49 protein-coding genes, 2 pseudogenes and 1 riboswitch (1 of these 52 running past the window's edge) are annotated in these 57,671 nt (G+C 59.8%); of the genes and pseudogenes, 35 read left to right on the top strand and 16 right to left on the bottom strand.

Translation table 11 applies throughout. The features are described from left to right. Positions 1-167: 167 nt before the first annotated feature. The 4 genes from ACESMW_RS02170 to ACESMW_RS02185 are packed head-to-tail and all read right to left on the bottom strand — an operon-like array spanning position 168 to position 6,301. Positions 168-1,235, bottom strand: coding sequence for a putative urea ABC transporter substrate-binding protein (locus ACESMW_RS02170; RefSeq protein WP_372985446.1), 1,068 nt, complete (start codon positions 1,233-1,235; stop codon positions 168-170). Between the two features lie 54 nt (positions 1,236-1,289). Then, positions 1,290-4,934: an urea carboxylase gene (gene uca / locus ACESMW_RS02175; protein ID WP_372985447.1), complete on the bottom strand. Its 3,645-nt coding sequence runs from the start codon at positions 4,932-4,934 to the stop codon at positions 1,290-1,292. Then, positions 4,925-5,563 carry an urea amidolyase associated protein UAAP2 gene (locus tag ACESMW_RS02180; RefSeq protein WP_372985448.1) on the bottom strand — a complete coding sequence of 213 codons (639 nt, stop codon included), beginning with the start codon at positions 5,561-5,563 and terminating at the stop codon, positions 4,925-4,927. Before ACESMW_RS02180 ends, uca begins: the two co-directional genes overlap by 10 nt. Positions 5,564-5,575: 12 nt before the next feature. After that, positions 5,576-6,301, bottom strand: coding sequence for an urea amidolyase associated protein UAAP1 (locus tag ACESMW_RS02185; RefSeq protein ID WP_372985449.1), 726 nt, complete (start codon positions 6,299-6,301; stop codon positions 5,576-5,578). Positions 6,302-6,358: 57 nt separating this feature from the next. Then, positions 6,359-6,474: riboswitch (guanidine-I (ykkC/yxkD leader) on the bottom strand. Positions 6,475-6,810: 336 nt separating this feature from the next. Here ACESMW_RS02185 and ACESMW_RS02190 point away from each other — a divergent pair. After that, positions 6,811-8,328: pseudogene (locus tag ACESMW_RS02190) on the top strand (aldehyde dehydrogenase family protein); the annotation flags it as partial. A 346-nt stretch (positions 8,329-8,674) separates the two neighbouring features. Here ACESMW_RS02190 and ACESMW_RS02195 read toward each other — a convergent pair. After that, positions 8,675-10,795 carry a 4Fe-4S binding protein gene (locus tag ACESMW_RS02195; protein WP_372985450.1) on the bottom strand — a complete coding sequence of 707 codons (2,121 nt, stop codon included), beginning with the start codon at positions 10,793-10,795 and terminating at the stop codon, positions 8,675-8,677. 230 nt (positions 10,796-11,025) lie between these two features. On the opposite strand from ACESMW_RS02195, the gene pqqA reads away from it, so the two are divergent. From pqqA to ACESMW_RS02250, 11 genes are all read left to right on the top strand, one after another. Next, the gene (pqqA, locus tag ACESMW_RS02200; RefSeq protein WP_007153157.1) at positions 11,026-11,097 is read left to right on the top strand and encodes a pyrroloquinoline quinone precursor peptide PqqA; all 72 of its coding nucleotides are present in this window, start codon (positions 11,026-11,028) and stop codon (positions 11,095-11,097) included. 52 nt (positions 11,098-11,149) lie between these two features. Then, positions 11,150-12,079 (top strand): pyrroloquinoline quinone biosynthesis protein PqqB, encoded by a 930-nt coding sequence (gene pqqB / locus ACESMW_RS02205; RefSeq protein WP_372985451.1) that lies wholly within the window; start codon positions 11,150-11,152, stop codon positions 12,077-12,079. Continuing rightward, positions 12,076-12,834 (top strand): pyrroloquinoline-quinone synthase PqqC, encoded by a 759-nt coding sequence (gene pqqC, locus ACESMW_RS02210; protein WP_372985452.1) that lies wholly within the window; start codon positions 12,076-12,078, stop codon positions 12,832-12,834. Before pqqB ends, pqqC begins: the two co-directional genes overlap by 4 nt. Beyond that, positions 12,831-13,109 (top strand): pyrroloquinoline quinone biosynthesis peptide chaperone PqqD, encoded by a 279-nt coding sequence (gene pqqD, locus ACESMW_RS02215; RefSeq protein ID WP_372985453.1) that lies wholly within the window; start codon positions 12,831-12,833, stop codon positions 13,107-13,109. Before pqqC ends, pqqD begins: the two co-directional genes overlap by 4 nt. Further along, positions 13,106-14,245, top strand: a complete 1,140-nt coding sequence (pqqE, locus tag ACESMW_RS02220; protein ID WP_372985454.1) for a pyrroloquinoline quinone biosynthesis protein PqqE — start codon at positions 13,106-13,108, stop codon at positions 14,243-14,245. The genes pqqD and pqqE overlap by 4 nt, the downstream gene beginning before the upstream one ends. After that, the gene (locus ACESMW_RS02225; protein ID WP_372985455.1) at positions 14,211-16,127 is read left to right on the top strand and encodes a prolyl oligopeptidase family serine peptidase; all 1,917 of its coding nucleotides are present in this window, start codon (positions 14,211-14,213) and stop codon (positions 16,125-16,127) included. The genes pqqE and ACESMW_RS02225 overlap by 35 nt, the downstream gene beginning before the upstream one ends. A 45-nt stretch (positions 16,128-16,172) precedes the next feature. Then, positions 16,173-17,336, top strand: a complete 1,164-nt coding sequence (ercA, locus tag ACESMW_RS02230) for an alcohol dehydrogenase-like regulatory protein ErcA (RefSeq protein ID WP_372985456.1) — start codon at positions 16,173-16,175, stop codon at positions 17,334-17,336. Continuing rightward, positions 17,320-18,984 (top strand): NahK/ErcS family hybrid sensor histidine kinase/response regulator, encoded by a 1,665-nt coding sequence (locus ACESMW_RS02235; RefSeq protein ID WP_372985457.1) that lies wholly within the window; start codon positions 17,320-17,322, stop codon positions 18,982-18,984. The genes ercA and ACESMW_RS02235 overlap by 17 nt, the downstream gene beginning before the upstream one ends. A 67-nt stretch (positions 18,985-19,051) precedes the next feature. Beyond that, positions 19,052-19,336: a hypothetical protein gene (locus ACESMW_RS02240; RefSeq protein ID WP_092003762.1), complete on the top strand. Its 285-nt coding sequence runs from the start codon at positions 19,052-19,054 to the stop codon at positions 19,334-19,336. A gap of 83 nt (positions 19,337-19,419) precedes the next feature. Continuing rightward, positions 19,420-20,796, top strand: coding sequence for a class II fumarate hydratase (locus ACESMW_RS02245; protein WP_372985458.1), 1,377 nt, complete (start codon positions 19,420-19,422; stop codon positions 20,794-20,796). Positions 20,797-20,819: 23 nt separating this feature from the next. After that, on the top strand, positions 20,820-21,302 hold the full coding sequence (locus ACESMW_RS02250) for a CDP-archaeol synthase (protein ID WP_372985459.1): 483 nt from the start codon (positions 20,820-20,822) through the stop codon (positions 21,300-21,302). Between the two features lie 6 nt (positions 21,303-21,308). Here the strand turns inward: ACESMW_RS02250 and ACESMW_RS02255 are convergent, their stop codons facing one another. Continuing rightward, the gene (locus ACESMW_RS02255) at positions 21,309-22,283 is read right to left on the bottom strand and encodes a metallophosphoesterase (RefSeq protein WP_372985460.1); all 975 of its coding nucleotides are present in this window, start codon (positions 22,281-22,283) and stop codon (positions 21,309-21,311) included. Between the two features lie 202 nt (positions 22,284-22,485). Here ACESMW_RS02255 and msrA point away from each other — a divergent pair, with 202 nt between their 5' ends. Further along, the gene (gene msrA / locus ACESMW_RS02260) at positions 22,486-23,136 is read left to right on the top strand and encodes a peptide-methionine (S)-S-oxide reductase MsrA (protein ID WP_372985461.1); all 651 of its coding nucleotides are present in this window, start codon (positions 22,486-22,488) and stop codon (positions 23,134-23,136) included. An 11-nt stretch (positions 23,137-23,147) separates the two neighbouring features. After that, positions 23,148-23,573, top strand: coding sequence for a peptide-methionine (R)-S-oxide reductase MsrB (gene msrB, locus ACESMW_RS02265; RefSeq protein WP_372985462.1), 426 nt, complete (start codon positions 23,148-23,150; stop codon positions 23,571-23,573). A 50-nt stretch (positions 23,574-23,623) separates the two neighbouring features. Here the strand turns inward: msrB and ACESMW_RS02270 are convergent, their stop codons facing one another. Then, positions 23,624-23,944 (bottom strand): c-type cytochrome, encoded by a 321-nt coding sequence (locus tag ACESMW_RS02270; RefSeq protein ID WP_372985463.1) that lies wholly within the window; start codon positions 23,942-23,944, stop codon positions 23,624-23,626. 66 nt (positions 23,945-24,010) lie between these two features. Then, positions 24,011-25,237 (bottom strand): sulfite oxidase, encoded by a 1,227-nt coding sequence (locus tag ACESMW_RS02275; RefSeq protein ID WP_372985464.1) that lies wholly within the window; start codon positions 25,235-25,237, stop codon positions 24,011-24,013. A 205-nt stretch (positions 25,238-25,442) separates the two neighbouring features. Between ACESMW_RS02275 and ACESMW_RS02280 the strand changes: the two genes are divergently transcribed. Beyond that, entirely contained in the window at positions 25,443-26,207 is a 765-nt protein-coding gene (locus ACESMW_RS02280) for a lysophospholipid acyltransferase family protein (RefSeq protein ID WP_372985465.1), read from the top strand. Between the two features lie 17 nt (positions 26,208-26,224). Here ACESMW_RS02280 and ACESMW_RS02285 read toward each other — a convergent pair whose 3' ends face one another. Both ACESMW_RS02285 and nhaD read right to left on the bottom strand, forming a co-directional pair. Beyond that, entirely contained in the window at positions 26,225-27,214 is a 990-nt protein-coding gene (locus ACESMW_RS02285; protein ID WP_372985466.1) for a calcium/sodium antiporter, read from the bottom strand. Positions 27,215-27,226: 12 nt separating this feature from the next. Beyond that, positions 27,227-28,477, bottom strand: a complete 1,251-nt coding sequence (gene nhaD, locus ACESMW_RS02290; RefSeq protein ID WP_372985467.1) for a sodium:proton antiporter NhaD — start codon at positions 28,475-28,477, stop codon at positions 27,227-27,229. A 325-nt stretch (positions 28,478-28,802) separates the two neighbouring features. Between nhaD and mqo the strand changes: the two genes are divergently transcribed. The 5 genes from mqo (at position 28,803) to ACESMW_RS02315 (ending at position 36,398) form a co-directional block, all read left to right on the top strand. Further along, positions 28,803-30,284, top strand: coding sequence for a malate dehydrogenase (quinone) (mqo, locus tag ACESMW_RS02295; RefSeq protein ID WP_372985468.1), 1,482 nt, complete (start codon positions 28,803-28,805; stop codon positions 30,282-30,284). Positions 30,285-30,441: 157 nt separating this feature from the next. Continuing rightward, positions 30,442-31,674 carry an acetyl-CoA carboxylase biotin carboxylase subunit family protein gene (locus ACESMW_RS02300; protein WP_372985469.1) on the top strand — a complete coding sequence of 411 codons (1,233 nt, stop codon included), beginning with the start codon at positions 30,442-30,444 and terminating at the stop codon, positions 31,672-31,674. Positions 31,675-31,730: 56 nt separating this feature from the next. Continuing rightward, a complete protein-coding gene (locus ACESMW_RS02305; RefSeq protein WP_372985470.1) occupies positions 31,731-33,755 on the top strand; it encodes a hypothetical protein in 2,025 nt (674 codons plus the stop codon). A gap of 64 nt (positions 33,756-33,819) precedes the next feature. Continuing rightward, entirely contained in the window at positions 33,820-35,490 is a 1,671-nt protein-coding gene (locus tag ACESMW_RS02310) for an acetolactate synthase large subunit (protein ID WP_372985471.1), read from the top strand. Positions 35,491-35,531: 41 nt separating this feature from the next. Then, positions 35,532-36,398 (top strand): hypothetical protein, encoded by an 867-nt coding sequence (locus ACESMW_RS02315; protein WP_372985472.1) that lies wholly within the window; start codon positions 35,532-35,534, stop codon positions 36,396-36,398. Positions 36,399-36,430: 32 nt separating this feature from the next. Here ACESMW_RS02315 and ACESMW_RS02320 read toward each other — a convergent pair whose 3' ends face one another. Further along, positions 36,431-37,114 (bottom strand): outer membrane beta-barrel domain-containing protein, encoded by a 684-nt coding sequence (locus tag ACESMW_RS02320; protein ID WP_372985473.1) that lies wholly within the window; start codon positions 37,112-37,114, stop codon positions 36,431-36,433. Continuing rightward, complete coding sequence (locus tag ACESMW_RS02325) at positions 37,084-37,812, bottom strand: outer membrane beta-barrel protein (protein WP_372985474.1); 729 nt, start codon at positions 37,810-37,812, stop codon at positions 37,084-37,086. Before ACESMW_RS02325 ends, ACESMW_RS02320 begins: the two co-directional genes overlap by 31 nt. 461 nt (positions 37,813-38,273) lie before the next feature. Here ACESMW_RS02325 and ACESMW_RS02330 point away from each other — a divergent pair, with 461 nt between their 5' ends. The 12 genes from ACESMW_RS02330 to ACESMW_RS02385 all read left to right on the top strand — a co-directional run bounded on the left by ACESMW_RS02330 (position 38,274) and on the right by ACESMW_RS02385 (position 51,859). Further along, on the top strand, positions 38,274-38,951 hold the full coding sequence (locus ACESMW_RS02330; protein ID WP_372985475.1) for a hypothetical protein: 678 nt from the start codon (positions 38,274-38,276) through the stop codon (positions 38,949-38,951). Positions 38,952-38,954: 3 nt separating this feature from the next. Beyond that, complete coding sequence (locus ACESMW_RS02335) at positions 38,955-40,733, top strand: tetratricopeptide repeat protein (protein ID WP_372985476.1); 1,779 nt, start codon at positions 38,955-38,957, stop codon at positions 40,731-40,733. Beyond that, positions 40,720-43,569 carry a tetratricopeptide repeat protein gene (locus ACESMW_RS02340; RefSeq protein ID WP_372985477.1) on the top strand — a complete coding sequence of 950 codons (2,850 nt, stop codon included), beginning with the start codon at positions 40,720-40,722 and terminating at the stop codon, positions 43,567-43,569. The genes ACESMW_RS02335 and ACESMW_RS02340 overlap by 14 nt, the downstream gene beginning before the upstream one ends. Beyond that, entirely contained in the window at positions 43,556-44,413 is an 858-nt protein-coding gene (locus ACESMW_RS02345) for a tetratricopeptide repeat protein (RefSeq protein ID WP_372985478.1), read from the top strand. The genes ACESMW_RS02340 and ACESMW_RS02345 overlap by 14 nt, the downstream gene beginning before the upstream one ends. Positions 44,414-44,422: 9 nt before the next feature. Continuing rightward, the gene (locus ACESMW_RS02350) at positions 44,423-44,743 is read left to right on the top strand and encodes a hypothetical protein (RefSeq protein WP_343812067.1); all 321 of its coding nucleotides are present in this window, start codon (positions 44,423-44,425) and stop codon (positions 44,741-44,743) included. A 41-nt stretch (positions 44,744-44,784) separates the two neighbouring features. After that, entirely contained in the window at positions 44,785-45,450 is a 666-nt protein-coding gene (locus tag ACESMW_RS02355; RefSeq protein WP_372985479.1) for a MotA/TolQ/ExbB proton channel family protein, read from the top strand. A 19-nt stretch (positions 45,451-45,469) separates the two neighbouring features. Further along, positions 45,470-46,000, top strand: a complete 531-nt coding sequence (locus ACESMW_RS02360; RefSeq protein ID WP_372985480.1) for an ExbD/TolR family protein — start codon at positions 45,470-45,472, stop codon at positions 45,998-46,000. Further along, the gene (locus tag ACESMW_RS02365) at positions 45,997-46,506 is read left to right on the top strand and encodes an ExbD/TolR family protein (RefSeq protein ID WP_372985481.1); all 510 of its coding nucleotides are present in this window, start codon (positions 45,997-45,999) and stop codon (positions 46,504-46,506) included. Before ACESMW_RS02360 ends, ACESMW_RS02365 begins: the two co-directional genes overlap by 4 nt. 13 nt (positions 46,507-46,519) lie before the next feature. Continuing rightward, positions 46,520-47,467 (top strand): AgmX/PglI C-terminal domain-containing protein, encoded by a 948-nt coding sequence (locus ACESMW_RS02370; protein ID WP_372985482.1) that lies wholly within the window; start codon positions 46,520-46,522, stop codon positions 47,465-47,467. Between the two features lie 66 nt (positions 47,468-47,533). After that, positions 47,534-50,452 (top strand): hypothetical protein, encoded by a 2,919-nt coding sequence (locus ACESMW_RS02375; RefSeq protein WP_372985483.1) that lies wholly within the window; start codon positions 47,534-47,536, stop codon positions 50,450-50,452. Between the two features lie 19 nt (positions 50,453-50,471). Further along, positions 50,472-51,149 carry a hypothetical protein gene (locus ACESMW_RS02380; RefSeq protein WP_372985484.1) on the top strand — a complete coding sequence of 226 codons (678 nt, stop codon included), beginning with the start codon at positions 50,472-50,474 and terminating at the stop codon, positions 51,147-51,149. Between the two features lie 161 nt (positions 51,150-51,310). Further along, positions 51,311-51,859, top strand: coding sequence for a hypothetical protein (locus ACESMW_RS02385; RefSeq protein ID WP_372985485.1), 549 nt, complete (start codon positions 51,311-51,313; stop codon positions 51,857-51,859). A 94-nt stretch (positions 51,860-51,953) separates the two neighbouring features. On the opposite strand, the gene ACESMW_RS02390 is transcribed toward ACESMW_RS02385, so the two are convergent. Both ACESMW_RS02390 and ACESMW_RS02395 read right to left on the bottom strand, forming a co-directional pair. After that, positions 51,954-52,610, bottom strand: coding sequence for an SDR family NAD(P)-dependent oxidoreductase (locus tag ACESMW_RS02390; RefSeq protein ID WP_372985486.1), 657 nt, complete (start codon positions 52,608-52,610; stop codon positions 51,954-51,956). Positions 52,611-52,751: 141 nt separating this feature from the next. Further along, a complete protein-coding gene (locus ACESMW_RS02395) occupies positions 52,752-52,997 on the bottom strand; it encodes a hypothetical protein (protein WP_372985487.1) in 246 nt (81 codons plus the stop codon). 844 nt (positions 52,998-53,841) lie between these two features. Here ACESMW_RS02395 and ACESMW_RS02400 point away from each other — a divergent pair. After that, positions 53,842-55,482, top strand: a complete 1,641-nt coding sequence (locus ACESMW_RS02400) for an anti-phage dCTP deaminase (RefSeq protein WP_372985488.1) — start codon at positions 53,842-53,844, stop codon at positions 55,480-55,482. After that, entirely contained in the window at positions 55,469-55,645 is a 177-nt protein-coding gene (locus ACESMW_RS02405; RefSeq protein WP_372985489.1) for a hypothetical protein, read from the top strand. Before ACESMW_RS02400 ends, ACESMW_RS02405 begins: the two co-directional genes overlap by 14 nt. A 166-nt stretch (positions 55,646-55,811) precedes the next feature. Here the strand turns inward: ACESMW_RS02405 and ACESMW_RS02410 are convergent, their stop codons facing one another. Further along, the gene (locus tag ACESMW_RS02410) at positions 55,812-55,964 is read right to left on the bottom strand and encodes a hypothetical protein (RefSeq protein ID WP_372985490.1); all 153 of its coding nucleotides are present in this window, start codon (positions 55,962-55,964) and stop codon (positions 55,812-55,814) included. Positions 55,965-56,456: 492 nt separating this feature from the next. Here ACESMW_RS02410 and ACESMW_RS02415 point away from each other — a divergent pair. Further along, positions 56,457-57,170: pseudogene (locus ACESMW_RS02415) on the top strand (tyrosine-type recombinase/integrase). Here the strand turns inward: ACESMW_RS02415 and ACESMW_RS02420 are convergent. Continuing rightward, positions 57,162-57,671, bottom strand: partial view of a hypothetical protein gene (locus tag ACESMW_RS02420; RefSeq protein WP_372985491.1) — the 3' end only. It continues 558 nt past the right edge of the window; only the last 510 of its 1,068 coding nucleotides appear in the window; the start codon falls outside the window, past its right edge — the gene reads right to left on this strand; the stop codon is at positions 57,162-57,164. The pseudogene ACESMW_RS02415 and the gene ACESMW_RS02420 overlap by 9 nt on opposite strands.

A 57,671-nucleotide genomic window follows, 5' to 3' on the forward strand; every position in this document is an offset into this window, starting at 1 on the left:
GGGGGAGCCTTTCCAAAACTGTGCGGAGCCATGGATGGCGGAGCTCAAGCGTCACAGGGACGTGCCGAAGGAGCGGGTTTTGGAAAGGCTCCCCCACCCAAGCCAAAAAAAAGAGGGCACGAACCAAATCGTGCCCTCACACTCCCAATCAGGCAAGCAGGATGAGCTCAGAGCTTCCCGTCAGCCGCCATCTGCATGTAGCTGTCGTTAAATCGAAACTTCACGTTGGTTTTGTCGCCCATGATTGAACCATCCGGAAACTCGATGCCGACAAAGTCCGGGCTCATAGCGCCCTGCCCAAGCAGGCCCTTCTCGAAAGAGAACTGGCGAACGCTGTCCATTGCCTCACGGGCTTCCTCGCTGCGGATAAACTCCACCGAGTTCTCCGGCTTCCAGAACATTTTCATGCCATCCAGCTGAGCCTCATAGCCAAGCTGGTCGGTACCGGAAAGCTCGCCCAGGAAGGCCCGGGCTTCCTCGCCTTCCTCGGAATCGGAAGCCAGAATGCTCATGGTTTCATACCAGGCACCTACAAGGGCTTTGCCCAGTTTCGGGTTATCTTCGAGAGTCTCCGTATTCACCAGTGTGAGATCCTTGATGTGACCCGGAATCTGGCTGGAGTCGAACAGCGGGGTTGCGCCCGGGTAGTTGGCAACTTCCGTCAGCAGCGGATTCCAGGTGGCGACATGGCGCACGTCGTCGGTCTGGAACGCGGACACCAGATCGGCATCGGAGATGTTCACCACGCTGATGTCGCGTTCTTCCAGACCAACGGTATCGAGCGCCCGAACCAACAGGTAATGGGACACGGACAGCTCCACCAGGTGTACGGTCTCGCCTTTGAGCTCTTCCATGGATTTGGCATCCTTGGAGACCAGGCCGTCGTTGGCGTTCGAGTAGTCACCGACGATCAGGGCGGTGGTATCGACACCGGAAGCCGCCGGGATGGACAGGCCATCCATGCTGGTGGCCACAACGCCGTCAAACTGTCCGGCGGTGAACTGGTTGATGGATTCGATGTAGTCGTTGACCTGAACGATATCGACCTCGATGTCGTACTTGTCGGCCCACTTTTTCATGATTCCGTAGTCCTCGGCGTACTGCCAGGGTACCCAGCCGGCGTAGATGGTCCAGGCGATGCTGAAGGAATCCTTTTCCTGGGCGAGGGCGCCCATGGACAGGGAGGCGGCCAGTACACCGGCGCCCAGTTGTTTGCTCAGATTACGTGTTTTCATGGTAGCTCTCCTCGGGCCATGCCCGTCTGGTTATGTCGTTTTCAGTTGTTGGCGTCAGGCTGGTTGTTCTTCCACAATCACCACCGGCGTGCCCGGAGCGACTGCCTGGCCTGCCTCGCGGCGGACCTCGATCACACGGCCACCGACTGGGCTCAGCAGTTCGATTTCCATTTTCATGGACTCCACCACCGCCACCGGGCGCTGGGCTTCGATCATCTGGCCTGGTTTCACCAGGCATTCCCAGACGTTGCCCGCGACGTGGCTCTCCACCGCGTGCTGGCCCGAGGGAAGGTTGGTGATGTCGTCCTCGCCGGTATCCTCGATGGGCGTCTCGGCGCTGAAATTGATCTGGCCTGACTCGATCCAGCGCTGCAGTTCCTCATCGAAGGCCTGCTGGCGTTTGCCGGTGAATTCGGCGATTTCCTGGCCGTGATCTTCCAGGAACTGCTGGTAGTCCCTGAGGTTGAAGCGGGTGTGCTCGACCTTGATCGGATAGTCGCCGTTGGGAAAGTCACGGCGGATGCGTTTCAGTTCGTCCGCGCCGACCTCGTAGAAACGCACCTGGTCAAAGAACCGGAGCAGCCAGGGCTTGCCGGGCTCGAACTGCTCGGTGGTGCGGTAGCGGTTCCACATCTGCAGGGTCCGCCCGACAAACTGGTAGCCACCGGGACCTTCCATGCCATAGATGCACAGGTAAGCGCCGCCGATGCCCACCGAGTTTTCCGCGGTCCAGGTCCGGGCCGGGTTGTACTTGGTGGTGACCAGTCTATGGCGCGGATCCATGGGCGTTGCGACCGGCGCACCCAGGTAGACATCGCCCAGGCCCATGACCAGGTAGCTGGCATCGAAGACCGTCTTTTTGACCTCGTCGATGCTCTCCAGGCCATTGATCCGGCGGATGAACTCCAGGTTGCTCGGGCACCAGGGGGCATCCTTGCGCACCGACTGCATGTATTTGGCGATGGCGGTCTGGCAGGCCTCGTCATCCCACGACAGCGGCAGGTGCACGATGCGCGCGGGCACATCCCACTCCGGTTGCTGTTCCAGTTCCTTTTCGGCACTGACCAGCAGGTCCAGCAAGTCCGTCTGGCGCAGGGCCTGACTGTCGTGCAGGGCCTGACTGTCGTAGTGCACCTGCAGGGACCGGATGCCGGGCGTCAGTTCCAGGATCGCAGGAAGAGCCTGCTCCCTCAGCCACAGCATCAGGGCATGGGCCCGGAAGCGCAGCCGGATATCCAGTTCCATGGGGCCGTATTCCACCAGCACGTAGTTGTCGCCGGCGGCCCGGTAGACCACTCCGGTTTCGTGTTCTTTGGAGGAAAGTGCACGGAGTATCGGGGTTTCGGCCCGGGTCGGAGTGACGCTGACGGTGGCCGGAATCAGGGTGTCGAGGGATTCTTCCAGAGCCTCGCGCAGGGCCACGGCCTGGTCCTGGGTAACCGGCACAAAGCGCACCTTGTCTCCGGCCTTGAGTTGGCCCAGCTTCCAGAGATCGGCACTGATCACCGTCACGGGGCAGACAAATCCGCCCAGGCTCGGGCCATCCGGGCCAAGGATGACCGGCATGTCGCCGGTGAAATCCACAGTGCCGACGGCGTAGGCGTTGTCATGGATGTTGGACGGATGCATACCCGCTTCGCCGCCATCGCTGCGGGCCCACGCCGGTTTCGGGCCGATCAGGCGCACACCGGTGCGGCTGGAGTTGTAATGAATCTCCCACTCGCTGTCGAAGAAGGTCTCGATGTCTTCCTCGGTGAAGTAATCCGGAGCGCCATGGGGTCCATAGGTCACATGCAGGGACCAGGTTTTGCCGATGGCGGGCTTCATGCCCTTGCCCGGCTCAACAGCTGCAACCGGTTCAGCATTACCAAGGTGCAGCACGTCACCGGCGCGCAGGGCGCGGCCGCAATGGCCCCCGAACTGGCCCAGGGTGAAGGTGCCGCGGGAGCCCAGGTACTCCGGGCAATCCAGGCCGCCACGGAACAGCACATAGGCGCGGGCACCGGCACCTTTGACTGCCCCCAGGGTCAGGGTTGACCCCGCGGGAACATCGATTACCTGCCAGAAGGGCAGGGGTGTGCCATCCAGGCTCGCTTCCAGTTCTGCGCCCGCCAACACGATCTGACTGCTACGGTTGAACCTGAGGGTCGGTCCCTTGAGGGTGATCTCAAGGCCGGCAGCGGTCTTGTCGTTCCCCAGCAGCCGGTTGCCCAGGCGGAAGGAATAGCTGTCGAAAGGCCCGGAAGGCGGCACGCCTACTTCCCAGTAACCGACCCGACCCGGGTAGTCCTGGATTGTGGTCAAGGTTCCGCCGGAGATGACATCGACGGTCGGCGGCAGGTAACGGAATTCATTCAGGGTCCGGGTATAGAGTCTGCCCTCCCGGAAGCGGACATCCTCCAGAACCTGCTGGACGTAGAGAAGGTTGGTTTCGATGCCGTAGAGGCCAGTATCCGCCAGGCCCCGGAGCAGCTTCTCTCTGGCGGCTTCCCGGTCCTGATCGTGGACGATCACCTTGGCCAGCATGGGATCGAACAGGGGGGATACTTCGGTACCTGGCTGGATCCAGTGGTCGATCCGCAGGCTCGCATCCGTGGGCCATTCGACGCGGGTAAGCAGGCCGGCACTGGGCTGGAAATCTTTGTTGGGATCTTCGGCATAGATCCGCGCCTGGATGGCGTGACCCTGCGGTTTGAGCGCGGCCGCGCGCCGATTGAGATCGGGCAGGCTGCCGGCCCCCAGCTCCACCATCCACCGGACGATATCGACGCCGTATACCTGCTCGGTCACTCCGTGCTCCACCTGCAGGCGGGTGTTCACCTCCAGGAAGTAGAAATCGGCCGTATTCGGGTCATAGATGAACTCCACGGTTCCGGCACTGCGGTAGGCGATGGACTCGCCCAGGGCTTGTGCGGTCCGGTGCATGGCCTGGCGAATATCGTCGGCGATGCCGGGTGCCGGAGCCTCCTCGATCACCTTCTGGTTGCGACGCTGGGCCGAGCAGTCCCGTTCGCCCAGGGCCACCACGGTACCCTGGCCATCCCCGAACAGTTGCACCTCGATGTGGCGGGCGTGCTCGACGAACTTCTCCAGGAATACACCGCTGTTACTGAAATTGTTCTGGCTGAGCCGCTGCACCGATTCAAAGCTCTTGCGCAGCTCCTTCTCGCTGAAGCAGCGGGACATGCCGATACCACCACCGCCGGCAGTGCTCTTGAGCATCACCGGATAGCCGATTCTGTCAGCCTCGGCCACCGCCTGCTCCAAACCGGTCAGCAGGCCGGTACCCGGCAACAGTGGCACGCCCGCTTCTTCGGCCAGGGCCCGGGCAGTGTGTTTGAGGCCGAACTGTTCCATCTGCTCCGGTGTCGGCCCCAGGAACACCACGCCTTCGGCTTCACACCGGCGGGCAAATTCCGGATTCTCGCTCAGGAATCCGTAACCCGGATGAACCGCATGGGCGCCGCTTTCCCGGAGGATTTCAAACAGCCGGTCCTGGTCCAGGTACGTGGCCGTTGCGTTACCTTCGCCGAGAGACCAGGCCTCATCGGCCTGGCGCACATGGAGGGAGTCGAAATCAGCCTCCGCATAGACCGCCACCGAGGTGATGCCCATCGCTTTCAGGGTCCGGATGATCCGGCAGGCGATGGCACCGCGATTGGCGATCAGGACTTTGGTTACCTTGCTGCTCAGCTCCATACCAGCACCTCGATCGGGGTCGGGTTATAGGCGTTGCAGGGGTTATTCAGTTGCGGGCAGTTGGAAATCATCATCAGCACGTCCATCTTCGCCTCCAGTTCCACGTACTTGCCGGCGTCCGAGATGCCATCGGCGAAGGTCAGGCCACCTTCGGCAGTGACCGGTACGTTCATGAAGAAGTTGATGTTGTGGGTGATGTCCCGCTTGGTCATGCCCAGCTCCTCGTGTTCGGTCACCGCCACCAGCCAGCTGTCGCGGCAGGCGTGCATGCATTTCTTGTGCAGGGCATAGCGGGTGGTGTTGCTCTCGGCGGCGCAGGCACCGCCCAGGGTGTCATGGCGACCGCAGGTATCGGCGGTGATCTTGAGCATGACGTTGCCTTCCGACGAGATCAGCTGCGAGCCGGCGGTCAGGTACACGTTGCCCTGTTCGCGAATGGTGTCCACGGCGCTGTAGCGTTCGGTCGGGTTATGGGCGTTGTAGAACAGGGTATCGGCCGCCTGGTTGCCTTCCAGATCCAGGATGCGGACGGTTTCTCCCGCTTTGACCACTTTCAGGAAGTAGTCACCGGCAGGCACGGTTTCGCTGAAGCTGGCGGTTTCCGGGTGCAGGGTGCTTTCTTTGATCATCTCCGGCCTCCGTTACTGAAACAGGTGGTACAGGGCGTTATTGGCGAAGGCCCGAGTGGCCTCCGGCGACGAGGTCTTGCACGGATCGGCATCGGTCACCGGAGCGGCCTTGAACAGCTGGTACCTGAGCGGGCGGCTCGGGTAGTCAGTGGCCGGGTTCATCGGGTGCGGGCAGGTGTGCAGCACCACAATGGTGTCCATCTCGAAGCGCAGGTCCACGGTGGCACCGGCATGGGAGTGATCACTGACAAACGCCATGTTGCCTTCGTTATCGGTCTTTACCTTGCTGAACCAGTTCAGATTGGCGGTCAGATCCTTCTTGCCCAGGCCGTACTTGGCCAGCTCGTTGAGAAAACTGGTGAAGCCGTTGCGGTGATACTGGTTGTGCGCTTCCTGATAGGTTTTGCGACCCCAGCGCTGCGCCACCAGATCCGCATTGCAGGTGCCGGACACGGTGTCATGCCAGCCCAGGTCATCGCGGATGATGGAGGCGAAGACCCGGCCCATGTCGGACAACAGGACATGCCCTTTGGTCAGCAGGAAGGTGTGCTGGTTCTTCAGGGTGTCGGGCATGTTGTAGCGTTCGAGGGGATTCTCGGGGTTGTACATCAGCATGCCGACGTTGGTGCCGCCGAGCTCGTCAATCAGGCGCAGCACGTGGCCGCGGCGCATGATGAAGGACCAGTGGGATCCGCCGGGAATCAGATCGTCGTAGAGGGGGGATGCCGTTTCGAGCATGGCCTTTTCCTCCTGGCTTGGGTTTCAGAAACACGAGAGGCGTCAGTAACTGATCGATCCTCCCGGGCTTTTGTCCCGCCGTGTAGCCTTGGAAAAGGCCGTCAACTCTCGGACCAGGCACCTGCATTACCTTTATTTCGGCAAAACAGGCCGGAACCCTAGTTGACCATTTGTCAGATTGTCGCGCTTTGATTGTGGTTTCAGGAACCGACGTCTCGCTGCGTGCTATAGCCTTTGCGAAGTCTGTGCCAGATTGGTAAGTCTTTGGTTTCAAGGGGAAAGGCGTGGGCTTTCCAGTGCAAAGAGCACCGATTGAGTGCGAGCGCACAGTGGCGGTGCGCAGGGGCGTCCCTTTCAGTGCGCCTGACTTTGTTCGTACATCTACTACCAATGAACGAGTTTTTCGCCTCTATCGCATCATTCAACTATTGCGGATCGGGGTCTACATTGAATGGGTAAACGCGAAAGGCCGCGTTGCCATGCGATAAACACAACAAGAGGTCGATAACATGATCTACGCACAACCCGGAAAAGAAGGTTCTGTCGTCTCCTTTAAATCCCGCTACGAGAACTACATTGGCGGTGAGTGGGTGGCGCCTGTCAAAGGCCAGTATTTCGAGAACATCACGCCGGTGACCGGTGAGGTGATCTGCGAGATTCCACGCTCCACCGCCGAAGACATCGATCTGGCGCTGGACGCCGCACACAAGGCCGCGCCGGCCTGGGGCAAGACCTCGCCCACCGAGCGTTCCAACATCCTGCTGAAGATTGCCGATCGCATCGAAGCGAACCTGGAAAAACTGGCTGTCGCCGAAACCTGGGACAACGGCAAGGCCGTTCGTGAAACCCTGAATGCCGACATCCCGCTGGCAGCCGATCACTTCCGCTACTTCGCCGGTTGCATCCGTGCCCAGGAAGGTCACATGGGCGAGATCGACCACAACACCGTGGCGTACCATTTCCACGAGCCGCTGGGCGTTGTCGGCCAGATCATCCCCTGGAACTTCCCGCTGCTGATGGCGGCCTGGAAGCTGGGCCCCTGTCTGGCTGCCGGTAACTGCACCGTGCTCAAGCCAGCCGAGCAGACCCCTGCCAGCATCCTGCTGCTGATGGAAATCATCGGTGACCTGCTGCCGCCGGGCGTACTCAACGTCGTCAACGGCTACGGCATCGAAGCCGGCCAGGCCCTGGCCACCAGCAAGCGCATCGCCAAGATTGCCTTCACCGGCTCTACCCCGGTGGGCTCCCACATCCTCAAGTGCGCTGCCGACAACATCATTCCGTCCACCGTGGAGCTGGGCGGCAAGTCCCCGAACATCTACTTCTCCGACGTCATGCAGGCCGAGCCTGAATTCGTCGACAAGTGTGTGGAAGGTCTGGTGCTGGCGTTCTTCAACCAGGGTGAGGTGTGCACCTGCCCGTCCCGGGCCCTGGTCCAGGAAGACATGTTCGAAGAGTTCATGCAGAAGGTCATCCAGCGCACCAAGGCCATCAAGCGCGGCAACCCGCTGGATACCGACGTTCAGGTGGGTGCCCAGGCGTCCAAGGAACAGTTCGACAAGATCATGTCCTACCTGGAGATCGGCAAGCAGGAAGGCGCCGTGGTGCTGACCGGCGGCGACCGCGAGCATCTGGACGAGGAGTTCAACAACGGCTTCTATATCCAGCCGACCCTGTTCAAGGGCGACAACAAGATGCGCGTGTTCCAGGAAGAAATCTTCGGCCCGGTGGTGGGTGTTACCACCTTCAAGACCGAGGAAGAAGCCCTGGCGATTGCCAACGACACCGAGTTCGGCCTGGGTGCTGGCGTCTGGACCCGCGACACCAACCTCGCCTATCGCATGGGTCGCAACATTCAGGCCGGTCGGGTCTGGATGAACTGCTACCACGCTTACCCGGCTCACGCCGCTTTCGGTGGCTACAAGAAGTCCGGTGTTGGCCGCGAAACCCACAAGATGGCGCTCGAGCACTACCAGCAGACCAAGAACATGCTGGTCAGCTACGACCCCCACCCGCGGGGTTTCTTCGGACCGCAACGCCTCGGTGCGCGGGCCCGTGGGCCCGCGCTTCGTGTCCCCACATGGATGTGAATGATCTCTCTTTGGCCCCCCGCTTGGGGGCTTTTTTCTTGTCTCGGGCATGAAACGGGGTCTGAAGAACACCTTCTTCTGACCCCATTTTCAAGTCCAGTCCCCGGAGTCTCGACCTAAAAAGGGGTCAGATGAAGGCTTTCATCAGACCCCGGGATTTGTGTCCTGACTTCGGAGTAGGGGTCTGAAGAACGCTTTCTTCTGACCCCATTTTCAAGTCCAGCCTCGGAGTCTCGACCTAAAAAAGGGGTCAGATGAAGGCTTTCATCAGACCCCGTGGCATTTATGCCCCCGCGGCATCGGTGGCAAGAATCTGCGCCCGCTGCTTCTGCTCCTGCCTGTTCCGGATGATGCTGTCCACGCACTGGTTCTCGTCTCTCAGGATCACCACGCACTCCAGGCACTGGATGCACTCGTCGTAGTCAATCCTTCCGTCCTTGCGAATGGCGTTGATGCCGCACTCGTTCTTGCAGTGCTGGCAGGGCGAGCCGCAGCGGTCGATGCGCTCCAGCCAGCTGAACAGCCGGAAACGGCCCAATACCGCCAGTCCGGCGCCCAGCGGGCACAGGTAACGGCAATAGAACTTGTGGATGAACATACCGATCACCAGCAAACCCACGGCATAGGCGACGAAAGGCCAGTAACGCCAGAAAACCAGGGTAATGCTGGTCTTGAATGGCTCGATCTCGGCCAGCTGCTCGGCGAGCGTCAGGGAATAGAAGGCGGTGCCCACCAGCCCCAACAGGATCGGGTATTTCAGCAGGATCAGCCGGCGGTGCCAGTGCTCGGGCACCTTGATCTGCCGGAAGCGAAGTTTCTCACCCAGCCAGGCCGCCATTTCCTGCAGGGCACCGAAAGGGCATAACCAGCCGCAGAACAGCCCGCGCCCCCAGATGAACAGAGTGATTAAGGTGTAGGTCCACAGGATGAAGATCACCGGGTCGAGCAGGAATACATCCAGGGAGAAGCCGTCCCAGATGGCCAGCAACAGGGTATAGATGTTCACCACCGACAGCTGGCCCTGGGCGTAGAAGCCGATGAAGAACAGGGTGAAAAACAGGAAGCCCCAGCGGAACCGGTGCAGCAGTTTCGGGTGACGACTGAAGGTTTTCTGTTTGGCAAAAACAATCGTCAGCACCGTGAGGCTGGCCACCAGCAGGGCAATCTGCCACCAGCGTTCCTTCCACAGACCGACCCACACCGGCTCGCGGGTCGATTCCGCCGGTGCGGCAATCTCCACCGTTTCAAACAGCTGCTCATTGAAGGAAACCGGCAGATCAAAGGTGGCACTGTCTGATATCAGGTGGTTTCGTGCCAGTTCGATATGGAGCTTGAGATGGGATTCGGCGCCGGGGTTGAAGCCGGCATTGCCGCCGATCCGGAACAGGTTCGCCGCTTCAAATTCGGGCATCCCCTCCGCCACCAGGGGCAGGCTCTGGTCCAGCCAGTTGAGATCCCGCATCTCCACCGCCAGGTTGTTTTGCACCAGGCCTATGCGGTCGGGCGAACTGCCCGGGGTGAAGTCTGGACTGACATGGGGGAACACGCCCCTGGATCCAACCAGCATAACCCTTTCATTCTCCCCCAGCCGCTCCATGAAACGGCGATAGCCGTCGTCCCCGAGCAGGTTCCGGCCCACCATCGGCGAGTTCATGTAGGCGAAAAACAGCTCGGCAAACGGTTCGTTATCGGCAGGATTCAGGTCGGCGGGGTAATCGGACAGCGGGCGGCCGAGCTTTTCCTCTACGGACTCGACCGGAACGGTGGCCCTGCCGATAAAGCCCCGTTCAATCAGCCGGTTCCAGTCCAGTGGTTCGAAGAAGTCCGGCCGGGCGCGGGTGGGGGCAGCCTGAGCGAAAGCCTCCAGCTTCTGGCGCGCTACCTTGAGGCCGGAAGACAGGACCGTGTCATTGATGATCAGGACCGAAACGGTGGCCTTGCTGACCCCATCGAAGTAGACCACGTCTCCCTCCGACGTTTTGCCAGAGCGGGAGGAGTTCGATGACTGCACGATGATCTGCTCCCGCAGGGACCGGCCCTCGTACTGGTCCACAAACTCGAACATCGGCTCTTCGCCCAGCCCGTGCAGGAATACCGGTTCGTGGTGGTCCAGCACTTTGACCCCGGTAAAGCGGCCCTTTGTATCGAGCCCGATCATCATCCGTATGGGTTTGCCGGCAAAGCCCTGGAGCCGGCTCAGGTCCGTGGACTCGTAGGCGTAACCGAGCAGTTGCTGGAGCTGGTAAACCGGATACACCGGGAAGTCTTCCAGCTTGTCCTCAATGACGGTGGCAGACGGGAACAGCTCCTGGATAACGGCATGCCTGGCGTCGTTCAGTTCGGCCTGCAGAGGTATCGGGAACAGGGAAAGGCACAGCAGCAAGAGCATGATTCGCCCGGCCATCAGGAGACTCCTTAAAGTTATTATTTTCCTTGTTCCATGCTAGGGAGATCGAGGGGAGTCTCAATTCGACCTCGGAGCGAGGGCGGTGCTACTTTCAGGGGGCGAAGAACAGTTCTAAAGTACCATATTGGCCGTTTTCCACAGTCTCTAGTATAAGTAGGTGTAGTCGGTGATGCCGGCTGTTACACCCGATGTTCGAACAATGATGACAATGACAAGAGGTGAGCATTATGTGGACCAAACCAGCCTACGAAGACCTGCGGATCGGTTTTGAAGTCACCATGTACTTCGCCAACCGCTGAGTGAGAGTCGGCCAGCGCTGTCGGGCTGGCCGTTTCCTCTCCGGACTTTTCCATGCAGATTCATATCCTTGGCTCCGCCGCCGGTGGCGGGTTCCCCCAGTGGAACTGTAATTGCAGCAACTGCGCAGGCTTCCGTAACGGCACCCTGAATGCGCAGGCGCGTACCCAATCCTCCATTGCGGTCAGCGAAGACGGCGAACACTGGATCCTTTTCAATGCATCTCCGGACATCCGGGCGCAGCTGGCCGCGTTTCCGGCCATGCAGCCGGCCCACGCACTGCGTGACACCGGGATCAGTGCCATCGTCCTGATGGACAGCCAGGTGGATCACACCACCGGCCTGTTATCCCTGCGCGAAGGGCTTCCCATGGACGTATGGTGTACCCGCCAGGTACACGACGATCTCAGCTCCGGATTCCCCCTGTTCACCATGCTGAAGCACTGGAATGGCGGTCTGAGCTGGCGGGAGATTGAAGCTTCGGAACAGGTGGAATTCAGCATTCCCTGTGCCCCGTCCCTGCAGTTGACAGCCATTCCGCTGCTGAGCAACGCGCCGCCATATTCACCCCGGCGCGACAACCCGCATCCGGGTGACAACATCGGCATCTTTGTTCGGGATACCCGCACCGGGACCAAGGTGTTGTACGCGCCGGGGCTGGGCCAGCCGGATGAACGGATCCTTGGCTGGATGCGCAAGGCGGACATCCTTCTGGTGGACGGCACTGTCTGGCACGACGACGAGATGATCCGGCAGGAAGTGGGCACCAAGACCGGGCAGTCCATGGGACATCTGGCCCAGAGCGGGCCCGGTGGCATGATCGAGGTACTCGACACCATGCCCGCGAGTCGCAAGATACTCATTCACATCAACAACACTAATCCGATCCTGGACGAGGATTCCCCCGAGCGCGCCGAACTGGTCGAGCACGGCATCGAGGTGTCCGAGGACGGTATGCATATCGATCTGTCGGGGCAGCCATGAACGCCAAAGCGAACAACACCGCCATGAACCGCCAGGATTTCGAGCAGGCCTTGCGCAGCAAGGGGCAGTACTACCACATTCACCACCCCTACCATAAAGCCATGTATGGCGGACAATGTACGCCGGAGCAGATCCGCGGCTGGGTCGCCAATCGGTACTACTACCAGATCAGGATTCCCCAGAAAGATGCCGCCATCATGGCCAACTGTCCGGATGCCAGCGTGCGCCGGCTCTGGCTGCAGCGCATCCTCGACCATGACGGCCACGATGACGATGTCGGCGGCATCGAGGCCTGGCTGTCCCTGGCCGAAGCGGTGGGACTGACCAGGGAAGAGGTGATCGATCAGCGCCACGTGTTGCCGGGGGTGCGCTTTGCCGTGGATGCCTATCTGAATTTTGCTCGCCGGGCGACCTGGCAGGAGGCGGCCTGTTCGTCCCTGACCGAGCTTTTCGCCCCGGAGATCCACCAGTCCCGGCTGGACAGCTGGCCTTCCCATTACCCCTGGATCGAGGAGGGCGGTTACAGCTATTTCCGCAAGCGGCTGTCGGAGGCCCGGAGGGATGTGGAGCACGGGCTCAGCATTACCCTGGATCACTTTGTTACCGAGGCCCAGCAGACCCGCGCCCTTGAGATCCTTCAGTTCAAGCTGGATATCCTGTGGTCTATGCTGGATGCGCTGACCATGGCCTATATGCATCAAACGCCCCCGTACCACACGGTCACCGACCGGCAAGTGTGGCACCGGGGACTGTGAGCGAGAACACCATGAGCCAGATTCCCCGTTTCCGTCGTGGCTTCCGGTTCCAGTGGGAGCCGGCCCAGGACTGCTATGTGCTGCTTTACCCGGAGGGGATGGTGAAACTCAATGGCAGCGCCGGGGCGATCCTCAACGAGGTGGATGGCCAGCGGGATGTGGACGCGATTGTCGCGTCCCTGCAGCAGCAGTTTCCGGAGGCTGGCGATCTCGGGCCGGATGTCCGGGATTTCCTGAACGATGCCGAGCAACAACACTGGATCGAGTGGGTATGACCGCGCAACCGTCACAATCCGGAGTCGGACCGCCACTGTGGTTGCTGGCGGAACTCACCTATCGCTGTCCGCTGCAGTGTCCCTACTGCTCCAACCCGCTGGATTTCGCCCAGACCGAACAGGAACTGACCACCGAACAGTGGCTCAGCGTGCTGCGCCAGGGCCGGGAAATGGGGGCTGCCCAGCTGGGTTTCTCCGGTGGTGAGCCGTTGGTGCGTCCCGACCTGCCAGAGCTGATCGCCGAAGCCCGCAAACTGGGCTACTACACCAATCTGATCACCTCCGGTCTGGGGCTCACCGAAGCCAAGGTGGACGCTTTCGCCGAGGCCGGCCTCGACCATATCCAGGTCAGTTTCCAGGCCTCCGATCCGGACCTGAACAATGCCGTGGCGGGCTCCCGCAAGGCGTTCGAACAGAAGTTGGCCATGGCCCGGGCGGTCAAGGCGGCTGGCTACCCGATGGTGCTCAATTTCGTCATTCACCGGCACAACATCCACCAGATGCCGGACATCATCGAGCTGTGTGAACGGCTGGGTGCCGACTACGTCGAGCTGGCCACGTGCCAGTACTACGGCTGGGCGTTCCAGAACCGGGAAGGGCTGATGCCCTCGAAAGCCCAGTTGGACAAGGCGGAAGCCGAGGTTAATGACTACCGGGCCAGGCTGCAGGCCAGGGGCTCGGCCATGAAGCTGATCTTTGTCACGCCGGATTACTACGAGGAGCGCCCGAAGGCCTGCATGAACGGCTGGGGCAGCCTGTTCCTGACGGTGGCGCCGGATGGCACCGCCTTGCCCTGCCACAGCGCGCGCCTGCTGCCGATCGACTTCCCGAATGTGAAGGATCTGAGCCTGAAAGAGATCTGGTACGACAGCCCGGGCTTCAACCACTACCGTGGTGATGCCTGGATGCCAGAGCCCTGCCGCTCCTGTGACGAGAAGGACAAGGATTTTGGCGGCTGCCGTTGCCAGGCCTACCTGTTGACGGGCAATGCCGACAACGCCGACCCGGTGTGCAGCAAGTCCCCACACCATGACCGCATCCTGGCGGCACGGAGAGCCGCCGATCACGCCACGGCCGGCCTTGACGAGCTGGTGTACCGCAATGCCAACAACTCCAGGCTTTTCTTCCGGGGCTGAACGGCCCCGGCAACCCGGGGGTGTCTCCCTGTCATCTCCTGTTCTGAGCGCGCACCAGGTCTGTGCCGGCCATGCCCAGCGGGCGGAACTGGCGGTTTCCGATGCCGGGCTGTTCTGGCTGGAAGCGGATCCCGACCGCGGCGGCAACGTGATCCGGCACCTCGGCGACGACGGACTCAAAACCCTGCTGACTGGCAAGACGGGAATAGGCAGCCGAATCAACGGCTATGGTGGTGGTTCCTTCGCGGTGCTGGGCGATCGGGTGATCGCCGTCACCGACCGGCAACAACTGATCGCCGTGTCACTATCGTCGTCGCAGCCGGCGCTGGTGCTGGATGAGCCGGAAGCAAGCTGGGGCGGACTGGTTGCCGATGGTTTCCGCAACCGGATTCTGGCGGTGCGCGAGACTGGCGGCCGGCAGCAACTGGTCGCCATCGAAGGGGACGGTCGCCCACAGGTGTTGCACGAGGGGGAGGACTTCTACGGGGCTCCGGCGCTGTCTGCTGATGGCCAGAAGGTTGCCTGGATCAGCTGGCAACTGCCGGACATGCCGTGGTTGCGTACCCGGCTCTGGACCGGGGAACTCGATCCGACCGGGCAATTGCAGAACCTGCACTGCCTTTCGGCGCCGGCGGAAGGCTCTATCCAGCAGCCGGTTTTCGATGGCAAGGACCTGTGGGTGCTGTCCGACCACGACGGCTGGTGGCAGCCCTGGCGTCTGGATCAGCAGGGCGGAGAGATTTCCTGGCAGTCATCGTCTGCGTCCCGGCTGGATCACGCCAATGCCCCCTGGCAGCTGGGAGAACGTCATCATTGCCCCTTGCTGGGTGGCGGCTGGGCCCGTGTCCGCTATCGTGAGGGCGCCGGTGAACTGTGGGTCCGTGCCGGGAATAACGCCGACGAAGTCCGGATGGCCGAGGGGTTCACCGATTTCCGCTCCCTGGCCCACTGGCGCGGGCGGCTTTACTGCGTGGCCCGCTCTCCTGACCGGTTGGATGCCATAGTCGAGGTAAACCCCGATAACGGAGAGGTGCGAATCCGCGCCGGTTGTGAGCAGCCGTTCCCCGGCCATTCGGCCATTTGCCCCGACGCCTTCACTGTCCCGGCACCGGACAGTCATGGTTTGCCAGTACAGGGCTTTCTGTACACGCCAGAGCCTGACATCCATGAACCTCCACCTCTGATCCTGATGGCCCATGGCGGACCGACCTCGGCGGCTTACCCGGTCTACAACCCCCAGATCCAGTTCTGGTGCCAGCGAGGATTCGCTGTCGCTGAAGTGAACTACCGGGGCAGCAGCGGTTTCGGACGCCGGTTCCGCCAGGCCCTGGCAGGACGCTGGGGCGAGATCGACGTGGCGGATATGAGCGCCGCCGCCGATTACCTGGCCTCCCGCGGTCTCGCGGACGGTCAGAGGACGTTCATCCAGGGACGCAGTTCCGGCGGCTACACTGCCCTGATGGCGCTGATCGGCAGTGATCGTTTTGTTGCCGGCGCCAGTCTTTTCGGGGTTACCGACCCCATGAGACTGCGGGCAATGACCCACCGGTTCGAGTCCGGTTACCTGGACTGGCTACTCGGATCCCCGGACCTGCATCCGGAGCGCTGGCAGGCCCGTACCCCGTTACGTCATGCGGCGCGGATTCGTGCGCCGTTGATCTTTTTCCAGGGCGGGCAGGACCGGGTGGTGGTGCCGGACCAGACCCGCGCCATGGTCCGGGCCATGAAAGCGGCCGGTGGTGCACCGGAACTGCACTGGTTCGAGGACGAGGGGCATGGTTTTCGCCAGCGTCAGAACCAGGCCAGCATGCTCGAGTGGTTGCACAGTTTCTACCGCCGACACAGCCAAAAGGCCAATGATCAGCCGGATCACTTGAGTTAAACTGTTGGCTATTCCTATAACAACAAGCCGACGAGAACAGCCTCCATGAGCCATGACATCTCTGCGCTTCGCAAGTTTGTTTCACCGGAAATCGTTTTTGGTGCAGGGTCGCGCCGGTCTGTGGCCAATTTCGCCAGCAACTTCGGTGCCCGTCATGTCTTCCTGGTATCCGATCCCGGCGTTGCAGCGGCAGGCTGGGTTGGTGAAATCGTCGACCTGCTGACCGAGGCCGGCATCCAGTCGACGGTGTTTACCGGTGTCTCGCCCAACCCGAAGGTTGACGAGGTGATGGCCGGGGCCGAGCTCTACCGGTCCAGTGAGTGTGATGTCATCGTGGCCATTGGTGGCGGCAGTCCCATGGACTGTGCCAAGGGCATTGGTATCGTGGCGACCCATGGCCGCAGCATCCTGGAGTTCGAGGGTGTAGATACCATCACCAATCCGCCGCCACCCCTGATCCTGATCCCGACCACCGCCGGTACCTCGGCGGATGTGTCCCAGTTCGCGATCATTTCCGACCCCAACCGCCGCTTCAAGTTTTCCATCATCAGCAAGGCCGTGGTGCCGGATGTATCCCTGATCGACCCGGAAGTAACCGAGACCATGGATGCCTACCTGACCGCCTGCACCGGGGTGGATGCCCTGGTGCATGCTATCGAGGCGTTCGTGTCCACCGGCAGCGGGCCACTGACCGATACTCATGCCCTGGAGGCGATCCGGCTGATCAATCGCAACCTGGAGCCGCTGGTGGCCAATACCGCGGATCCGTATCTGCGGGAGCAGATCATGCTGGCCTCGATGCAGGCCGGCCTGGCGTTCTCCAACGCCATCCTGGGTGCGGTGCATGCCATGTCCCACAGCCTGGGCGGTTTCCTGGATCTGCCCCACGGCCTGTGCAACGCGTTGCTGCTCGAGCACGTGGTGGCCTATAACTTCCCCTCCGCGGAAGACCGGTTCCGTCGCGTGGCGGAAGCCATGGATATCGACACCCGGGGCATGGGCAAACAGGAGATCAAGAAACGCCTGATGACCCGCATCATCGATCTGAAGCGGAAAGTCGGCCTGGAGGCGCGCCTGGCCCAGCTCGGGGTGACCAACTCCGATATTCCCTATCTTTCGGGCTATGCCCTGCAGGACCCCTGTATTCTCACCAATCCGCGTAAATCCTCCCTGAGGGATGTTCAGGTCGTCTATGAAGAAGCCCTCTGATCAACAGGATACCGGCTACGGAATAGGCGATCTGCTCGGGCTGGGAAGCCAGTCCGTGCGCAAGAACTACTACCCTGCGCTGCAGGACCGAATCGACGAACTGGAGCGGGAGCGGAACCGCTACAAGTGGCTGTTCGAGAATGCCCTGCATGGCATCTTCCAGGCCAATCTCCGGGGCGGCTTTCTGGCCTGCAACCCGGCCATGGCCCGGATCTGCGGTTATGACAGCCCGGAGCACCTCACTCAGAAAGTGATCCGCCTGCGGGAGCAGTTGTTCTGTCGCTCCGCCGAGTTCGACACCATCCGCCAGGAGCTGTTGGATCAGGGCAGCCTCAGTGCCCGGGAAACCTGCCTGCAGCGAGCCGATCATACCCCGGTGCATGTGGCCATTACCCTGCTGCGCCGCCCGGATCTCGGGCCGGAGGTGGTGGAGGCTTTTGTGGCTGACATCACCGAGCGGGTCCAGGCACGGCAGAAGCTGGAACAGATGAACCTCGACCTGGAGAGGCGGGTCGAGGAGCGTACCGAGGCATTGCAGAACGCCATTCTCAGCAAGGACAAGTATCTGGCGGCGGCCAGCCATGACCTGCTGCAGCCCCTCAATGCCGCCCGGCTGATGATTTCCGCCCTGCAGGACAGCGATTTGCCGGCGCAGGAAAGCCGGATGGTGCACCAGGTCCACCGGGCGCTGGAGGGGGCCGAGGAATTGCTGGCGGACCTGCTCGATATCTCCAAACTGGATCAGCAGGCGATGCAGCCGGATCTGGTCCCGGTCAACCTGGAAGAGCTGTTGCGGGGCCTGGGTGAGGAGTTCGAGGCGGTTGCCGCCAACGCGGGCCTGGAATTCCGGCTCCGGTTGCGCCCTGCCGTGATTCGCACGGACGCACGGATGCTGACCCGGATTGTACGCAATCTCCTGAGCAACGCCTTTCGTTACACCCGCACTGGCGGGGTGGTGCTGGCGGTCCGGAAAAAGCGGGGCCAGCTGCGCATTGATGTCTGGGATACCGGTGTCGGTATCGAACAGAGCAAGCTCCGGGAAATCTTTACCGAGTTTCACCAGCTGTTGCCGCAGGGAACCGGCGGGCGCCAGGGGGTTGGCCTGGGCCTGGCGATCGTGGAGCGTATGTGCCGGATCCTGGGTTACCAGGTGGATGTGGCATCCCGTCCCGAACGGGGGTCCCGCTTCACCGTGACACTGCCGGCCGGGGAGGAGGTGATGACCCCGGCCACGATTACCCCGCGACCCCTGGCGGCGATCAGCGAGGGTTTCGAAAATGCCAGGGTACTGGTCATCGATAATGAACCGGCGGTGCTGGAAAGCATGGGGCTGCTGCTGGAACGCTGGGGCTGTGAGGTGCTGGCGGCAGGCAGTGAGGCCGAGGCCCTGGCCATGCTCGATGACGATTATGAACCGGATGTGATTCTGGCCGACTTCCATCTGGATGACGGGCTCACTGGTTGCGAGGCTATCCGCGGGCTGCGGAGCAGGCTGGGCCACGAGGTGCCGGCCGCGATCGTCACCGCTGACCGGAGCGACGACACCCGCCGGCTCATGCGCAGCCAACACCTTCCGATTCTCAACAAACCGGTCAAACCGAACCGCCTCCGGGCGCTGCTTACCAGCCTGCTGGGATCGGTTTCCTGAGCCCACGATTTTGCCTGCAGGGTCTACACTTATCTCACCAACCCCAGGGAACAGGAGACCCAGCGCCATGAGCAATTCCGACACCGGACTGACCAACCACGAAGTCACCATCTGCCTGGCCGGCGGCGCCGTGCTCGGTCCCTTCAACGCCACCTGGACCAAAAACGAGGGCGGCGATGTCCGCGAGCTGGTCCGGGAGTACGACGCCTTCCTACAGGGGGAAAAGCAGCAACGGTTCAAGTTCCACCTGCACGATACCTATACCAACACCGTGCACACCCTGATTCTGAACTTTGAGCAGGTAACGGGGATCTGCGACCATGTCCGCCTCCGGAGCCATGCCAACGACTGAACGGGTTGCGCAGTGATACGGAGGCGAGGTGGCTTCGTAACTGCGGGTATTACCTCAACGTAGACGGACGGACAGGAGGGAACATGAGCGAATTCAGAACGGAGAAGGACAGCCTGGGTGAAGTCCATGTGCCCGCCGATGCACTCTGGGGCGCCCAGACCCAGCGAGCCGTCGACAATTTTCCGGTCAGCGGTCAGCCCATGCCTGCCACGTTCATCAAGGCGGTGGCGCAGATCAAGAAAGCGGCTGCCGAAGCCAATACCAGCCTCGGCCTGCTCGATAACGCGCGGCGCGATGCCATCGTCCAGGCCTGCGATGTCCTGGTCAGCGGTGAGTATGCCGACCAGTTTCCGGTGGATCGCTACCAGACCGGATCCGGTACCAGTACCAACATGAACGCCAACGAGGTGATTGCCGCCCTGTGCCGGAAGGAAGGCGTGGATATCCACCCCAACGATCACGTCAACATGAGCCAGAGCTCCAACGACGTGATTCCTACGGCGATCCACGTCAGTTCGGTGATGGCGGTGAAAGAATCCCTGGTGCCGGCCCTGACCCACCTGCGCGGGGTTATCTATGAACGTGAGGCACTGTTTTCCGAGCAGGTGAAAACCGGCCGAACCCACCTGATGGATGCGATGCCGGTTACCCTGGGTCAGGAGCTTCGGACCTGGCGCGAGCAGCTGGCGGCGGCCCAGCAGCGCGTGGAGGCGGCAACCGACGAGCTGATGGCGGTGCCGCAGGGCGGTACGGCTGTAGGCACGGGCGTCAACGCCGCACCGGAATTCGCCGGGCAGTTCGTGAAGTTCCTCAAGAGCAATACCGGTTATCCGTTCCGCTCCCTGGAACACAAGTTTGTCGGCCAGAGTGCAGTGGACGCGCCGGTGGCGCTGTCATCCCAGCTTCGGGGCGTGGCCATTGTGCTCACCAAGATCGCCAACGACCTGCGCTGGATGAACAGCGGCCCGATCCACGGCCTGGCGGAAATCAGCCTGCCGGCGCTACAGCCGGGCTCCAGCATCATGCCGGGCAAGGTCAATCCGGTCATTCCCGAATCGGTGGCCATGGTCGGGGCCCAGGTGATGGGGCTGGACAGTGCCGTGGCGATCGCCGGCCAGTCCGGCAACTTCCAGCTCAATGTCATGCTGCCGTTGGTGGGGGGCAACCTGCTGGATATGGTCAGCCTTTTGAGCAATGCGGCTAATATCCTGGCGGACAAAGCCATCAAGGATTTCTCCGTCAACACGGATAACCTGAACGCCGGCGTCGGCCGCAACCCGGTGCTGGTCACCGCGCTGAACCCGGAGATCGGCTACAGCCTGGCGGCGGATATCGCCAAAGAAGCCTACCGCACCGGTCGGCCGGTCATTGATGTGGCCGAGGAGCGCAGCGGGCTGAGCCGGGCGCGACTGGAGCAGCTGATGGATCCCCTGAAACTGACCCGGGGCGGACTGGACTGACAACCTGAAGGGAGCACTGGCCGTTGCTGTTATCGCTGGAGTTGTACGTGATGCTGGTGCTCGCCAACGGCGCCCCCGTGGTGGCTGCCCGGATCCTCGGGGAGCGCTGGGATCAGCCTGTTGACGGCAACCGGCTCTGGTCCGATGGCCGGCCGGTGCTGGGCAAAAGCAAGACCTGGCGGGGGCTGGTCAGCGGCTGTCTGGCGTGCGCCCTGTTCTCACTGGTCACCGGACTCGGCTTCCTGTTCGGCGCGCTGTTCGGGTTTCTGGGGTTGCTGGGTGACATGATCAGCAGCTTCATCAAGCGCCGGAGGGGCTTGCAGTCAAGCTCCCGGGCGCTGGGCCTGGATCAGATTCCGGAAGCGGCCCTGCCGATGATTCTCGCCATTTTCTGGCTGCCGGTCGGGTGGGCCAGCGCCTTGCTGGTGGTCGTTCTGTTCACGCTCTCCAACATCCTGCTTTCTCCGCTGCTGCACCAGCTGGGGATTCGCGACAAGCCCCACTGAGGCAGCTTACTGCGGTCCCCGGGTCAGGGTGTGGATGGTCACTTCCGGTGGGCAGTTCAGCCTGACATTCAGTACCGATGTGCCGGCGCCGGGGGAGGTGTAGCCCTGCATGCCGTTGACCTTCCAGAAACCCCGGCCCAGATGGCGGGGGCAGTCGGAGTCCAGGGTTACCGGTATACCGCCGGGCAGGCAGATCTGGCCGCCGTGGGTGTGGCCGCACAGGAACACGTCGTAGCCGGCATGAGCCGCTTCGCGCCAGATCTCCGGGGTGTGGCTGAGCAGAATGCTGATGGCTCCGACGGGTATGTCATCCCCGGCCCGGTGCAGGTTGTGGACCTTGTAGAAATGAGGGTCGTCCACGCCGGCCAGGTACAGTTTCTGGCCGTTGCGTTCCAGGGGGGCCATCTCGTTGAGCAGTAACTGGTACCCCATGTCCTCAAGGGCCGGCACCATGCGGACGCTGTCGTGGTTGCCGAGCACCGCGTAGGGTTTGCCCTTGATCGCCGCGCGTAACCGGCCCATGCCCGCCAGAGCTTCATCAACCGGGCCCCAGGTCAGGCGCCGGTAATCCCCTGTCAGTACGCACAGGTCATAATCAAGAGGCTCGATCTGGCGAATCACCGCCTGCAGGTTAGCCTCGTCCATATCCACATGCAGGTCGGTCAGGTGCAGGATGCGGTAGCCTTCGAAGGCCTCCGGGAGGTCGGGAATGACGAACTGGTTGTGAACGGTGGACAGTTTCAGGGTGTTGGCCTGGGCACGGCGGAACAGGCCGAGGCACTTGAGGCAGAAGCGGATCAGCCCGGGGGCGTTGGTCAGGTTTTCCAGGTGAAAGGAATGGTGATCCTTGCCGAAGACCAGGGCCTCGGACTCTTCCTCAATGCCAAGTCTCTGGCGCGCGTGTACCGGCCCGAGACGCAGGCTGAGGCGATACTCCAGCAGTTCATTCTGGTTTTCAGGTGCACGAGCCCTTGCCGTCATTATTCTTTCCTTGATGCCGAGCGGGTTCTGGCTGAGTGCCTGCAAAAAGCAATGGCAAACCCTGTCTTTCATTATGGTTGGCTGATGGGCGGATGCAACTGGCCAGGCGCGATGTTCATGTTCGGTAATGGAAGTCCCGGTTTGGGATTTGTTCGTAAAACTCTTTAAGCTAGATCTAAAGACATCCAATCCCGAGGTGACTATGACAGAGTCATGCAATATACCGGGGCTGACCGTGCCCCGTAGCCGTTTCCCGGATCCGGAGCGCGATCTGCCGGGTGAGGGCGGCGAAGCGCGCGTGGTGCTGGCCGGCGGCTGTTTCTGGTGCGTTGAAGCGGTATTTCTGGCCATGGACGGGGTCAGCCTGGTGACCTCGGGTTATGCCGGGGGCAGTGCCCAAACCGCGAATTACGAGGCAGTCTGCAGCGGTACCACCGGCCACGCCGAGGTGGTGGAAATCCGCTATGACCCGGCAAAGGTCAGCTATGGCGAGCTTTTGAAAGTGTTCTTCTCCGTGGCCCACGATCCGACCCAACTTAACCGCCAGGGCAACGATCGGGGCACGCAATACCGCTCGGCCATTTTCTATGAAACGCCGGAACAGAAAGCCGTGGCGGAGGCCTACATCCACCAGTTGGATGAAGCGGGCGTCTATCCCGATCCGATCGTGACCAGCCTGGAGCCGCTGGAGGCCTTCTATCCGGCGGAGGAGTACCACCAGAACTTTGCCGCACGGAACCCCTACCAGCCCTACATCATGGCGGTAGCCGCACCGAAGATGGAGAAGCTGGTAGACAACTACGGCGACCGACTGAAAGCTGAATACACCGATAACGAGCCGGGCCAGGCCTGAGGAGAGAAGTTATGACCGTATCCGCATCAGGTTACGACCTGACGCCATTGACGCAGGCTCAGGTGGACGAGAAAGCAGCGGATCTGACGCCGGACGAACGGCGCGTGTTGCTGGATCACGGCACGGAACACCCGTTCTGTGGCACCCTGCTGGATAACAAGAAGGCCGGAGTCTACCACTGCAGGCTGTGCGACCTGCCCCTGTTCAGCTCGGACTCGAAATTCGACTCCGGAACCGGCTGGCCGAGTTTCTTCCAGCCCTTCGACCCGGACCATATCCGTTACCTGGAAGACAGCAGTCTGGGCATGACCCGCACCGAGATCCGGTGCCCGCGCTGTGACAGCCATCTGGGCCATGTCTTTCCCGATGGACCGCCACCGACCGGGCAGCGCTACTGCCTGAACTCCATTGCCATGGTGTTCAGGGAGAGGGACTGAGCGGGAATGAAAGCGGATAAAGGAAACGGGGCGCAATGCCCCGTTTCTGGTTACTTGCCGCCGGTCACAGTAGAGACGTAATGGGCGACAGCCTTGATCTGTTCTTCCGACAGGCTTGCCTCGAACGATGGCATGACGCCAACGCCCTGGGTTACGGCCATCCTCACCTGGTCCTCGGTGGGTTTGAGGTCGTCCAGGTTCGGTCCGATCGCACCGGCAGAGCCGGCATCGGCGAGGGTGTGACAGATAGTGCAGGAAGGCTGGGCTTCCTGGGTGAAGACATTCTTGCCCTGGGTGGCCAGGTCACCTGCTGAAGCGTGGAGGGAAAAGGTCATCAGGCCAGTGATGGCCAATACAGCTTTTTTGTTCATCTGGTATGGATCCGATAAAGATAATGACGGGGCGGCTGCTTCTCCCTGGTCAGCCGCCCCGGATGGTCAGCTTACAGTGACGGTCACTCCGTGATCCTTCCAGCCATTGTGTCCGTAACCGCGCTCGTTCTCGGTACGGCCTTCCGGCTGACTGTTGCCTTCGACATCAGTCGCCCTGCTTACAATACGATGCTCGCCGGCTGAGAGATCTGCAGCCAGCACGAACGGACGCCAGGCGTAGGGGCCAAGATCCGGTCCCAGGAACTGCGCCGGTTTCCAGCTCTGGCCGCCATCGGTGGAGACCTCCACTCTATCCAGGGACCTGGTACCACCAAAGGCCACACCATAGATCATGTTGCGCCCGGCAAGGCCGGTTTCCAGGGGGGCGGTGACCCAGGATTTGACGTTCATCTCCCACATGGACGGCTGGTCGGGTGAACCTTTCTTGCCCACGTCACGGATGCGGTAGCCGGAGGCCTGGATCTTGGCCTCGGTCTGGCTTTCGGTGAAAGCGACATTCTTGACGTACTTGACGTTGTTCACGCCGTAGAATCCCGGAACCACCATCCGCAACGGACCACCATGGGTCAATGGCAGGGGTTCGTCGTTCATTTCCCAGGCCAGCATGGCAGAGTCCAGAGCGTGCAACGGAACGGATCGTTCCACCATGATGGTCTTGGGATCAATGCCGTCCGGCAAGGATTCGCCGCCGGTGCTGGTGATGTATTTCATGCCGTCTGCAGGGCCGCCGAGGGCCTCGACCACGGTTTTCAGTGGAACACCGGTCCACATGACGCAACCGGCGGCGCCGACCGACCACTGGGTGCCGCTGGCACCGTGCGGGAAGAAGGCGCGGCCGTTACCGGAACACTGGAGTACCGAGGCCACGGTGGTCACGCCCATGGTCTTGAGTTCGGCGATGGTGAGGGCGCGGGGATTCTTTACGCCCTCGATATTTACTTCCCAGCTATCCCGGTCAGCCACGATCTCTTCGGACGGGGCCGGCAGGTTGTTGCGGACGAACAGACGGTCACTGGAGGTGATGACCCCCTGGCCGATAGCGCCGCGTTGGGTTTCCATGGTGTTGGCGCTGTGCAGGATCAGCGCGTTGCGCTCCTTCCAGGCCACGTAATCAGGGAGTGTTTTGGGTTCTTCGCCCCGGGCCAGTGGAGTAAAGCCCAGCAGGCTCACCGCCGCCATGGCGCCGGCACTGCCCAGCAGCATGGATCTGCGCCCGGGATTCTCGAGACCGGGGTCGTTGGGCCCCCGTGCCATCTCGGTTGGGTGTTTCATAGTGCCTCTCCTTTTTGGTCTTGTACGAAGGCATTGCCTTCCGCGGCCGATGGGCCGCAGTTATATCCTTATTATTTATAGAGCCAGAATGATAATTGATCAATGCAAATTTTCGCTGTTATCCAGCGGCAACGGGACCGGCTATAATGCGCCGCTACGGGCAAGACCCTTAGAAATACGATGACCCGGAAAGGACAGAGCACTCATGATCCGACTGAAACTGAACCCGCTGACGGAGTCCGCCACCCTCCTGCGCCGTGCCGGGGTGGTGCTCGGTTCAGTGGGACTGACTGCTCTGTATTCACTTCTGATTCTGCTCCGGGCGCTGTTCGGCAAGCTGGATCGCCGGATCGTCGACCAGTATTGCCGGGAATGGTCGGCGGCGTTATTGCGGCTGGTGCGTGCCAACCTGACGGTGCGGGGAGAGGTTCCGGATTTCGGGGATGGCCGGCGGTACATCATCATGTGCACCCATGCCAGCCACTATGACATCCCGGTCAGTTTTGTCTCCCTGCCGGGGTCCATCCGGATGCTGGCGAAAAAGGAGCTGTTCGGTATTCCGTTGCTCGGCCAGGCCATGCGGGCGGCCGAGTTTCCATCGGTGGACCGTTCCAACCGCAACCGGGCCGTCCGTGACCTGGAGCACGCCCGGGATATGATGGAAAGCGGTATCGTGCTCTGGGCTGCGCCGGAGGGCACCCGTTCACCGGACGGCAAGCTGCTGCCGTTCAAGAAGGGCTGTTTTCACTTGGCTTTGGATACCGAAGCGGTGATCGTACCGGTGGCTATCCGGGGCATTCACCAGGTACTGCCGGCCAGAACCTGGCAGATCAACCTCGGGCAGCCGGTGGATGTGCGCGTTGGCAAACCTCTGGATGTGGCTGGCATGTCCAAACAGGACCTGCCCGAGATCATGATTGAAGTGCGTGGCAGGCTGGAAGACCTGTTGGGGGATGGCGAGGCCGAGTAACCCGGCCCCGTTTCAGGTCAGGTGGCGGAGGTTCCTGCGGTAACCACCGTGGTGAGCAGGTAACCGGTATAGGCGACGTACACCAGCAGCAGCGCACCGCCATCGAACCGGGAAATCCGCTTGCGCCAGCCGGTCAGGCCGAAGCCCATGACCAGCAGGCCGACGGTCAGGGCGAGCATCAGGGTCCAGTCCCGGTACAGCACTTCCGGATCCACTTTCAGCGGCTCGATGGTGGCCGCAAGTCCCACCACCGCAAGGGTGTTGAAAATGCCCGACCCCAGGATGTTGCCAAGGATCAGGTCGTGTTCGTTCTTTTTGACCGCAGCCAGGGCCGAAGCCAGTTCCGGCAGGGACGTGCCGATGGCCACGATGGTCAGGCCGATCACCAGGTCACTCACCCCCAAGCTCTGGGCGATGGTCACCGCGCCCCAGACCAGCATCCGCGAGCTTACCACCAGCAGCACCAGGCCGATCACCAGCCACAGGATGGCGGATTTCAGGGGCATGGGATGGGCGATGATCTCGGCATCGGTCTCGCCACCGAGCGAATCATCCTTGCCGCGAATACCCTGGAAAATGGACCAGCCCATCACGCCTGCGAACACCAGCAGCAGAATGGCGCCATCCAGCCGGGTCAGGTCGCCATCGATCAGCTGGGACCCGGCGATCAGGGTCAGGATCACCAGCAGTGGCAGCTCCTTGCGGATGACCTGGGAGTGCACCGCGATGGGCGCAATGACGGCGGTCAGGCCGACGATCAGGGCAATGTTGGTAATGTTGGAGCCGTAACCGTTACCCAGTGCCAGGCCCGGATTGCCATCGGCCGCCGCCATGGCGGATACCGCCAGCTCGGGCGCGGAGGTGCCGAAGCCGATAATCACCATGCCGATCAGCAGTGTGGGCATGCCCAGGTGCTTGGCGGTTGCCGCTGCCCCCTCGACAAATTTGTCGGCGCTCCAGACCAGCAGCACCAGCCCGGCAAGAATTGAGCCAAAAGCCATCAACATAGAAACAAAGCCTCAGTGTATGAATCGTCCGAGCATGAACACACCGGCATAGCCGAGGGTGTAAGCCGCCAGGAGGTGGGCAAGATACCGCATGTAGGCGCCAAAGGTCAGCCCTTCGATCTTGCTCATCGCCACGATGCCGGCGGCGGAGCCGATGATCAGCAGGGAGCCACCAACGCCGACGGCGTAGGTCAGCCCCATCCATTCTCCGGGCGTCATGGTAATGCCTGCCTTCAGGAGTGCGGCGGTCAGCGGCACATTATCGATAACGGCAGAGAAAATTCCCATCAGGTAATTGGCGTACACCGGGGGGAGCAGGTCATAGATAGCGACCAGGGAGTCCAGGGCATGGATTTCCTTGAGCATGCCCACCAGCAGCAGGATGCCCAGGAAAAACAGCAGGGTCTCGAACTCGATGATCCGGATGTATTCCAGGATCGGGTCCATGTCCGAGTCATTGCTCATGAAACGGGACACCAGGAACATGATGGACAGCCCGAACAGGAAGGTAAGAACCGGCGGAATACTGAACAGGACATTGCCGGCAATCGTGCTCAGGATTGTTAACAAAAACAGGCCGCTGATCACTGCATCCACTTTCCGTACCGGTGTCGTGTTGGAACGCAGGGTCACAGTTCCTGTCAGTCCCCTGGAGAGGAAAACCGCGAGAATGAAAACGGTGATGGAAGCGGGGATGGCCAGAGTCAGCAACGTCAGTATTTCCACCTTGTCCGCAAGGAAAATCATCAGTGTGGTGACGTCCCCGGTGATCAGGGAAACGCCGCCGGAGTTCACCGCAAAGACCACCAGGGTGACGAACTGGAGGCGCTTTTTCAGCTCCAGATTCAAGGACAGAATCAGGGAACATGAGACTAAAGTGGCAGTTATATTGTCTGCTAAAGAGGAGAAAATGAAACAAAACAGACCGGTCAGGAAGAGCAATCGCCGCTCGCTTACCTGTTTCGGCATGATCAGGTAGATCACGTTTTCGATCATTCCCTTCTTGTTCAGGTAGGCGACGAACGTCATTGCCGCAACGAGAAACAGCCAGAGTCCGGCGATCTCGGCGATGCTTTCGGTCAGGCCGGTTGTGATGGACTCGGTTTCCCGGGCGCTGTCACTGGACAGGAACAGCAGCATCCAGGCCAGGGTGCCGAAAAACAGTGTTACCTTGGCCTTGTTGACATGGATGACCTCTTCGAAGATCACGCCCAGCAGCGCCAGGACAGCGAGAACAATCAGAACAGCATCAATAGCGGACATGGGACACCCGAACGCGGTGAACTTGAACAAGGCCCGAGCGGGCCGCGGTTTACGCGCGGGGATTGTAGACCTTTGACCCGGAACGGGCCACTGTCCGTAACAGACACACAGCATGGGTCAAACGGCCGGCAGACAGCGGCAGAATCGCAACGAACGTTTGACTATCGCAATTTATTATTCCGGCGAAATTCGGGATAATCGCGCGCAAATTCAGACAGGAAGCACACGGCAGCGTCGTTTATCTCACGCGAGACCGGCTTCCGAGAGGCGCCTCTGCTGATCGTGGTGGCGCGAACAGGTTCAATACTAACCAGGGTAAAAACCAATGGCCGTTAGACAGGCAGACGTAGTGCTGGTCGGCGGTGGCGTCATGAGCGCCACCCTCGGCATGATGCTCAAACAGCTCGATCCGTCGCTGGACATCGTCATGGTGGAGCGTCTTGACCACGTTGCCCATGAAAGCACGGACGGATGGAACAACGCAGGCACCGGCCATGCCGGCTACTGCGAACTCAACTACACCCCGGAGACCGACGATGGTGATGTGACCATCGAGCGGGCGCTGAAGATCAACGCCCAGTTCGAGGTTTCCCTGCAGTTCTGGTCCTACCTGGTCGAGCAGGGCGTTCTGCCTGACCCGAAGTCCTTCATCAACCGTACGCCGCACCAGAGCTTTGTATGGGGTGAGAAGGATGTGGCGTTCCTCAAGCGTCGCCATGAGAAACTCAGCGCCCATCACCTGTTCCGGGAAATGGAATACTCCGAGTCTCCGGACGTGCTGGAAAAATGGATGCCGCTGGTGGTCAATCACCGCGATCCCATGCAACGTGTGGCCGCCACCCGGATCAATCACGGTTCGGACGTGGACTTCGGCTCCCTGACCCGCAGCATGGTGAAGTGGCTGGAGACCCAGGACAACTTCGAGCTGATGCTCAGCTGCCCGGTGCACTATATCGATCAGCGCGACAACGGCCGCTGGAAGGTCCGGGTAAAGAACCAGAAGACCGGCGAACTCACCAAGCTCGAAGCCGGCTTCGTATTCCTCGGTGCCGGTGGTGGTGCGCTGCCCCTGCTGCAGAAGTCCGGCATCGACGAAGCCCGTGGTTACGGCGGCTTTCCCGTCAGCGGCCAGTGGCTGGTATGTGGCAAGCCGGACATTGTCCAGCAGCACAACTCCAAGGTCTACGGCAAGGCCCCGATCGGCGCACCGCCGATGTCTGTGCCGCACCTGGATACCCGCATCATCAATGGCGAACCGGCACTGCTGTTCGGGCCGTTCGCCGGTTTCACCACCCGCTTCCTGAAGCAGGGCTCCATCTTTGACCTGATCGGCTCGGTGCGTACCACCAATCTCAAGCCGATGTTGTCGGTGAGCAAGAGTAACATGGACCTGACCCGATACCTGATCGGCGAGGTGTTCCAGTCCCACAGCGACCGGGTGTCCTCCCTGCGCAACTTCTTCCCGGATGCCCGGGAGGATGACTGGGAACTCCAGATGGCGGGCCAGCGGGTGCAGATCATCAAGGAGACCGAAGACGGCGGAGGCAAGCTGGAATTCGGTACCGAGATCGTCGCAGCCAAAGACGGCACCCTGGCGGCCCTGCTGGGCGCCTCCCCGGGTGCATCCACTGCGGCCAATGCCATGCTGGATGTGCTTGAGCGCTGCTTCCCGGAGAAAATGAAATCCGCCCAGTGGCAGGATCGTATCAGGGATCTGGTGCCGTCCTATGGCCAGTCGCTGGTTGAGGACGAAGCTTTGCTCAACAAGGTACGGGAGAGGACGCTCTCAACTCTCAAGCTCGCCTGATATAACCAATCAGTATAGATTGGGCCGAAAACGCGGCGGACAGTGGGTCTAACCTGCTGTCCGCCGCGTTTTTTTTTGGTCCGGACAGCCGCCTTCGGTTGCGATTTATTTCAGGAAGCCTAGGGTAAATAGACACCCAGTAAAAAGGAGAAAGCCTATGAGTGAGCACAAGTACGACCCGGACAAGGGGTATGTGGCGTTACTCGGCTGGAGTCTGAATGCCATCGAAGCGGCGGACAAGTTTGATCGCCGGTACGTGGTGGTGGCTCCGGACTGGGCGGAAGCCTATTGTGAAGAGCACAATATTCCGTATGTGCCCTGGAACTTCGAGAGGCTGAACGAGCGCTCCTTTGAAATCGCCCATGCGCTAAAAGACATGGGGGTCGATGTGGCGATTCCTCTGTTCGAGGAAACTGTCGAGTGGGCGGGCGCCATCAACTCGGTTCTTATGGATAAGCCTCGACTGTTTGGTCAGGCCATGCTGCTCCGGGACAAGGCGCTGATGAAGCGTCGTGCGCAGCTGGGCGGTATCCGTGTGGGAATCTTCGAGGAGGCCCACGACCGGGACGATGTGATCCGATTCCTGAAGCGGGTAAACCAGACGCTGCTTAAGCTGGACGGCGACCCCAACGATCCGATTCACCTCAAGGCCTTCGACAAGGCCGGTTGCCTGGGCCACCGGGTGATCCGCACACCGGACGAGGTGGATACCATCCCGGACGAGGAATTCCCGGTGTTGATGGAGTCGCACCTGGATGGCTGGGAATTCGCCGTCGAAGCCTGGATCCATAATGGCAAGATCCGTTTCCTGAACATTTCCGAGTACGTCACCCTCGGTTACTCGGTGTTCGTGCCGGCCACGCCGGACCTCGAGAAATACCGGGCGCAGATCACCGCGGAAATCGAAAAGCTGATCAAGACCTTCGACATCGACTTCGGCTTTGTCCACCCCGAGTACTTTGTCACCAGCGATGGCACTATGTACTTCGGCGAGGTGGCCTATCGTCCGCCCGGCTTCAAGGTGTTCGAGCTGCTTGAACGGGCCTATGGCTTCAATGCCTACCAGGGCCTGATCCTGGCCTTCGACCCGAAAACCACCGAGGAGGAGATTACCGCCTTCTTCCCGAAAGAGGTGGTCGATGCCAAGGGTTACGCCGGATGCTTCGGGGTCTACCCGCGCCGCCGGGTGGTCAGTCGGCTGGAGATTCCGGAAGAAACCGAGAACGACGATTATTTCGAAAGCCACGAACTCACCCCACCGGTGGAGGAGACCGTCACCAAGCGAACCGCGTTCGGCACCCACTGGGGGCTGGTCTATTTCTTCGGTGACGACCCTTACCGGATGAGGGATTTACTGAAACATCAGGAAGAGCTCGATTTCTATGTATAATCGGGAGAGCAATCAATAACAACCGGGTTTGGTGCAGGCCCTCAGGAGAACGTCTTTTGAACGATCACCAACCGGGCAGCGCAGCACCGGCGGTCAATATGGACAAGCTGGTGCAAAGACTTGATGAGTCGATCCAGGCTCTTGAAGAGAGCCGGTCATTTGCCAGGGCCGGCAAGCTCCCGCGGGTGTTTGATATTGCCCGTCGGGTGCTGTTGCAGCCGGGTGGCTGTCAGGTGATTGAGGAGCGGGCCCAGCGACTGGAACTGGCCGGTGTCTTTGCCGGCACCGACTGGGCCGAGCCGGGCATTCTGCTGCCGTCACTGACCACGCATTCCCTTCAGAGCCCGAACGCCGATACTGTGGTGGTCGAGGCCATCAGCGAGTTGCGCCTGCTGGCGGTGGCCCGGGGGCTCTATCTGCACCCGTCGGTCTCGTCAGAACAGGCCCATCACTATCTGACCCAGGTTCTTGCCATCAATCTCGGGCTGCTGTTCGGTATGACCGGCGAAGCCGAGCGCGAGCAGGGCAAACTGGCGCTGATCAGTCAGTCCGTTGTCCAGTATGTGGCCCGGCATATCGGTTATGAGCATGTGATCGACAGCCTGATCGAGGAGATCTGGCGCATCCTGCAACAGCGGCCGATACAGGTCACCGATGTTCGCCGGATGATCACCCAGATTGCCCTGTGCCGGGCTGACCCGAACGTCGATCTGGGGGGCTCCGGCCGGGGCGCGGACCGCCTGATTTCCGCCCTCTACGGCCCGACCCGGGCCTGCAGCGAGGATCCCGGCACCGTGGTCTACGTGCAACGGCTGGAGTCCATGGATGCCCAGGCCCTTCAGAACGAGGCCACCGGTTTCGCCCGGTCCATGCATGACACCGGCCTGGTGTCGCCGTATCACTCCGCGTTCGTTCGCTTTATCCTGGAAGACCAGGATGCCCTGCTGAGCGAGGCCCTGGGCTTGTCCGGTACCGGCCGTGACTGCCTGTTGTGCTATCGGGAGCTGGTTCACACCCTGATCCGGGAGGGCATTTTCCCGGAGACCACCCAGGGCCTGTATGGTCTGGCCCTGATGCTTGAGCGGGGCATCCTGTACCAGCCACCGGTGGCTCCGGCACTCTGGCGCCAGGTCCGTTTGTCCCTGTGTCCGGAAGCTCGTGAACGTCTGCAGCTGGCCTATGGCTACGAGCCCCAGCCGGCTGTTTGGCTGATCCAGGGCGTATTGAACATGCTGGGGCAGCCGCTGGGTGTGGGGCAGGGCAATAATCCCACCTGTCAGTCGGCCCGTGCCCTGTCAATGTGGGCCTACAATGATCCGGACTACCTGCTTCAGATGGTGGCCTGGGCGGCCCGGGACAACGAAATCATGATGCACTTCGAGGGCAAACCGGTGTCTTCGGCGCAAAGCCAGGGTGGCGTGGCCTCCGAGGTCACCCTCGATCTCGATCCGGTGTCTCTGGTAGTGGTGCCGCACCTGGACCGCATTTACGCAGAAATGGGCCGGCTCTGTGCTGATCGCGAGGGCGATCCGCATCGATGGGTGAATCCGGAATTCCATGGCTGGTCTGCCGGTCGCGGATTTGCCATCAACGTGGATGTGGAGACCGGCAAGCTGGATAACCCGGAGGGCTTCATCCGCCACTTCTACGCCAGCTACCACCCCTACTACAACGGTAACCAGCCCTTGATCCACCCCCAGCCCGCCGGCATTGCGGTTACCGACAGTGCCGCCCGGTTCATCGGCTGGCATGCCATCACCATCCTGCGGGTGGCGCTGGACCCGGGGGGCGAGATGCGGGTCTATTTCTTCAATCCCAACAACGACAGTGGCCAGAACTGGGGCGATGACGTGCGGGTGAGCACCGCCGGTCATGGCGAGCGCTTTGGCGAGTCGTCACTGCCGTTCGAGCAGTTCACCTCACGGCTCTACATCTTCCACTTTGATCCCCTGGAGCGCGGTGAGCCGGCGGATGTCGGTGAGGACGAGCTTAACCGTGTTCTCGACGGCATTTACCGGAGCTGGGGTGTGGACCGGGTGCCTTCGGACAGTCTCCAGGCCGAACCTCACCGTACCGACTGATTGCCGGCAGTGCCGGAAAGAATGCTATGCTCGGAGGCAAACTGGCCTGACGGGGAAGCAGAGTATGACCAACGCGCAAGCCACGCCGCGTAACGGGGCGGAACTGTTCGTCCGGGCCCTGGAGAATGAGGGCGTCAAGTACATCTTTGCGGTGCCGGGGGAGGAGAACCTGGACCTGCTGGAGGCGCTCCGGGAGAGCGACATCCAGTTGATCCTGAACCGCCACGAACAGGCAGCGGGCTTCATGGCCGCTACCTATGGCCGTCTGACCGGCCGGGTCGGGGTCTGCCTGTCCACCCTGGGGCCGGGGGCCACCAACCTGGTCACGGCCGCCGCTTATGCCCAGCTTGGTGGCATGCCCATGATGATGATTTCCGGGCAGAAACCGATCAAATCCTCCAAGCAGGGGCTGTTCCAGATCCTCGACGTGGTGGACCTGATGCGACCCCTGACCAAGTACACCCGCCAGATTTCCAATGCCAACACCATTCCGGCCAAGGTCCGGGAAGCGTTCCGGCTGGCCTCCGAGGAGCGCCCCGGTGCCGTGCATCTGGAACTGCCGGAGGACATCGCCGCCGAAGTGCCGGCACCGGACACCCACATCTTCGCCCCCAGCGATGCCCGGCGACCCTCGGCCAGCCTGAAGAGCCTGGAGATTGCCTGCGACATGCTTCGCGAGGCGAAACACCCGCTGATCATGATCGGGGCCGGCGCCAACCGGAAGCGGGTCTCCCAGGCGCTGATACACCTGGTAAACACCACCAACATTCCCTTCTTTACCACCCAGATGGGCAAGGGCGTGGTCGACGAGCGCCATCCCAGGTACCTGGGTAATGCCGCGCTGTCGTCGGGAGACTTTGTGCACCGGGCGATCGACCACGCCGACCTGGTGATCAACGTCGGACACGATGTGGTGGAAAAGCCGCCGTTCTTCATGCAGCCGGGTGGCAAGAAGGTCATCCATGTGAACTTCTCCGGGGCCGACGTGGACCCGGTGTACTTCCCGCAGCACGAGGTGGTCGGGGACATCGCCAACAGCGTCGAGTACATGGCGGAAAACTGCGGTATCTGCCATAACCACGACTTCAGCCGGTTCATGGAAGTGAAGGCCGCCGTCGACCGGCACCTACGGGACAAGGCCGAGGATGACCACTTTCCGGTGATCCCCCAGCGCATCGTTCACGAGGTACGGGCGGTAATGCCGGAGGATGGCATCATTGCCTTGGATAACGGAATGTACAAGCTCTGGTTCGCCCGCAACTATCCGGCCTACGACAACAACACCGTGCTGCTGGACAACGCGCTGGCCTCCATGGGCGCCGGCCTGCCCAGTGCCATGATGGCGTCCATGCTGTACCAGGACCTGAAGGTGATGGCCATCTGCGGTGACGGCGGTTTCATGATGAACAGCCAGGAGCTGGAGACTGCGGTACGCCTGGATCTGAATCTGGTGGTGCTGATCATCAATGACAGCGCCTACGGCATGATCAAGTGGAAGCAGGCCCAGGAAGGCCTGGCCGATTTCGGGCTGGATTACCGCAATCCGGACTTCGTGAAATACGCCGAATCCTACGGCGCCACCGGTCACCGCGTTGCCCGCACCGAGGATCTGCGCCCGACCCTGGAGCGCGCCCTCGCCGCCGGTGGTGTGCATCTGGTGGATGTGCCCGTGGATTACAGCGAGAATCGTCGGGTGTTTGACGAGGAGTTGGCGGAACTGACCCGTCAGCTTTAGCGTTGTATCATTGCGATCGATTTCAACGAAGGATGTACGCAATGATGTTTTCCCGACTCCGATGGCTGGCACTGACGGCGGCTCTGCTGGTGCTGGCCGGATGCAGTAAACCCGAAACTCCGCAGGAAGTGGCGGCTGCCTTCTGGCAGGCGATGGCTGAAAACGATGTGGGTGATGTGGTGGAGCTCTCCACCCTGACCGACGAAGCGCAGTTTGATGCCTACAAACGCGACTGGACCAATGCCGTACCTTCCTTCGGACGGGTGGTAATCGAGGAGCGGGAAGCCACCATTGTTACCCGCCTGCCCACAGAGGAAGGCACCGAAGGCGAACGGCTGGAACTTGAAACCTACCTGGTGTCGACGGCCGAGGGATGGCTGGTGGATTACCAGCGCACCGGCGATGCCATTCTCAACCCTTCCCCGTTCAGTGGTCTGATGGGCCAGATCAACAGCCTGGGTGAAAAGCTCTCCGCCAGTTTCTCCCGATCTTCCGAAGACCTCGAAACCCGCATGAACGAGCTGTCCCGGGACCTGGAAGCTTACTCGGACGAGCTCCGGATCCGCGCTGAAAGTGCCATGGAAGACTTCGCCGAGGCGCTCCAGGAGGCGATGAAAGAGCTTGAAGAGTCCCTGAACGACTCGCTGGACGATAACGACCAGGCGCCCCAGGAAGACCGGGTGATTCTGGAACAGGCCTCACGGGACCTGGATCAGAAGGCCGAAGCCCTGGACGAGCCGACGGCAGAGCATCTGGCCGAGGCGACCCGGGCGGTGGCCGAAGCCGGAGAGAACCTGTCCCGCCTCAGTAGCGAGACCTGGGCACAGCACCGGGATCAGTGGGAGGCCCGGCTCGATGAAATCCGCGCCGATACCAAGGCCTTCTTCGAGGACCTGGGCCAGCGCTGAACGCTGGCCCCATGATCCGGGCTTGCCGGGGTTCAGAAAAACAGGGTGATGCCTGAAGACAGCTCGATGTTGTGGGTCAGCTGGGATTCGCGGATCAGGTCGCTGTTGAACATGTGGTCACGGAAGTCCACGTGGACCGTGAGCCAGTCCAGCAGCACGATGCGAAACCCGGTCCCGATGGTGGTGGTGAAATTGCTTTCGCCACCGAACTCGGTGTTGCCAACGCCCCCGACCAGGTAGAACGCCGAGTTGAATGTCAGCGAATCGCTGAAGAAAATTTCCCCGGGAAAAATGTTGTAGCCCACCAGGAAATCGTAATAGCTGTAGTCCCGGTCATCGTCCGTCAGCAGCCGGACATTGGCGCCGCTGAGCTCCTCGAAGGAGGTCAGGCCGGCCTCGCTCATGCCGTAATTGAACTGCAGGAAGAAATCCTCGGTGGCGTGGAACGCGGCGCTGACGCCAACAAGGGGTTCGCTGCTGAAGTTGTCGATCGTCAGCATCCCGGCGAAGGCGCCCACCTCGAAGAACTCCGAATCAATATCCGCTTCGCTGATACTCCTGGGCTCGATGTCAGGCTCGATGACCTGCACCGGCGCCGAGCCCTCCTCCTGCGCCTGTGCCATTGGAGCCAGCGCCAGCAGTCCGGTGAACAGCGCAAGACTGATGCCCCGCCGCTTGCGGGTGCTCAAAAGAAGGTGTTCAGACCGATTTTCCATTCGCTTAGACCTGTGCTGTCAGAATTGGACGACACCGAGTACACCCGGTACTCGGCCCGGATCAGGAAATTCCTGCCAATGTAGTAACCCAGCCCGCCGCCAAAGGTGACGCCATCGGCATCGCCGAGCTCGCTCAGCAGTACTTTCTGTCGCGCATCAAAGGAAAACTGGCTGTAGCCGGCGAGGGCGTAGGGGGTGAGGGACCACTTGTGCAGTGGCTCGATCACCAGGTTGGCGCCGTAATAGTCGCTGGTCACGGACTGGTTATAGATCTTGCCCGCTTCCAGTTCGGCGCCGAGCCAGGTCAGTGGCCGGTAGCCGGCGGTCAGGCTGAAACTCGGGGACTCCTCGAACATGCCGGCGGTAAAGCCCACCCGCCAGCTCGATTCGAGATACTGGCCATGGGTGACCTCTGGCAGATCCGCGGGAAGGCCTGTCGGTTGCAGGGTACGACCGAGCTGCGTGGCCTTGGTCCAGCCGGTTTCGCCGGAAACGGCTTTCACCTTGTACCAGTTGGTTTTCCGCTTCAGCAGCTCGACCTGCTCGCCCTTTTCGATCACATGAAAAACCGGATAACCCCGGCCGGGTGCCGTGTGCAGTTCGATAAAGGGATCCGCCACCTCCAGGACCGGGGCGGGATCCGCAGCCTGTGATACCCCGGGGGAGGTTCCGGCGGCCAGCAATAACGCCTTGAACAATGCCGGTACCCACCGATTTCTGAAATGGCCCCGGCAAGACCGGCTCAATCGAGATGTGGTTCTGCACGTCATCCTGATCACCAGTTTGACCACCCGCGTTAAATGTAAAAATACGTTAAGCAATGTAAATAAATGTTTTTAAACAAAAAAATTTTGAATTGCGGGGAACTTTGGCCGCCATTCCGGCGTTGGGCAACTGTCACTTCGGTTTTTTGAGATGGCCTCCACAGAAACAAAATCAGAAGTCAAATCATTCGTTTTTATTTCGGGAACCTGTGCTAGCGTATTTCACACAATTTGACGATTGAAGCATTCCCGAAAAGAAACTGACCGCTCCAAAAAAAGAGGCCGAGAAAAAGAGCCTTCGGAGGCAAGGTCAGACAACCTGAAAGTCAGTCCCCTGAATGTTCATTAAGCGTTGTCGGCGCACGCCCCTGGCAAGCCGGCGCAGGAGCAGGATGGTGGCTTTTCAATTTAAAAATGGACTGAGTGGTGCTGCCGGCACCGTGTTGTGGAGCCGTCTTGGGATTCTGGTGGTGTTGTGCCTGGCCCTTGCGGGCGGGGCGGTCTATGCCGCCGAACCGGCAACCGGAGGCCAGGAGGAATCCGGAGAATCTGCAGCAGGCGTGGCCCTGGATCGTATCATCGAAACGCCCTTGTCCGTCCGGGAAAGCCGGGAGCGGGCGCAGCGGGCGGTGAACGAACTGTCCCGGGATATCCAGGACCTGAAACAGACCGTCGTTACCCTGAACAAGGATCTTCGCGTGCTTGAGGAAGATCTGTTGTTCCCGGCCAACACCCGGTTCCACGTCTTCGTTTCCCTGAACGTCGGAGAATATTTCCGCCTCGAGGGAGTCGAGCTGCGCCTGGATAACCGGGTGGTGTCCACCTACCTGTACAGCGCCGAAGAGCGCCAGGCTCTGGCGAAGGGCGGCAAGCACCAGCTGTACCTCGGCAATCTGAGCCCCGGTCAGCATACCCTGTCCGCATTCTTTGTCGGCCAGGGGCCCAATGGCCGGGAGTACAAGCGTGGCAGCAGCCTGCGGTTCACCAAGGAGCAGGGCCCGAAGTTCGTCGAGCTGGCCGTGGCTGACTCCGAAGCCCGTCAGCAGCCCGAATTCATGGTTCGGGAGTGGTAAGCCATGATTCTCCGGCGCGTACTTCAGCAGGCAAAATCCCTCCGGACGGTGGCGGCACTGTTGCTCGCATTACCGTCGGCAGCGATGGTATCGGCGTCCGAAACGGAAGCCCGGGACCTCAAGTACGGAGCCGTCCTGTTCCAATACTACCAGCAGAACTATTTTGAAACCCTGGTCGAGTACGCCTGGGCCGAAGAACATGGTGGCATTGCCAACCACGGCACCTATCCGGAACTGCTCAAGGGCGGCGTCAGCCTATCCTACGGTCTGGATGAGCAGGCCGAATCCATCTTTGACCGCCTCGCGGAGAGTAACCTCAGCGAGCCGGTGCGCAACCGGGCCCGTTTTTTCCTGGGGAAGATGCAGTACCTGCGCGGGGAGGCCGACACCGCCGCCGGCAACCTGAACCAGATCCGTGGTGAGCTGCCCGATAGCGTCGACGCCGAGTACCGCTACCTGGCGGCACTGGTCAATGTGAAGCTGGGTTACCTGGACGCCGGCAAGACCGTGGCCGATACCATCAGCGAAGACAGTCCCTACGCGCCCTACTTCTACTTCAACCTCGCCATTGCCCTGGAAGGGCAGGGGCGCACCAGTGATGCCATCGAGGCTCTGAACCGTGTGCTGGATCTCAATGATGGTTCGGCGGAGTTGCAGCGTCTGGCGGACCGCGCACGCATGGCCCTGGCCCATGTCTACGCCAGCCACGAAGACAGCCTGAACGCAGGATTGCAGCTGGCCAGCATCAACACCACCGGTGCCTACTCCAATCGAGGCCTGCTGGGCGCCAGCTGGATGGCCATCAATGCCGGCGAATTCCGGCGTGCCCTGGCGCCGCTGGACGTGCTGACCACCCGCTCCCTGGCCCTGCCGGAAGTGCAGGAAGCCATTCTCCTGCGCCCCCATGTCTACGAGCGCATGGGCCTGGAAGGTCGTGCCGCCAAGGATTTCATTGCTGCGGACCGGCAGTTCCGGACCACCCTGAGGGAGCTTGAAACCGCCCGGGAGGGCCTGAAGGACGCCGATGTGCTGGAGCTTTTCGTCCGCAACCTCGATGACGTACTGGATGAGAGCGACTGGTTCGGCAAGGCCCCGGCGGTAGCGGTCAATCGCCTGTCCCCGTTCCTGGTGGAACTGATGTCGGATCACAGTTTCCAGTCGGTACTTAAGGATCTGCGGGATCTGTACGCCATTCGCAACAACCTCGAACGCTGGAAAGAGCGCCGATCCGACTTTGACACCATCATGGCCGCCCGCGCCGGCAGTGCCGATGGCCCGAGCCACGGCGATCGCGTGCGCCTGATCTCCCGTTCCCTGGCGGATGCCCGTGATCGCCGGGAGGCGTTGAATGCCCGCCTGGCCGGACTGCCGGAGGACAAGCGCGAGTCCATCGAGTGGCTGCTGGAGGAACTGACCTTCGAAATCACCCGGGCTGAAAGCGCGCTGGCCGCGCTCCAGGGCAGCAAGGCGCTTTCTGACAACAGTTATTTTGAGCAGTCGGTCACTCGCATGATGGCCGAGGTCGATGCCCGGCTGGTCCAGACCGAGGGCCTGATCGCCCGCCTGGAAGACGTCATGCTGGCGCTGGTGACCACCGAGCTGGATATCCACGAACAGCGGCTCACGCAGTACCAGGTGGAAGCCCAGCTGGCCAAGGTGCGCATTCTGGACCGGTCCCTGCAGACACTGAATCCGGATGAGGAGGTGCCTGTCGATCCAGCTCCCGAACAGGCGCAAAGCCAACCGTCTCCAGAGGAGGGAAGCGGCGATGAAACGATCTAGTCTCCTCATCCTGGCGGTCATGGTCAGCGGCTGTGGCACCTTCCAGAACCCCTCGACCATCGCCAGTCTCCAGAACGAACAAAAACCGCTGGAGGATGTGCCCCTGCCGAGGGTAATGCACGAAGACGTGCGTCGCGAATACCGGGAACTGCTGGAAACCATCGAGGACCGGCGGCTGTACGAGCAGATCGAACGCCGCATTGCCAGCGTGTACATGCTGGAGGGGGACTACGACCAGCTTCGCGGTGTGATGCCGGGCGAGGATGGCTACTTCCCCGAAGCGATCACCGCCTATCACCAGCTGATCAACAAGTATCCCGACTCCGAGCGCAATGCCGAGGCCATGTACCAGCTGGCCAAGGCCTACGATCTGGATGGCCGCGATCAGGAAGCCAAGGCCGTGTTGGAAGAGTTCATCACCGAGCACCCGCACTCACATCGGTTGGCGGAGGTGTATTTCCGCAAGGGCGACATCCACTTCCGGCACGAGGAGTATGAGCAGGCGGAGCAGGCCTACCGTTCGGTGGTGGCCATCGGCGAGGAATCCGCGTTCCTGAACAACTCCTGGTACCTGCTCGGCTGGTCCCAGTACAAACTGTCCGATTACGACCAGAGCCTGATGTCATTCTCCCGTGTTCTCGACCGGCTGGTGCCCGAGGACGGCAAGATCGAGAAGCTCGATAAGGTCAATCGCTCCCTGGTGGACGACACCCTGCGTATCATGAGCGTGGGCCTGGCCTATGCCGGCGGCTCCTCGAAGATCGACGCCATGTTTGCCAACCGGCCCGAGGCGAAGAAGTACACCTGGATTCTCTATTCCAGCCTTGGCCAGCACTACCTGGAGAAAGAGCGGTATGAGGATTCCGCATCTTCTTTCCGGGCCTTCGTGGTGCAGAACCCGGATTCCGAGCGGGCACCGGAGATGCACGCCGAGATGATCCGTGCCTATGTCGATGGCGAGTTCTCCCAGCAGGTGCTGCCGGAGAAAGAGAACTACGTGCGTAACTACGGCGTTCACTCCGAGTTCTGGAAAACCAAACCGGCGGAGGTGAAAGCCAAGGTCATTCCCAACCTGAAGACCTTCATCGACGAACTGGCCCGGCACTACCACGCCACCGGCCAGCGCCTGACCCGGGAACTGGCGGATGGAGCGATCAAGGCGTCTGCCGTGGCAGCCACCGAGTCCACACGTCAGACCAGCTTCCTGAAAGCCGCCCAGTTCTACGGCGAGTTTGAGCAGACATTCCCGAACGACCCGAAAGTCCCGGAAATGGTCTATATGCGCGCCGAGGCCGCCTTCGATGGGGGCGATTACCCCACCGCCATCACCCACTACGAACGCACCGCCTACGAGTTCGGCAACTCCGAATTCGGTGCCGATGCCGGCTACGCCGCCATCATCGCCTACCAGAAAGAGGCCGAGCGTTTGATCGCCCAAGCGGGTAAGGACAGCGAGCGGCTCCGTGACTGGCGCAGCAAGGGCGTGGAGAGCCAGTTGCGATTCGTGCAGACCTTCCGTGATGACGAACGCTCCGGTGCCGTGCTGGCCAAGACCTCGGAAGAACTGTTCGCCCTGGGCCGTTACGAAAAAGCCCTGGAAGTGGCCACCAGCATCGTCAGCCGGGCCGGCGAGGTGGATCGCGAACTCAACCGCACCGCCTGGGGCGTCATCGCCCACAGTCAGTACGAACTGGCAGACTTCGCCGCGGCCGAGGAAGGCTACCGCAACCAGCTGCGTTACATCGACCTGGACGATCCCGAGTTCAAGTCGGTTACCGAGCGCATGGCGGTCACGATCTACAAACAGGGCGAACAGGCCCTGGCCGCCAAGGACCTGGAAGGTGCCATCGACCACTTCCTGCGCATCAAGGCGGTGGCTCCGAAGACCGATGTCCGCGTTGTGGCTCAGTTTGACGCTGCCACCCACCTGCTGACCCTGGAGGAATGGGAGCCGGCACTGACCGAGATGCTGGAGCTGCGCCGACTGTTCCCGAACCACAAGCTGGCCAAGGACCTGGATCAGAAGATCGCCTGGACCTACGAACAGGACGAGCAGTGGCAGATGGCTGCCACCGAGTACGAAAAGATCTACCGGACCGACGACCGCGCCGACGTACGCCGGGATGCCCTGTTCCTGGCGGCGGAGCTGTATGAGAAAGCCGGCAACGAGGACCAGGCCCTGGAGTACTTCAAGAAGTGGGCCTTCGACTACGAGGAACCTTTCGATACCCGCATGGAAGCCCGTTACCACGTCGCCTACCTGTACGAGCGCCGGGAAGATTACAACCGCCACCTGTATTGGCTGCGCCGGGTGATCGATGGCCACAACAAGGCACCGGAGAACTGGCAGTCAGACCGCTCTGCCTGGCTGGCGGCCTGGGCCAACAACAAGTACGGCGACTACTGGCGCATCGAGTTTGATCGCGTGCGCCTGAGGCACCCGCTCAACAAGAGCATTCCGCGCAAGAACGAGAAGCTCAAGAACGCCCTGGACCGTTACCAGCAGGCGGCCGACTACGGGGTGCTCGACCAGACCACCCGGGCCACTTTCAACATTGCTGATCTCTACGGCCAATTTGCCCGGGAGCTGATGGACGCGCCGCGGCCCAGCGGCTTGAGCCAGCTGGAAGCCATGCAATACGAGCTGGTGCTGGAAGAGCAGGCCATCCCGTTTGAGGACCTGGCCATCGAAGTGCACCAGGCCAACATCGAGCGCTCCTGGAGCGGCACATTCAATCCCTGGATCGAGCGGAGTTTCGAGGCGATGGCCAAGCTCAACCCCGCCCGGTTCGACAAACAGGAAGTAAAGGTGGCGTATGGCGATGGCATCCGTTAAGGCATCCACCCCGGCAGCGTTGTTGGTGCTGACCCTGCTCTCCGGTTGCGCCGGCGTCCTGCCGGTCAAGCAGTCTGAATCCGATCCGAAAGTGGTCGAATCGGGGCCCGCCGGGGAAGAAAGGCAGGCCGATCCGGCCGAGAGCACGGGCGGCGTGTTCCTGCCGCAACAGGCCTACGATGCCGAGGGCAAGAAGATTCCCTATGTGCCGGCACCGAACCCGTACACCCGGCAGCCGGCGCCGGTTCCTCCGGCGGCCCGGGCGGCTTTTGCCGATGCCGTGGCTCTGATGAAAGACGGGGATCTGCGCATGGCCCGCAAGGGCTTCTGGGCCATGACCAAGGATTTTCCGGAACTCTCCGGCCCCTGGGTGAAGCTGGCCGAGCTCGCCGAACAGCGGGAGAAGCCCGAAAAGGCCCGGGAATACTACCAGAAGGCGCTGGAGGTGAATCCGGCCAACGTCAACGCCTACCTGAAACAGGCGATGTTCGAACGGCGCCAGGGTGAATTTGCCAAAGCCCGGGACGCGTATCTGGCGGCCCTGGAAACCTGGAACGACTTTCCTGAGGCGCACCTGAATCTGGCGATCCTCTATGACCTGTACATGAACCGGCCGGAGGAGGCCCAACCCCATTACGAGGCCTACGACTTCCTGACCGGTGGCTCGGACCCGAAAGTGGCGGACTGGCTCATCGAGATCCGCCGCCGCACCGGCATTGAAACCAGTTTCATCGATAACCCACCCCCGAAGCCGGAAGTACCTGCCGAACAGAGTGCTGAAGGCGAGGCGGTCTCAGCGGACGCCGCCAGCGGGGGCTCCCCGGAAACCGAAGAACAAGGCTAGGAGAGTGCCATGGGAATGCTGAATCCAGGGGCCGGCTGGCTCGTTGCGGCGACCTTGTGTCTGGGTGGGGCGATTGCGGCTCCGGCCAGCGCCCAGGAGTCCATCGATCTGGAGAGTACCTTTGTCGGGGACAAGGAACAGCCGTCGGTGAGTTACTTCATCCCCTGGAAGCCACCAGAGGGGCCGGACAACCTGTACCGCTCGATCACGTCGGTGTCCGGCCGGGTGTTCGAAGTGGTGGATCGGGACATTCACGCCCGGACCATGCGCTTCTACGACGAACTTTCCCTGGAGGCCCCAGCTGGGCCCTCGGGGCAAAGCACTAACTGAAAATCTGCAACCGAACGAAAAGAAAAGTCTGGAGACCTGCCATGAACGTTTACACAAGCATTGTTTCATTCTTCCAGGAAGGCGGCGCCTTCATGTTCCCGATCGCGCTGGTCCTGATTATTGGCCTGGCCATTGCCGTTGAGCGCTGGATCTTCCTCAAGCGGGCCTATCAGTCCAACCGCGCCGCCTACAGCGAGCTGTTGCCGCTGATGAATGAAAGCAAATTCGACAAGGCAGAGCAGGCGGCGCAGTCCGGCAACTCCGCAATTTCCCGTCTGATTTCCGTCGGTCTCGACACCATGCGCGCCTCTCCACGCCGGGATGACATCCACGCCGCCATGCAGGAAGGCGTGATGGAGAGCATTCCGCGCCTGTCCAAGCGCACCAACTACCTGTCCATCCTGGCCAACGTCTCCACCCTGCTGGGGCTGCTCGGTACCATCATCGGTCTGATCGCCGCCTTTACCGCCGTGGCCAACGCCGATCCGGCGGACAAGGCCACACTGCTGTCCCAGTCCATTTCGGTGGCCATGAACACCACCGCCTTCGGCCTGATCGCGGCGATCCCGCTGCTGCTGATCCACTCCCTGCTGCAGAACAAGACCCTGGAAATCGTCGAGAGCATCGAAATGGCCGGCGTAAAGGCCCTGAACACCATCGTTCGCAGCAACCGTCGCGCTGTTAACACGCGTGAGTCCGACGCCTGATCACAGCGGGTAATTCCTTATGTTTACAAAACGCAGAGAACAGGAAGAGGCGGATATCGACATCACGGCGTTCATGAATCTCATGATCGTGCTGGTGCCGGTACTGCTGATGAGTATGGTGTTCAACCATATCTCGATTCTGGAACTCAATCTGCCCGACCTGACCGGCGCCCAGACCGCCAGTGCCGAAGAGAACCGGCAGCTGGAAGTGGTGGTGCGGGAGTCTGGCATTGAGGTCTATTACCCCAGCGGTAACCTGGTCAAAACCATCGACAAAATCGAGCCGGAAGCCGAGGGCGAGGAAGCCCGCCACGATTTCCGCACCCTCTCCGAGGTGCTGCAGGAGATCAAGCGCCGGCTGGCGGCGAAGAACATCGCCAAGAACGATGCCCTGCTGCTGTCCGAGCCGGGCGTCACTTACCAGTCCCTGGTGTCCACCATGGATACCCTTCGGGTCGCCAAGACCGTCGTGGTAACCGATGCAGTGGATGTCGAGCTGTTCCCGGAGATCTCCCTGGGGGATGCGCCCAAGAAGGGAGGTAAGTCATGAACGCGAACGACAAGTTCACTTCCTTCGGTCTCCAGAGCAGCGCCAAGACCTTCATGAAGCCGGCCAAGCTCAACCTGGTCTCGCTCATGGATATCTTCACCATCCTGGTGTTCTTTCTGCTGTTGAACTCCGGTGCCAACCAGCTGATCAAGGTCAACGACGTTTCCCTACCGGACTCCACCGCAGAGGAACGCCCGAAGGAGACCACCGTGGTGACGATCACCGAGGACGACATTCTGGTCGATGGCCGCCCTGTCGCCACCCTGGATGAGGTGATCGCCTCCGACGGCCTGATCGATGGCCTGATGGAAGAGCTGACGTTCCAGGCCAGCAAGCGCACGGAACTGACCGAGCGGGAGAAGAACCTGGGGCGTGCCGTGACTATCCTCGGTGACCAGGAAATCCCCTACGCGCTGCTCAAGCGGGTGATGCTGACCTGCGCCAAGGCGGACTATCGGGACCTCTCCATGGCCGTTTCACGGGTATCCGGCAGCAGCGGCGCATGACAGGAGGGAATCGATGACAGCAATGACAGCAACACCTTATGACTTTTCATTGCCCTGGGACGCCAGTGGCGACGAGGACAGTCGCTTCAAACGCATTCTCAAACGTTTGTTGCTGCTGCTCCTGTTGCTGGCGGTGATTTTCCCCTGGCTGCCGCTGCCGGAAATCGACCGGGAGGAAAAGGAGCGGGTACCCCCGACCCTGGCCAAGGTCCTGATCGAACAGCGCAAGGTGGCCCCGCCACCTCCGCCGCCCGAGCCGGTGAAGCAGGAAGAGAAGGCCGAGCCCACGGAGGCCAAGAAGGCGGCTCCGGAGCCGGCACCGGCCAAGGAAGTGAAAAAGGCCCGGGAGAAGGTTTCGAAGATGGGCGTCGCGGCGTTCTCCAAGGAACTGTCAGCCCTGCGCAGCTCCACTGACGTGGCCAAGCTCCAGGCTGAAAACACCAACGTGAAGACCGGCGCCGCCGCCAAGGCTGCCCGCTCGGTACTGGGGGCCACTTCGGCCAACAAGACCAGTGGTGGGGTGAACAGCTCGGTGATGAACGATACCGGCTCCGGTACCCAGCTGGCCGGGAAAGGCTCCACCGCGGTGGAAAGCCCCATCGGCGACGGCTCCGGTGGTGGTGGCAGCGGTGCCAGTGGCAACGGTGGCTCACGCAGCTCGACGGTGGCCGGTGGCCGGGACATGGAATCCATCCGGCGGGTCTTCGAGCAGCACAAGGGGGCCATCTACGCGCTCTACAACCGGGCATTGCGCAGCGATCCCGGACTGCAGGGCAAGTTTGTCTTCCACATCGTGATCGAGCCGGACGGCAGTATCTCCAGCATCGAGCTGGTGGACAGCCAGCTGGGGGATCAGCGCCTGGAGCTGAAACTGCTGGCGCGGATCCAGATGATCTCGTTTGGCCCGGAAGACGTGGCGGCCACCCCCGTCAATTACAAGTTTGATTTCATGCCTGGTTGATGAAAGCACCGGGCCCGGCCACCGCCGGGTGCCGGTGCACCGGATGTGCAGGTGGAGAGAGACATCATGATCGGATTTAGCAGCGGATTGCGCCTCCTGGCCCTGGCCAGCCTCGGACTGGTCGGGCTGACCGGATGTTTTGAGGGACAGATCAGCGAAGGGCAGGAGGAAATGCTTTCCGACCAGCCCTTTGCCTATGTGGTCCGGGACTACCCGGACATGGGTGAGACCGCCTCGGTCAACGCCCGGCCGCCGCTGGACCCCCGAGCGCCCTATGCGTTCAAACCCGGGGCAAAGCTGATGGTGCGGGACCGGATTGCGCTCAGTTCGGACGAACGCCACGTGCTGGCGGGGTATTTCGGCGGGGACTATGACGTCAAGGATCTGGATGTCTCGCCGGACGGCGAGCGCATGGTGTTTGCCGCCCATGGCCCGGCGGACAGCCCGGACAACTTCACCTGGAACATTTTCGAGTACACCTTCGCTACCGGTAAGGTGCGCCGGATCTTCGAGGACGATCTGGTTGCCAACGCCGGTGAGGACACCAACCCCACCTACACCAACGAAGGCCGGATCATTTTCTCCTCCAGCCGCCAGCACTCCCGGGGCGACTGGCAGAAGCTCGACCTGCGCGAGTACCTGGAAGACTTCGACGAGCCGGCCTCGCTGCTGCACTCGGTCAAACCGGATGGCAGCGAGCTGGTACAGATCACCTTCGGTGAGTTTCACGATATCGAGCCCAGCACCATGAATGACGGGCACGTGGTGTTCATCCGGTTCGGGCGCATCTATGAAACCCTGACCGACTGCACCCTGGAAAACATCGACGACCCCAACTTCAACCAGCACCCCCACGGCGGCGGGTATGGCCAGGGCAACGGCAATGGCTTCCCCTCCGGTCTGGAGGACCCCAAGGAATGGACCGTAGAGGACAAGTGCAGCGCGTCCCTGGCCGGTGAAGTCGAGGGCGAGCGGGTGTTTGTTGAGGATGTGCTGAGCATGTACCGCATCACGCCGGCCGGCGGTAACGTGCACCGTTACTTTGGCAGCCTGAGCGAGGAGTTCTCGGACGCTTCCTTCATCCATTACATGGATCCGATTCCCCTGGATGACGGCAACCTGCTGACCACCATGCGCCATATCTACAACCCGATCTACGGCGGCGATGTGGTCAAGATCAACAGCAAGAACTTCTTTGCCGTCGGCAAGCCGGTGGACGAAAGTGTCATCGGTGAAGCCGAGGAGTCCATGACCCCGGGCCTGGTGAACTTCTACCCCAACCAGGTGTCCCCGAACGGCTGGTACAGCGCAGTTGCACCCTACAACGATGGCTCTGCCCGCCTGCTGGCCAGCTGGGCCCAGTGCCTGACCACGGATGGCACCACCAGCACTCCCTGTGAGGGCAGTGCCACCACCGAGGATCTGGGCGAGCCCCGGTACGGTATCTGGATGGTAGACCCCTCCGAGAACACCCGGCTGCCGGTGGTACAGGGCCACAAGCAGGCGCTCTACACCGACATCGTCATCGCCGATCGTAACGAGCTGGCCGAACCCTACACCGGTGAGCGCCACGACCTGCAACTGGAAGACAACACCGCCCTGTTCGAGATCCGCAGCATCTACGATATGGACGGCGCCGACATGGCCGAGCTGTACGATGGCGGCATCGAGACCCGCCGCGATCCGAGCCTGACCCGGCCGGACGATCGCTCCGAACGCTTTATCCGGGTCGTTGGTGTACGCCAGATCCCCCCGGAATTGGAGCAGGCCATCCTGACCGACGAGATCCTGAACCCGCCCGATGGGCCGCAACCGCCGCTGGGCCTGACTCCGCTGGTGGGTTCCGGTAACCGGATTCTCTACGATGTGCTGTCCTACGCCATGGTCGAGCCGGACGGCTCCGCCATGGTCAAGGTACCGGCGGACACCAACTTCAGCTTCGAGGTTGTGAACAAGTACGGCAAGCGGGTGGATCTGATTGCCGCGCCCGATTACAACTACAACTACCTGATGCAGCATCCCCAGCCACTGCGCCTGGAGGAAGGCGAAAAACTCAAGTGCTATGGCTGCCACGATCCGGAAGTGGACATTCCTCACGCCCGGACCGATGTTGAACTGGCCTCCGCCAACCCGGGCGCGCCGGGGGATGGCATGCCGTTCCCCAATGCCAATCCGCAGATCCGGGCCGTGAAGTGGAAAGACACCATGGCGCAGGCATTGGTCGATTCCCTTCAGGGCCTTCAGGCCACCTGGGCGGACACCATGCACTTCGAGGATTTCTGGACCAATCCACCGGATCCATCCCTGGCCTTTGAAGTGCGTTACAGCGGCCTGACCACACCGAAGCCGGTCACGGATCCTGGCTGTCTGACCAACTGGACGGCGGACTGCAAGGCCACGATCAACTATCAGGAGCACATCCAGCCGATCTGGCGGGAATGCCGGATCAACCCGAGCACCGGCAATACCACGTCGTGCCAGAACTGCCACACCGCTGCCGAACAGGGCGGAAAGCCCTGTCCCGGAGACTCGGGTAGTGGCGCCTCGAACGGCCTGTTGCTGGGTGATGGCTATGCCTCCTGGGATGGTCGCCAGCTCGAATCCTATGTCGAGCTGTTCGAGCCTGACTACTACATCCGCGAGACCGAGAACGGCGACTGGATTGAGGTGGACAAGACCAACCTCGATACCGAATGCCCGGACGGTATCCAGGGCGATATGACGGTACTGCCAGACCCGGGCGTGTGCTTTGCCCGACGACTGATGAGCGGCCGTGGCGCCATCGCCAGTGCCCGCTTCTTCACCCTGTTCGATAACGATCCGGATGACGACGAGTACGAAGTGGAAACTGCGGGGACGGATGCCATCCGACAGAGCCACATGGGCATGCTCACCGAAGCCGAGCTCCGCCTGATTGCGGAATGGCTCGATACCGGCGCCCACATCTACAACGACCCGGACAAGTTCGAATTCCCGACACAATAAAAGAATAAGGAGACGTAACGTGACCATTGCTGTGACCCAGGAGGATGTAATTGAACTGGATCGATGGAGCGTGCCAGACCTTGAAATGCAACGGGACGGCTGGAGCATCCCGCCCCGGGACAGCTGGCGGATTGACCGCCGGCTGCGCCAGACCCGGGTATCCGCCAAAACCAGCACACTGTTTACCCGATTCAGCAGCCATTACCTGCTGATCCAGACCAACCGGCGCAAGAAAGACCTGCCGGAGCAGGTGATTGACCTGACCTTCGTCCAGGAAGAACCCAGGGAGATCCGGGATTACCGGCTGGGCCTCTGGCTCGCCGGTGCCATCTGCATGACCGTACCGGCGGCGCTGTATTCGGTCTTCCCGGCACCGCTGCCCTGGCTCATCGCGCCCCTGGTGCTCGCGGTTATCTTCATGTCGCTCGCCGTTCGCACTACCCGACATGTCTTCGAGTTCCGGGCCCTGAACAGCGATGTGGTGTTATTCACCATCGACGCCCGCACCCCGAGCCGGGAGCAGGTGGATTCGTTCCTGACGGAGCTCCGGGAAGGCATACTCCGTGGCCAGCGCCAACTACCCGAGGGCAAACGGCGGATTCCCCTGGCTGTCGCGGAAATGCGTCGGCTGGCGGAAGCCGGGGTGATCGGGAAAGACGATTACGAGCAGATCAAACGAAACTGGTTTTCCATGTGAGCCAACCCCGCTGATCACGCCTTCATTCCGGCCTTTACCCAAAATTTACCAAACCGGCCCGAACCCGGATGCCGGGTTCGCCGTGAGGTGATACAGGTAGAGCCCGGAGGCTTCGTCCGGGTTATGATTGTCCGTCCCGGAACAAACGAGGATCTGTATTCATGTTATCCAGAAAGACCCTGACTGCTTTTGCCCTGACCGTCGGTATTGCTGCGCCAACCGCAGGCTTTGGCCAGCAGGAAAGCACCGGTGAGCGCCTTGTTGACGACATCGTCCGGGACATCGTCTATCGCACCTCCGAGGCCGCCCGGGAAGAAGTGCGCCGCCAGACCGGCATCGATCCCCTGGAGCAGGGTTACAGCTACCGGGACGAATATCGGGATGAGTACCGGGATGACTATCGTGATGAGCGCCGTTCCCGGTCCGATATTCGTGACGAGACCCGCCGGGAGCTGCGCCAGCTCGACGACGAATACGACCGCAAGATGGTCAAGCTCGAAGACGAACTGCACCGCGAATTGAATAAGGCCGAACGGGAATTCCGGCGCGAGGCTGCGAAGGAAGACAAACCCGAGAAAATCCGCAAAAAACGGGAAAAGCTCCGGGAAAAGGTCGACAAGGCACACGATAAATTCGAAGAGAAAATGCGCAAAGAAAATCGCCGGTTCGATGAGAAGCGGGACAAGATCCTGTCCAAACGGTACGACTGAAAGGTCACCAGGTTGCGGTAAGGGCTTCGGCCCTTACCCCATCAACCCGGACACCACAAGCCAGAAAATCCCCGGTCAGTAAATGCACCGGAGCTCAGAACTCGCAATCGCGGCCTTCCCAGTCCCTGAAACAACCGGTTTCGGACAAGGTCAGCCCGTCGATCTGCTTACGCAAGCCTGGTACGGCATCCTCAAGGGTCAGATCCGCCGACTCGCCACCCATATCCGTGGCAATCCATCCCGGATGGTAGATGCCCACGGCAATGCCCTCGCTCTCAAGGCTGACCGCAAGATTGCGCCCGAGATTGATGGCCGCGGCCTTGGAGGCACGATAAATGAACCGGTTGCCAGCGGGCGATTGCTGAGAGCCCATCTGGCTGGCGATGATCGCGATCCTTGGGTTTTCACCAGCATCTTTACTGGCTCTCAGATTGGCCAGCAACGCCTGAACCACCAGAAAAACCCCGGTGACATTGACCGCGAAGGTCTGTGCCCAGTCCTCGGGTGAATAGCCGGTTTCCAGATCGTCGAACTTGTCCAGCGAAACGCCGGCGTTGCAGACCAGGGTCGCGAGCGGCTGTCCATCAAGCCTTCTGGCGAGCGCCTCGATGCTGGCCGGATCGGTAACATCCAGAGGCTCCATGCCAGGCGCGCTTCGGGCCGTTGCGATTACTGTCTGCCCGGCATCGCGCCATTGCTCGGCTAAGGCCTGGCCGATGCCCCGGTTGGCGCCTGTGATGAGTATTGTCATGATAAAGACCTTTGGCTTGGTAGATTCAGGTATGCGTGAGGTCTAGGAATACCAGCTTGGTCAGGTCAGGGGAAGTGGTCAGAGGCTACGGTTGTGGGGCAGGGTAAGGTAAGGCTCCCAACGCTGAGAGCCTTTGGGACACTAAAGCTTGGCAAAGGCGGCATCAAAATCCGCCGCGGCTGCGTCCGTGAATTCAAAGGTATCGCGAATATAGGCAAGGGTATTCTTCTCGGTCTCGGTGACTCCGGGGCCGTCTTGCGCCGATTTGAACAACTCGGCAACCTCATCCTTGGAAAGCTTGCCTTCCCCGCGCCCCGTAGTGTGCTTGCGGGCCAGCTCCAGCAGTTCCTTCTCGTACTTCTGACCATCAATCGTTTCGTAAGCCATAACAGAATCAACTCCATGTAACGTCAATGCGGCATCGCGCTGCACGAAGGCTCCCTGTGCAGGCGGTGGGTTCGAAAGGTCGAACAACGAATTCGATCATTCAGAAAAATAGAAGCACAGGAAAGGGTAGTGTGCAAATTTTAGGCAGTGTGTGGTGATCGGGATTGTGGGGGTAGAAATGAAAAAGGCTCCCGGGGTCGGGAGCCTTTTGGGTGTTTGGTGGAGGCTTGGAATTGAACCCGATGCCGCGCCTTTTTATAGCGACACAGAGAACCCCCGCTATATAAATCAGCTGATTACAATTTCGCTTCTCCACAGGAAACCACACAGAGTCACACTCCTGTGGAAACTTCGTTGACACGTTACCGAGCACTTCAGATCCCGGAAGCAGTGTCGCGTTGTTGCATTTCTATTTGAGTTTTTCGAACTCAAGCTCTCCTAGTGGGCGGTTAATCTCGTTCTGGATGGCTCTGACTTGCTCCTCTCTGCGCTAACTGCCATCGAGCTGTCCACCACGAGGCGAAGGGGAATAAAATTAACGATGATCTTCTGGAACGAATTCGTCAAAGGGAAATGACACCTGGTTCTCATGCGTAAACCTGCAGATAAACCAAGAATTGAATCAATCACCATGTTTCGTTGTTGCACACTCTCGGTACCGACGGTTGTTTACCTCTGCATCTTCGTGCTGCGATGGTGAATTCGGGAAAGTACTGCCCCAATTCACTTTGAAAGTTCGGTACCTTTCGTTAGCCTTCGGCCTGACAGGTTTTCGAAGGCCCCTATTTTTTCTGCTATAGTTCGACCAAAGGACGCTCAAATTACAAGACGGACAAGCGTACCCATGCCAAAAAAAGAAGCACCTGAGCACTCAGTGTCTGGGCAGCAGGGCCCTTCTGAATCTCCATTTTCTTACCCCGGTTTAGACCCTCTCGAACCGTCGGGCTCCCCTGAATTGATGATTGGAATAGTTGGGCCTGCTGGCGTCGACAGGCAAAAAATCTGTGATGCAGTAGAGCGAGAGCTTTTTCATTATGGTTATGAGTCAAAAACTATCAAGTTAAGCTCCCTCATTAAACAGGTTAACTTTTTCAAAGACTCGATTGAAGATCATGGTGATGAATTTAAGCGTATAAATAGCCTAATGGATGCTGGAAATGACTTAAGAAAATACAGCAAACATGGGGATGCGCTGGCCCTGTTGGCTATATCGGAAATAGTGCAAATCAGAGCCCAGTTGAATAAAAGGGACAAAAAAACTGATGATAGCCCAAGGGAAAATACGGCTTACATTTTAGATTCTCTAAAACATCCAGAAGAAATATCAACCCTAAGAGCTACTTATGGCCAAGGTTTTATTCTTATTTCTGCTCATTCATCTCGAGATAATAGGGTTTCGAACTTAGCTAAAAGGATTAGTAAAAGTAGACATCAACCTCAAGGGTCGAGTGCCGCGAGAGCACCAGCTGAGAAATTGATTAATCGGGATGAAAAAGAAGAGCATGTCAAATATGGACAGAATGTCCAGGCGTGCTTTCCTAAAGCGGATTTTTTTATTAATTTGGATTCTCCCAGAGATGATATAACTACTCAAATAGAGAGATATTTTGAGGTTGTATTCGATAATCCATTTATAACTCCTAGTAAAGACGAGTGGGGGATGTTTCATGCTGAAGCCGCTGCCTGGCGATCAGCGGACCTCGCGCGTCAAGTAGGATCTGCGATTTGTAATGATGATGGAGCTCTTTTAGCGTTAGGATGTAACGAGGTCCCAAAAGCAAATGGAGGTCTATATTGGGAGGGGGATGTCCCTGACGGAAGAGATTTTAGGCAAGGTATTGATAAAGGTGCTGAGCATAAAAGGTTAATGCTTGCAGAGGTTTTTCACCGCCTTAAGGATCAGGGTCGATTCGACGAGAACGCAAAGAAAACGTTTGAAGATCTTATTGAAAAGTCGATGAACGGTGATAATGATCCTGTCCTGGAGGGTTTACAAGCATTAAACGTAATAGAGTATGGGCGAACTGTGCATGCTGAGATGGCAGCTCTTATGGATGCTGTGTCCAGAGGAGTACGCGTCTCTGGTGCAACAATGTATGTGAATACATATCCTTGCCATATTTGTGCCAGGCATATCATTTCCTCAGGGATCAAACGGTTGGTTTTTGTGGAACCATATCCCAAGAGCCTTAGTTCCGTGTTGTTTAAGGATTCTATTTGCTCAGATAGGTCCAGTTGGGATAAGAGTAAGGTTTTATTTGAGTCCTTTACTGGTGTTGCCCCAAGAGCTTATGGGTTTTCGTTCAAACTTGTCGGGAAGAGGAAAACGAAATCAGGGAGCGTCTTAAGTTGGTCAAAGTCAAGAGCAAAAACTAAATTGAAAAGATACGTTACGTCTTACATGGCGGTAGAGCATCATATAACTGGTGGTTTGATCCCCAAAATGCTTGAAAATATTAAGGAGAATACTGGTGAATACTCTTAGTTTGGAAGATAGAATTCAACACTCTAAAAAAGTAATGGCAGGCTATCCTGAGTGGGTGAAGAATAGTTCTAGATTTCAAGGTGGAGGAGTTGTTCGAGATCGCTCTGAGATTAACGAAGAGGATAAAAAAAAGGTCGTTAGTTCGATTGGAAAAGTTGATTAATTGTTTCGAATAAAAATCTGCGACACCTGCAAAGTGGTGTGACTCCAGGGAGAGGCTTGGTGTTATTTTTTAAAAGTACATTTTCATTTTTTAAATTATAGTTCTTTGGGCCCGACGACATTGATCCGATGTCTGAGCTCTTTATTTGTTTTACATTTCTCGCTTCTCAGTCCCATAGGAAAACAATTCCACCAAGCTCTCCCAGAAAATCTTTTTCACTGGTGGTGTATTTTGAGGTTACCTTTACATCTACGCCGCCAATTCCGTATTTTATTGCCATTCCGTTTGATATTGCGATTCCTACAGTTCCAAGACTCATTCCAATGACTACTGCAATTATTGAGTCAGGGGACTGTTTTTACTTTTATGCTCGCAACAGCTTTAACACCCGCCAGGCTTGGGACTGCCACAAGAAATCCTGCCCTTGGGAAGACCTCTGCAATTACTACCGAAGGCGCGAGATCCACGAAAACTAGCTCTACCCGCTGGTAGAGGATGGGCTGATTAAACGACGACTGCTGACAAAGGTGGCTGCATGATCCGGAAACTCCCATCAGGACGATGGCAGGTAGACCTGCGTATGGATGGCCGGGGCTCAAAACTCATCCGCAAAAGCTTTGACTCGAAGGCTGAAGCCAAGCGCTTTGAAACCTTCATCCTCAGCAAGCGGGCCGAAGGGAAGGAGTGGAACCCCTCGAAGGCGGACAACTGGCGGCTTAAAGAGCTCGTCCAGCTTTGGTTCAATGCCAAAGGTGTGCACCTCAAAGATGGTGAGCGCCGAAAGCGCTGTCTGGATGTTATCGTGGACTTCATGGGCAACCCGATTGCTAGGACCGTTAAGCCTGCTGCATTCCTGGCCTATCACGCCCACAAAATCCAGGAAGGGGCCAGCAAGAAAACGCTGAACAATCAACTCGGTTACCTGAATGCGGTCTACAACCAACTGCATCGACTGAAGGAAATCGACTTCGAGAACCCTATCAGGCGTGTCGAGATGATCCGTCTGGATGAACGAGAGTCATCTTGGCTTACGGTCGAACAGATCCGGCACCTGCTGAAAACCATCGAGGAATTTAGTCAGAATCCACATATTCACTTGCTCACTCGGATCTGCCTGGCAACCGGCGCCAGGTGGGGAGTGGCGGAGAATCTGAAACTCAGACACGTTAAGCAAGGGAGGCTCACATTTGTAAACACAAAGAGTGGGAAGTCCAGGAGTGTTCCGGTTAGTGAAGAGCTATTTGAAGAGATTTAGGATCACCTAAAAGTACACAGCGAGTTCAGCTTTTCCCTGTCTGCCTTCCGCCGAGCTTTAGGTAAGTCGGGGATTAATCTGCCTACGGGGCAGTCAGCTCACGTCCTTCGCCACACGTTCGCTAGCCATTTTGTTATGAATAAAGGGGATATCTTAAACCTTCAAAAAATTTTTGGTCATTCGACAATCGCAATGACGATGCGATACGCACATTTATCCCCAGAATACTTGGAGGATGTTATCGATAAGTCAGCTTTGAGTTTAGTATAGGTCTTCGAAGTCAATGTTTGATCTGGCTACTATTTTATTTGCTAATTGCTTCTTTTCAGTGTTTGGAATGTGATTTTTAACAGAGTGATCGATTTCTGATTTAATTAAGTCTTCCTCGGTGTTGATGAAGGTTTTCGCAATTGTTTTTCGAAGCTGAGCATACCCTTCGTCTGTTAGTTGATCCTGCCGGGGCTCAAAGTATTTTTCAATAAGGGCTTGGAGGTCTTTGGAAAAGGATATGCGTTTTTCAATTTGTTCGGTTTTTTGTTTAATTTGGTCGAACGACATTCCGATAATCATCGGCAACTCCTTGCTAATGCAAGGGTGCTGAAAATTGGCGCAAGTTATAAGCCCCCGTACTGCTATATAGGCTTGGCCAAAAAAGTCTATGGTTGTTGGATTGGGCGAACGGATGATGGGCTGGATATCGATCCCGCACAAGTTATATATAGCAATCGTTAAATCTCTTTCTACTTCTAATACCAGTTTGAGGTCTGAGTA

Origin of the sequence: Marinobacter sp. (assembly GCF_041690455.1) — a bacterium.
In the GTDB taxonomy this organism is placed as follows: Bacteria; Pseudomonadota; Gammaproteobacteria; order Pseudomonadales; family Oleiphilaceae; genus Marinobacter.

Excerpts from the sequence above, each read along its gene's own strand:
- ACESMW_RS02170 (WP_372985446.1), bottom strand. The coding sequence starts at position 1,235 with ATGAAAACACGTAATCTGAGCAAACAACTGGGCGCCGGTGTACTGGCC.
- uca (WP_372985447.1), bottom strand. The coding sequence starts at position 4,934 with ATGGAGCTGAGCAGCAAGGTAACCAAAGTCCTGATCGCCAATCGCGGT.
- ACESMW_RS02180 (WP_372985448.1), bottom strand. The coding sequence starts at position 5,563 with ATGATCAAAGAAAGCACCCTGCACCCGGAAACCGCCAGCTTCAGCGAA.
- ACESMW_RS02185 (WP_372985449.1), bottom strand. The coding sequence starts at position 6,301 with ATGCTCGAAACGGCATCCCCCCTCTACGACGATCTGATTCCCGGCGGA.
- ACESMW_RS02195 (WP_372985450.1), bottom strand. The coding sequence starts at position 10,795 with ATGGCCGGGCGAATCATGCTCTTGCTGCTGTGCCTTTCCCTGTTCCCG.
- pqqB (WP_372985451.1), top strand. The coding sequence starts at position 11,150 with ATGCAGATTCATATCCTTGGCTCCGCCGCCGGTGGCGGGTTCCCCCAG.
- pqqC (WP_372985452.1), top strand. The coding sequence starts at position 12,076 with ATGAACGCCAAAGCGAACAACACCGCCATGAACCGCCAGGATTTCGAG.
- pqqE (WP_372985454.1), top strand. The coding sequence starts at position 13,106 with ATGACCGCGCAACCGTCACAATCCGGAGTCGGACCGCCACTGTGGTTG.
- ACESMW_RS02225 (WP_372985455.1), top strand. The coding sequence starts at position 14,211 with ATGCCAACAACTCCAGGCTTTTCTTCCGGGGCTGAACGGCCCCGGCAA.
- ercA (WP_372985456.1), top strand. The coding sequence starts at position 16,173 with ATGAGCCATGACATCTCTGCGCTTCGCAAGTTTGTTTCACCGGAAATC.
- ACESMW_RS02235 (WP_372985457.1), top strand. The coding sequence starts at position 17,320 with ATGAAGAAGCCCTCTGATCAACAGGATACCGGCTACGGAATAGGCGAT.
- ACESMW_RS02240 (WP_092003762.1), top strand. The coding sequence starts at position 19,052 with ATGAGCAATTCCGACACCGGACTGACCAACCACGAAGTCACCATCTGC.
- ACESMW_RS02245 (WP_372985458.1), top strand. The coding sequence starts at position 19,420 with ATGAGCGAATTCAGAACGGAGAAGGACAGCCTGGGTGAAGTCCATGTG.
- ACESMW_RS02255 (WP_372985460.1), bottom strand. The coding sequence starts at position 22,283 with ATGACGGCAAGGGCTCGTGCACCTGAAAACCAGAATGAACTGCTGGAG.
- msrA (WP_372985461.1), top strand. The coding sequence starts at position 22,486 with ATGACAGAGTCATGCAATATACCGGGGCTGACCGTGCCCCGTAGCCGT.
- msrB (WP_372985462.1), top strand. The coding sequence starts at position 23,148 with ATGACCGTATCCGCATCAGGTTACGACCTGACGCCATTGACGCAGGCT.
- ACESMW_RS02270 (WP_372985463.1), bottom strand. The coding sequence starts at position 23,944 with ATGAACAAAAAAGCTGTATTGGCCATCACTGGCCTGATGACCTTTTCC.
- ACESMW_RS02275 (WP_372985464.1), bottom strand. The coding sequence starts at position 25,237 with ATGAAACACCCAACCGAGATGGCACGGGGGCCCAACGACCCCGGTCTC.
- ACESMW_RS02280 (WP_372985465.1), top strand. The coding sequence starts at position 25,443 with ATGATCCGACTGAAACTGAACCCGCTGACGGAGTCCGCCACCCTCCTG.
- ACESMW_RS02285 (WP_372985466.1), bottom strand. The coding sequence starts at position 27,214 with ATGTTGATGGCTTTTGGCTCAATTCTTGCCGGGCTGGTGCTGCTGGTC.
- nhaD (WP_372985467.1), bottom strand. The coding sequence starts at position 28,477 with ATGTCCGCTATTGATGCTGTTCTGATTGTTCTCGCTGTCCTGGCGCTG.
- mqo (WP_372985468.1), top strand. The coding sequence starts at position 28,803 with ATGGCCGTTAGACAGGCAGACGTAGTGCTGGTCGGCGGTGGCGTCATG.
- ACESMW_RS02300 (WP_372985469.1), top strand. The coding sequence starts at position 30,442 with ATGAGTGAGCACAAGTACGACCCGGACAAGGGGTATGTGGCGTTACTC.
- ACESMW_RS02310 (WP_372985471.1), top strand. The coding sequence starts at position 33,820 with ATGACCAACGCGCAAGCCACGCCGCGTAACGGGGCGGAACTGTTCGTC.
- ACESMW_RS02315 (WP_372985472.1), top strand. The coding sequence starts at position 35,532 with ATGATGTTTTCCCGACTCCGATGGCTGGCACTGACGGCGGCTCTGCTG.
- ACESMW_RS02320 (WP_372985473.1), bottom strand. The coding sequence starts at position 37,114 with ATGGAAAATCGGTCTGAACACCTTCTTTTGAGCACCCGCAAGCGGCGG.
- ACESMW_RS02335 (WP_372985476.1), top strand. The coding sequence starts at position 38,955 with ATGATTCTCCGGCGCGTACTTCAGCAGGCAAAATCCCTCCGGACGGTG.
- ACESMW_RS02340 (WP_372985477.1), top strand. The coding sequence starts at position 40,720 with ATGAAACGATCTAGTCTCCTCATCCTGGCGGTCATGGTCAGCGGCTGT.
- ACESMW_RS02345 (WP_372985478.1), top strand. The coding sequence starts at position 43,556 with ATGGCATCCGTTAAGGCATCCACCCCGGCAGCGTTGTTGGTGCTGACC.
- ACESMW_RS02350 (WP_343812067.1), top strand. The coding sequence starts at position 44,423 with ATGGGAATGCTGAATCCAGGGGCCGGCTGGCTCGTTGCGGCGACCTTG.
- ACESMW_RS02355 (WP_372985479.1), top strand. The coding sequence starts at position 44,785 with ATGAACGTTTACACAAGCATTGTTTCATTCTTCCAGGAAGGCGGCGCC.
- ACESMW_RS02360 (WP_372985480.1), top strand. The coding sequence starts at position 45,470 with ATGTTTACAAAACGCAGAGAACAGGAAGAGGCGGATATCGACATCACG.
- ACESMW_RS02365 (WP_372985481.1), top strand. The coding sequence starts at position 45,997 with ATGAACGCGAACGACAAGTTCACTTCCTTCGGTCTCCAGAGCAGCGCC.
- ACESMW_RS02370 (WP_372985482.1), top strand. The coding sequence starts at position 46,520 with ATGACAGCAATGACAGCAACACCTTATGACTTTTCATTGCCCTGGGAC.
- ACESMW_RS02375 (WP_372985483.1), top strand. The coding sequence starts at position 47,534 with ATGATCGGATTTAGCAGCGGATTGCGCCTCCTGGCCCTGGCCAGCCTC.
- ACESMW_RS02385 (WP_372985485.1), top strand. The coding sequence starts at position 51,311 with ATGTTATCCAGAAAGACCCTGACTGCTTTTGCCCTGACCGTCGGTATT.
- ACESMW_RS02390 (WP_372985486.1), bottom strand. The coding sequence starts at position 52,610 with ATGACAATACTCATCACAGGCGCCAACCGGGGCATCGGCCAGGCCTTA.
- ACESMW_RS02395 (WP_372985487.1), bottom strand. The coding sequence starts at position 52,997 with ATGGCTTACGAAACGATTGATGGTCAGAAGTACGAGAAGGAACTGCTG.
- ACESMW_RS02400 (WP_372985488.1), top strand. The coding sequence starts at position 53,842 with ATGCCAAAAAAAGAAGCACCTGAGCACTCAGTGTCTGGGCAGCAGGGC.
- ACESMW_RS02410 (WP_372985490.1), bottom strand. The coding sequence starts at position 55,964 with ATGAGTCTTGGAACTGTAGGAATCGCAATATCAAACGGAATGGCAATA.